Raw genomic sequence first — 57339 nt, 5'->3', positions numbered from 1 at the left:
TGTATGACGCGCAAATGGTCTGGCGACACCGGTATTCAGGTGTCGCCAGGCCATTTGCGCGTCGCCGGGGCATTTCTGCGTCGGCACACCATTTCCGCGTCGTCAGATTCCACCGGAGCCCGGAGTGCGCGCCGCCCGTGTCAGGCCCCTGGGCGCCCCGGCCACTCCTTGCCCGCCCATGGGTCGTAGTCAGCGATGAGCTCCTCCTGCGGCGGACGGCCCGCCTCGGTGACGTGCTGCAGGTTCACCCGCACCCTGTACCAGAGCGAGCTCGACCCGCGCATACCGTCGATCAGCACATCGGCGGGGTGCAGGGCCGGGACCACGTCCGCATGCCGGGACTTCCACTCCTCTAGCGCGGCCAGTGCCTCGGGCTTGGTTTTGGTGCGCGCCACCTCGATGAGCGGCATCACCGACTGCCGGCGGCCGGAGCTGTCACCACTGCGCGGCGGCTTGTCGGCGGGACCCAGCTCAGCAGCCAAGGCGAGAAGCCCGTCGAGCGTGCCGACCGCGTCGTTGATGCCGGTGTGAGGATCTCCCAGATCAGTGAAGCGCTCAGGCACTGTCCGCACCGTGAACTGTTCCGGCCGGGCGGAGCGGACCTCGTGCCATCCGAGCGGGGTCGAGACCCGGGCATCGGGCAGGGGGCGGACCGAGTATGCCGATGCCACGGTGCGGTCCTTCGCATTCTGGTTGAAGTCAACGAACACACTCTCGCCGCGCTCCTCCTTCCACCACCGCGCGGTGGCGAGGCCGGGAGCGCGGTTTTCGACTTCCCGGGCTAGCGTCTCGGCAGCGAGCCGCACGTCGCGGTAAGACCACTGCGGTGCGATGCGCACGAGAATGTGGAGTCCCCGCGACCCGCTCGTCTTTGGCCACCCCACGAGTCCGACGTCGTCGAGGACCTCCTGGGCGACGTACGCGACGTCGACGATCTGGGACCAGTCGACCCCCGGCATTGGATCGAGGTCGACCCGGAGTTCGTCGGGGTGTTCGAGGTCCTCGGCGCGCACCGGATGCGGGTTCAGGTCGAGGCAGCCAAGATTCACCACCCATGCCAGCCCCGCGGCGTCGCGGATGACGGCTTCCTCCGCCGACGTCCCGGACGCGTAGTGCAGTGTGGCCGTGTCGATAAAGTCGGGGTGGTTTTCGGGCACGCGCTTTTGGAAGAACGGCTCCGCGTCGATGCCCTTCGGGAAGCGCTTGAGCACCATAGGCCGGCCGCCGGCGCCACGGAGCGCGCCATCCGCGACGTCCAGGTAGTAGCGCACCAGGTCGAGCTTCGTCAGCCCGGGCTCAGGGAACACCAGCTTGTCCGGGCTCGAGATGCGGACCTCGGTGCCGTCAATCGTGAGGATCTCGGCCGGCGTCTTCGACGGATTCATGCCGCCACGCTAGCAGCAGGTCCACTCCATTTCGACGGTTCCCTGCACACTCGGTGGTTTGAGCCATCGTGTGAGCAGGGAACCATCGAAACGGCGGAGAATCAGGCGGAGAATCAGCCGGCGATCAGCCTCCGCGCCGCCGCTGAATGCTCTGCGATGAGCAGGCCGAGGTCCAGCCCGGGAATCTGTCCGTCCACCACCCGCCACTGGCCGCCCACCATCACCCGGTCCGCGCGGTCCGCGGCGCACAGCAGCAGGGCTGCGACGGGATCGTGGCTGCCGGAGAACCGCAGGTCATCCAGCCTGAAGAGCGCCAGGTCGGCCTGCATCCCGGGAGCCAGCTGGCCGAGGTCGCTTCGCCCGAGCACTGCCGCCGACCCGCGTGTGGCCCAGCCCAGTGCCCGCTCCACCGGCACCTGCGCGCCGTAGCGCAGGCGCTGCAGGTACAGCGCCTGCCGCGCCTCGAGGATCATGTTGGAGGCATCGTTCGACGCCGACCCGTCCACGCCGAGCCCCACGGGGGCTCCCGCGTCCTCGAGTTCCAGGACGCGCGCGACGCCGGACGCCAGCCGCATGTTGGAGGTCGGGCAATGCGCGACGGCGGTGCCTGCGGCCCCCAGCCGGGCGATCTCGGCATCGCTGAAATGGATCCCGTGCCCCAGCCATGTCCGCTTGGTCAGCCAGCCCACGCTGTCCAGGTAGTCCACGGTGCGCAGCCCGAACATCTCCCGGCAGAACTCCTCTTCGTCCAGGGTCTCGGCCAGGTGTGTGTGCAGCCGGACATCCAGCCGTTCGGCCATCAGTGCGCTCTCGGCCATGATTTCCTTCGTGACTGAAAACGGGGAGCACGGTGCCAGCGCTATCTGGATCACGGCACCTTCGCCACGTTCGTGGTACTGCCCGATCAGGCGCTCGCTGTCGGCCAGGATCACTTCCGGGGCCTGTACCGTCGACTGCGGCGGCAGGCCGCCGTCGTTCTCTCCCAGGCTCATGGAGCCGCGGGTGAGGGTTGCCCGCATTCCCAGCCGGCGGACCGCCCCGACTTCGATGTCGATGGCGTCTTCCATGCCTGCCGGGAACAGGTAGTGGTGGTCGGCCGCCGTGGTGCAGCCGGAGAGCAGAAGCTCGGCGAGGGCCACCGTGGCGGCGAGTTCGAGGTCCCGCGGTGTGAGCCGCGCCCAGACCGGGTAGAGGTTCTGCAGCCAAGGGAACAACGGGGCGTTGGCTACCGGCCCCCACGCCCGGGTCAGCGTTTGGTAAAAGTGGTGATGCGTGTTGATCAGGCCCGGCAGGAGCACGTGCCCGCCGGCGTCGAAGATCTCTTCGCAGGGCGCGGACGGGTGTTCGCCTGCGCCAAGCACCTCGGTGATCCTGCCTCCGCAAACCACCACGCCGCCCGAGGCGTCAAGGGTGTTGGCGGAGAAGGCGGCCAGCGGATTGCGGATCCAGAGCCGGGATCCTGCGTCCGTGGGTGTAACGGGGTGTGAAGCTGCTTGGGCCATGGTGGGTTCCTGTCTGAGCGTGCCAATGAAATGCCAGCTCAGTGGTGCCCTGTCTGCTGATCCAGGGGCCCGCCGGCGGTGCGGCGGTAGGGCCAGCGTAGGGTCGGCAATCCGGTACGTCAACGTGCCGATTGTGACCAGCAATTGCCAGAGCCCACCGTGACGATTCGGAAACCCAGATTTCACATCACGAAATTAACTTTTCAAAAACTATGGCGCAGGCCACACTCCGATGCTAATCTCGATGTTGCCAAAGGCGGGCACCCGGAGACCGGGAAGCTATCTACCAGGCGCAACTAAACCTTCAAAGCACATGCTGAAGCCTGGTATCCGTCGCAACTGGTATTTGATCCCGCCACGGGGTACCGGCTTCCACTCCAAGGGAGCGCATCATGAGTACCACCGTCACGGCCGAACATTTCCTGGCCAGGTCCATCGAGCTTGCAACCGCGAACGTCCTCAACAGCGGAGGGCCGTTTGGCGCGGTCATTGTCACCGCCGACGGCCAGGCGTTCGACGGCGTCAACCGCGTCACCGCCACCAACGATCCCACCGCCCACGCCGAGGTCACGGCAATCCGCCAGGCCTGCAGTGAGCTGGGGACCTTCGACCTTCGCGGAGCCACCCTGTATAGCAGCTGCGAGCCCTGCCCCATGTGCCTGGCCTCGGCCTTGTGGGCACGCATCGACCGCGTGATTTTCGCGGCGGACCGTCACGACGCCGCCTCCGTCGGCTTCGATGACGCCGTTTTCTACGAGTACTTTGACAACGCCGACCGGGACGCCCTCATGCCGGTCGCCAAGCTGGGGCTCGAAGGCACGTCCCCGGCCATTCTCGAGCCGTTCACCACGTGGAACACGCTCGATTCCAGGATCGACTACTAGAGGCTGTGGTTCCAATGACCATCCTTGACACAACCCCCGACGGCCCCGAGACCCCGGCCACGCACGCCACGCCCAAGCCGGGCCGGCAGCCCGCACAGTCCGGAACGGATCCCAGGAACCGGCCCCCGGCGTCGAACGCCTTCCTGGACCGCTTCTTTCACATCACCAAACGCGGCTCAACCCTGGCACGCGAACTGCGCGGCGGGCTGGTCACGTTCTTCACCATGGCGTACATCGTCATCCTCAACCCCCTGATCCTGGGCGGCTTCAGCGCAGACAACGCACCAACAGATGTGGCAGGCGGCTGGCTGTCCGCTGCACAGGTCGGGGCGGTCACGGGGCTCACGGCCGGCGTCATGACGATCCTCTTCGGGCTGATCGCCAACCTGCCCTTCGGGCTCGCCGCCGGACTCGGCATCAACTCCTTCCTCGCCGTCGCCGTCATCCAGGAGGTCACCTGGGCCGAGGCCATGGGGCTCGTGGTCATCAACGGCGTCCTGATCGTGCTGTTCGGCGTCACCGGCGCGCGGACCGCGATTTTCCGCGCCGTACCGAAGGAGCTCAAGGCAGCGATCACCGTGGGCATCGGCCTGTTCATCGCCTTCATCGGCTTCGTGGACTCCGGCTTTGTCCGCTCCACCGCAGGCGGGCCTCCGGTCCAGCTGGGGGATAACGGCTCCATCACCTCCGTGCCCACCCTGGTGTTCATCGTGGGCCTGCTGGCCATGGGCATCCTCGTCGCCCGCAAGGTGCAGGGCGGGCTGCTAATCGGCATCGTGGCCACCACCGTGCTGGCCGCCGTCGTCGAAGCCGTGTTCCACATCGGTCCGGCCACCAAGGACAACCCCGGCGGCTGGCACCTGAACACGCCGGTCCTATCAGGCCAGCTGGTTTCGGCGCCGGACCTGGGCCTGGTTGGCCAGTTCGACCTCTTCGGTGCCTTCGGCAGGATCGGTGCGCTCGCGGCCACCATGCTCGTCTTCACCCTGGTGTTCACCAACTTCTTCGACGCCATGGGCACCATGACGGGGCTCGCCAAGAGTGCCGGCGTAGCCCACAAGGACGGGACCTTCCCGCGGCTCAAGTCGGCCTTCATCGTGGAAGGCGTCGGCGCAGTGGCCGGGGGTGCGACCTCCGGATCCTCCAACACCGTGTACATCGACTCAGCGGCGGGCATCGGGGAAGGCGCCCGCACCGGGCTGGCCTCGGTGGTCACCGGCATCCTGTTCCTCGGCTCCATGTTCCTCACCCCGCTCACCAGTGTGGTGCCGCTGGAAGTGGCCGCGGCGGCGCTGGTTGTGGTGGGCGCGATGATGATGGCGCAGATCCGCGAGATCAAGTTCACCAAGTTCGCCGTAGCGCTGCCCGCGTTCCTGACGATCGTCACCATGCCGCTGAGCTACTCGATCGCCAACGGCATCGGTGTGGGCTTCGTGTCCTGGGTAGTAATCGGGGCGGCCTCCGGCAAGGCGAAGAAGATCCATCCGCTGATGTGGGTGGTGACGGCGGGATTCCTTGTCTACTTCGCCCGGGGCCCGGTCAGCGCGCTGCTCGGCGCGTAGGGGCCGGCATAGACCGGACCGGGACAGGCAGATGGGGCCTGTCCCGGTCCACTTACGGTCCACCCCATCTCACGGTCCATCCAACGTGAATCCGTCCTCACACCCTTCCGCCCAGCCGCAAGCCCACTGATGCCCCGCGGCGGGTGATGCTTCCCCCCGCCACTGATAGGAACGAGAATATGGAAAATACCGCAGCCCAGGAAAAGGGAGTGCTGCCATGCTGGATCTGATGCCGTCCCTCGCCGGGTGGTTGCCGGCGTCCTCGGGACAGCGGTGCGCCGTTGCCACCGTGGTGGGAACCAGCGGCTCCGTGCCGCGCCCCATGGGCACCTCCATGATGGTGTCTGAGTCAGGTGAGGTTCTCGGCAGCCTCTCCGGCGGGTGCGTGGAGGGGGCGGTGGTAAAGGCCGCGCTGGATTCACTGCGCGACGGCGGCACGCGGCTTGAGCTGTTCGGCTACAGTGCTGCGGACGCTTTCGCGGTCGGCCTCACCTGCGGGGGCCAGCTTGAGGTCCACATCGAACCTCTGGACGCGCTGGGCGGGCCCTACCTTGGCGAACTGCTGCAACGGCAGGCGCCGGAAAGTCCCTTGGCACTCATCCGCAGGGTGGACCGCAACGGGAGCGGCGCCGTCGTCATTCCGGATCCGTCCACGTTCAAGGCGGCGGAATCCGCCGGGCTGGCAGCACTCCTCGGCCTTAACGGCCCGCGCCGCGGCCCGAAAAACGGTGGCCCGCCAAACGGCGCGGATGCCGGCGCCACCGGCCGCGCATTGGGGGCGGCCGGAGCGCAACTGGACCCCTTGTTGCGCGCAGGACGCACGGGCCTGGTCCGGCTCGCACCCGCCGGAGGCTGCTTCACGGCGACATCCGGTCGGGAAGGCTCAGGCATCCCACAGCCGGAGCCCGTCACGCTCCTGGTGGAAAGCCGCCTGCCGCCGCCGCGGATGCTGGTGGTCGGCGCCAACGACTTCGGGGCGGCCCTGGTGCCGGCGGCGAAGCTCCTCGGGTACCGCGTGACACTCGTGGACGCACGCCCTGCCTTTGCCTCCCAGGACCGTTTTGCCGCCGCGGACGACGTGGTGGCGGAGTGGCCCCACCAGTACCTCGCGGCCGAGGCAGCCGCCGGAAGAATCGACCCGCGTACGGCCATCTGCGTGCTCACCCACGATCCCAAGTTCGACATTCCGCTGCTGGAAAAGGCGCTCGCACTGGACGTGGCCTTCGTCGGAGCGATGGGCTCGCGGCGCAGCCACCGGCAGCGCGTGGACGAACTTCTGGCCTTGGGCGTAACGCCGGAACACCTGGCCCGCCTCCATTCCCCGATCGGGCTCGACCTGGGAGCCGTCACACCGGCGGAGGTGGCCGTCTCGATCACAGCCGAGCTGATAGCCGCCCGCACCATCACCGCCGGTGGCGGGGCGGCCACGTATGCCCCGCTGCGGGACGGCGCCGGCCCCATCCACCACCTCAGCGCAGACGCTCCCACAGAAGCCACCGCCATAGACGGCACCTCCAGAGAAGGACACGAGACGCCATGGACATGAACACCATCGAGGCCGTGGTCCCCACCACGGACCCCGCCGAATGGCGCGCCGGTGACGCCTGGCTCGCAGGCGGCACCGTGCTGTTCTCCTATGGCAGCTACGCGTTCGGCGCCGAGCCGCTCCGGCGGCTACTGGACCTTGGCTCGGCGGGCTGGCCGGCCATCACAGTGACGGAAAACGGAATCGAGCTGGCTGCCACGTGCACTGTCGCGGAGCTCTATGCCCTTCCGGATTCGGCGCAGGGTGCCGGCAGAGCCGGTGAGTGGCCCGGCCTTGACCTCATCCGCCCGTGCTGCGATTCCTTTGTGGCCTCCTTCAAGGTGTGGAACATGTCCACGGTGGGCGGCAACCTCTGCACCTCCCTGCCGGCAGGGCCCATGATTTCGCTCTGCGCCGGCCTCGACGGCACAGTCAGCATCCTCGGCCCGGGCGGCTCCAGCAGGGAGCTGTCCGTGACGGACCTGGTGACGGGGGACGGGCAGAACGCCCTGGCGCCAGGTGAGCTGCTCCGCAGCATCCGGCTCCCCTCCGCTGCACTGACCGCACGCGTGGCATTCCGCCGCCTCTCACTCAGCAACCTCGGCCGTTCCGGGGTGCTGCTCATTGGAAGGCTCGACGCCGGCGGGCAGCTGACGCTCACGGTCACCGCCGCAACGAAACGGCCGGTACAGCTGCCTTTCGGCCATGTGCCGGACGCCGCCGAACTCAGCCACGGGCTGGACGAAGCCATCCCGGACACCCTCTACCACGACGACATCCACGGGCTCCCCGAGTGGCGCCGGGACATGACCTACCGGCTGGCCGAGGAGATCCGCGGCGAACTTGCCGCGCCGGAGGGCGCCCGGCCCGGAGCGGTCTCCGGCGACTTCTGGCCGCCGGAACGGCACGTCCCCCACACGCAGCGAGCCCGCACACCGTCTGGCCGCACACCGCCCGCCCCGAAGAAAGACGCCTGAGCATGACCATCGACATCAACGGAGTACCAGCCGGTACGGCGCCGCGCCCGGGCCAGTGCCTGCGCACTTTCCTGCGCGAGCAGGGCAACCTGGGCGTCAAAAAGGGCTGCGACGGCGGCGACTGCGGAGCATGCACGGTGCACGTGGACGGCACGCCCGTGCACAGCTGCATCTATCCGGCAGTGCGCGCCGAAGGCCACGCCGTGACCACCATCGAGGGGCTGGCCGGCACCGTGGGAAACTCGGGCGCCGTGAATGAAGGCACAGGGAATGCCGGCACCGCGGGGAACGACGCCCTGCATCCGATGCAGCAGCAGTTCCTGGACCGGCAGGGCTTCCAGTGCGGCTTCTGCACTGCCGGCATGGTCATGACCGCCGCGACTTTCGACGAATCCCAGAAGGCGAACCTGCCCCGGAACCTTAAAGGCAACCTTTGCCGCTGCACGGGCTACCGCGCCATCGGGGACGCCATTTGCGGGCGCGAGGGGCATCCTGACCCGCAGGGCCCGGGATCCGGCGTCGCCGGGAAAGGCCAGCCGGAGCCGACGCCGGGGCAGCTCGGGGACGACGTTCCCGCCCCGGCCAGCCGCGCCGTGGTTACCGGCCAGGCCCGCTACACGCTGGATGTGCCGGCAGATGAACTTCAGGGATTGCTGCACCTGAAGCTGCTGCGCTCGCCGCACGCGCACGCCCGGGTGCTCTCCATTGATAAGGCCGCAGCCCTGGCGGTTCCGGGCGTGGTGGCCGTCTTCACCCATGAGGATACGCCGGCCCAGCTTTACTCCAGCGCCCAGCACGAGCTTTACACGGATGACCCCGATGACACCCGCCTGCTGGACGACGTGGTGCGGTTCCGCGGGCAGCGGGTTGCTGCCGTCGTGGCCGAATCGGTGGCAGCGGCGGAAGCGGGCGTCCGGGCGCTGGACGTGAGGTACCAGGAACTGCCGGCCGTGTTCACACCCCAGGACGCCATCCTGCCCGGAGCGCCGGCGATCCACGGGGACAAGGACGGTGCCACGGCAAGGATCAGCCGGCCCAAGGAGAACGTGGTGGCCGAACTGCATTCGGAACTCGGCAGCGTGGAGGCCGGATTCGCGGAGGCAGACATCGTCCACGAGCAGACCTACCGGACGCAGCGTGTGCAGCACGTGGCCCTCGAAACACACTCCTCCATCGCCTCCGTGGACGAGGACGGGCGGCTGCACATCCGCACGTCGAGCCAGGTACCGTTCCTGGTGCGGCGCACGCTCTGCCGCCTCTTTTCGCTGCCGGAGGAGCAAGTCCATGTGGTGGCAGGCCGTGTGGGCGGCGGGTTCGGCGGCAAGCAGGAGGTGCTCACAGAGGATATCGTGGCGCTCGCGGCCCTGAAACTGAAACGGCCGGTGCAGCTCGAGTTCACCAGGACCGAACAGTTCACGGCCAGCACCACCCGGCACCCGTTCACTATCCGGCTCAAGGCCGGCGCCGCGAACGACGGCCGGCTCACGGCACTGCAGCTGGACGTGCTCACCAATACGGGAGCCTACGGAAACCATGCCCCGGGTGTCATGTTCCACGGCTGCGGGGAATCCCTGGCCGTGTACAAGTGCGCGAACAAGAAGGTCGATGCCCAGGCGGTGTACACAAACACGGTTCCCGCCGGCGCGTTCCGCGGCTACGGCCTGAGCCAGATGATCTTCGCTATTGAATCCGGGATCGACGAACTGGCCGCAGGCATCGGCATGGATCCGCTCGAATTCCGCCGCCGCAACATGGTCCGCGAGGGTGACGACATGCTCTCCACGCACTCCGAGCCGGAAGAGGACGTTCACTACGGCAGCTACGGGCTGGAGCAGTGCACGCGGCTGGTGCAGGACGCCTTGGAACGTGGCCGTGAGCGGTACCGCGATGCCGGGCTGGACGACCTGGGGCCGGACTGGGTCACCGGCGAGGGCACCGCGCTGTCCATGATCGACACCGTCCCGCCGCGGGGGCACTTCGCCCATGTGAAGCTCAGGCTCCTGCCGGACGGGACGTACGCCGCCGACGTCGGGACCGCCGAATTCGGCAACGGCACCACTACGGTCCACGCCCAGCTCGCGGCCTCTGCGCTGTCCACCTCGGCGGCGCACGTGGCCGTCCGGCAGGCGGACACGGACCTCATCGAGCACGACACGGGCGCGTTCGGTTCTGCCGGAACGGTGGTGGCCGGCAAGGCGACGCTCGCTGCGGCAGAGGAACTGGCGGTAAGGATCCGTGCGTTCGCCGCCGGGGTCCGCCAGGTCCAGGCGTCGGGCTGCGTGCTCGACGGCGACGCCGTGGTTTGCGAGGGGACCCGCGTGCCGCTGTCGGACCTCGCGCACGAGGCCGCGGAGGCCGGCGTCGAGCTGGTGGCCGAAGGGCGCTGGGGCGGCACGCCCCGGTCCGTCGCGTTCAACGTCCACGGTTTCCGGGTTGCCGTCAACACCGGGACCGGGGAGCTGCGGATCCTGCAGAGCGTGCAGGCCGCGGACGCCGGCGTCGTGGTGAATCCGCGGCAGTGCCGCGGCCAGATCGAAGGCGGCATCGCCCAGGCGCTGGGCGCCGCGCTGTACGAGGAGGTCAGGGTGGACGACGGCGGCCGCGTCACCACGGACATCCTCCGCCAGTACCACATCCCGTCCTTCGCGGACGTGCCGCGCAGCGAGGTGTATTTCGCCGAGACCAACGACAAACTGGGACCGCTCGGTGCGAAGTCCATGAGCGAAAGCCCCTTCAACCCGGTGGCGCCTGCCCTGGCCAATGCCATCAGGAATGCCACCGGCCTGCGGTTCGCCGAACTGCCGATTGCGCGGGACAAGATCTATCTGGGGCTGAAGGAGGCCGGACTCGTCCCGTCACCATCAAGCCCGAGCCTTTCAGGCAACATATAGTCGGGGAATGGAACAACGGACTTTAGGCAAAACCGGACGGGACGTCTCCGTCGTCGGACTTGGCACGTGGCAGCTCGGTGCGGACTGGGGAAACGTTGACCCGGCGCAGGCCCGGGCCGTCCTTGCCGCCTCGGCGGAAGCCGGCGTGACGTTCTTCGACACCGCCGACGTCTACGGGGACGGGCGGAGCGAGCAGGCCATCGGGGCATTCCTGGCGGACAATCCGGGGCTGGAGCTTACTGTGGCCACGAAGATGGGCCGCCGGCTGGAGCAGCAACCGGAGAATTACAACCTCGCCAACTTCCGCGAGTGGGTGGACCGCTCACGGCGCAACCTGCGTACTGACTCCCTCGACCTGGTCCAGCTGCACTGCCCGCCCACTGCCGTCTACAGCAACGCAGAGGTCTACGACGCCCTCGACACCCTCGTCTCCGAAGGCGCCATCAAGAATTATGGCGTCAGCGTGGAGCGCACCGACGAGGCCCTCGAAGCGATGCGTCACGAGGGCACCGCGTCCGTGCAGATCATCCTGAACGCCTTCCGGCTCAAGCCGCTGGATGAGGTGCTTCCCGCCGCCAAGGCCGCCGGCGTGGGAATCATCGCGCGCGTGCCCCTGGCTTCGGGGCTGCTGTCAGGCAAGTACACCAAGGACACGTCGTTCGCCGCGGACGACCACCGGAACTTTAACCGCAGCGGCGATTCCTTCGACGTCGGCGAGACATTCTCCGGCGTGGACTACGAAGTGGGCCTCAAGGCCGTGGCCGAATTTGAGCAGCTGGTGCCGGAGGGCACCAGCACTGCACAGGCGGCCATCGCCTGGATCGTGGCCCAGGAGGGCGTCACCTCGGTCATCCCCGGGGCCCGCACTGTGGAGCAGGCGCAGTCCAACGCTGGCGCGGCCGGTGTCCGTCTCGGTGAGGAATTCGACGACGGAGTGCGCTGGATTTACGACCATTACTTCCGCGAAGCAATCCACCCCCGCTGGTGACCTGTGGCGTCGTCGGGCTTCGAAGGCTTTATTGACCGGCTCGCCGCTGTGAAAACCCCGCCCGGTTGCACTAACTTCTTCGACCACTCAACGTCCGCGAACGCCCTGCGCCGGCAAAATCTGGCGGCGTATTTCGGGGAAATGCGTTACCGGGCACCGAAGGTACTGCTGGTGGGCGAAGCTCCGGGCTTCCGGGGCATGAGGATTACCGGCGTTCCCTTTACCAACCGCACCATGTTCCAGGGGCCTGCCAATCCCCTCGGGCTGTTTGGGCCAGGGAAAGGGTATGTGCTGCCGCCCGACGGCGCCGGCGTCGCTGCGGAGCCGACGGCGACCGTGATGTGGGAGGTCCTGGCCGAGCTCGACGTCCTCCCCCTGCTCTGGAGCGCCTGCCCGTGGCATACGCATGTGCCGGGACAGCCGCTGTCCAACCGCACACCGACGCCCGCTGAGGCAGCTTTGGGCATCCCGTTCTGGCAGGAGCTGACCAAACTTTTTCCCATCGAAACAGTCGTGGCAGTGGGAAACGTAGCGCACCGCAGCCTCAGCGGCAGCGGCCTTAACGTGCCAAAAATCAGGCACCCCGCCCACGGCGGCAGGGCCCGCTTCAAAGAGGGGCTGCAGGAACTTCTCGCAGCGGACATGCTGCAGCAGCTGCACCAGCAGTCCAACTAGTCGAGCAGGTGCAGCTGGTCCGGGGTATCGAGGTCTTCCCCGCCGGGCTGACCTGAGCCCGGCGGCGGCGTGCAGTCCACCAGATCTATGAGCTCCGGGCGCGCCTGCAGGAAGTGCCGGGCACCGGCGTCGCCTGTTGCGGAGGCCCCGGCTTCGGCACGCAGCGAGGCGTCCAGGAGCAGCGGATGCCCGCGCCGGAGTTCGCCTGAGGCGTCAGGGTAGGCGGCAGCCGTGACGCGCCCGGGCCGGTGGGCCTGCAGCAGCCGAGCCACGGTATCCGGCGTCAGTCCCGGCTGGTCGACGAGGGCCACAAGCACATGGTCCCCGGGCCGGGCTGCGGCGAGGCCCAACTTCAACGAACTGCCCATCCCGGACGGCCACTCCGCGTTGTCCACCACGGCATGCCGGCGGAGGTCCGTTGACGCCCGCACAGCCGGGGCGCCTGCTCCGAGGACTACCACCACCTCGCGGCAGCCGCCGTCGGACAGCACGTCGGCCAGCACCTCAACGAGGGTACGTCCCCGGAACGGCAGCAGGGCCTTCGGGCCGCGGCCCAGCCTGGTGCCGGCCCCCGCCGCGAGAAGGACGGCGGTGGTGGCCGGCGCGGGGTTGTCTGCCATGTCCCCACCTTAGGACGGGCGCTGGCACCTGGAAAACTACCGGCTGGTAGGGGTGGTTACTCCAGTTAGTGGTCGCTAACCTCGTAAATGTCGTGTTGGCAATTGGGGGCTACAGGCGGCTGCAATGGCGCGGCCGTTAGAAGGAGCGCAGATGGCAGGCACATTTGAAATAGTAAGCGCGGGGCAGGGAACGTTCCGCTTCCGACTGAAGGCAGATGACGGCACCCTGGTTGCCGTTTCACCGAGTTTCCCGAACATCAAAGCAGTTGTGGCGGGCATTACCGCGGTCCGCGAAAATGCGGCCACCGGGTTTGTCGTAGACCGGAGAGCTTCTCGGGCAAGCTGAGTCCCAGCGCATTCATTGGGACGGCGACGGCGGCCCTCACCGGAAGGTGGGGGCCGCCGTTCTGTGTGCTGAGCGGGAAGTCCGGCGCCGTTAGGCGTCGCCGCCCGCTCCGCCGGTGGTGCCCGCGTTGACGTCGAGGAGCTTGTAGCGGTCCATGGCGTACGACGGCGCCCCCTCCTCGACCTCGCCCCTCGCCGCGAGCAGCTGCAGGGTCTTCACGACGATGGAGTGGGTGTCGTTCTTGAAGAAGCGGCGTGCTGCGGCGCGGGTGTCGGAGAAACCGAAGCCATCGGCACCGAGGGAGGCGAACTCGTTCGGGATGAACTGGCGGATCTGGTCCGGGACGGCCTTCATGTAGTCCGAGACGGCAACCACCGGGCCGGTGGCGCCGGCGAGCTGCTGTGTGACGAACGGCACCCGGGCGGTCTTGCCGGGGTTCAGGAACGCCTCTTCCTCGGCGGCCATGCCGTCGCGGCGCAGTTCGTTCCAGGAGGTCACGGACCAGACGTCGGCGGAGACGCCCCAGTCCTCGGCCAGGATCCGCTGGGCTTCGATGGCCCAGGGAACCGAGACGCCGGAGGCCAGGATCTGCGTGCGCGGGCCGTCGATCTTGGCCGGCGCCAGCAGGTAGATGCCCTTGATGACGCCTTCAACGTCCAGCTCATCCGGCTCTGCAGGCTGGGTGATGGGCTCGTTGTAGACCGTGATGTAGTACATCAGGTTTTTATCGGATGCAGTTCCGGTTCCATCGCCGCTTGCGGGGGGACCGTACATGCGCTCGATGCCGTCGCGGACGATGTGGCCCATCTCGTAGCCGTAGGCGGGGTCGTAGGTGACCACTGCGGGGTTGGTGGCGGCGAGGATGGGGGAGTGGCCGTCGGCGTGCTGGAGTCCTTCGCCGGTGAGGGTGGTCCGTCCTGCGGTGGCGCCGATGATGAAGCCGCGGGTCATTTGGTCCGCGGCGGCCCAGAAGGCGTCGCCGGTGCGCTGGAAGCCGAACATGGAGTAGAACACGTAGATCGGGACCAGCGGGACGCCGTGGGTGGCGTAGGCGGTGCCGGCGGCGGTGAAGGCTGCCACGGCGCCGGCTTCGTTGATGCCGGGGTGGATCAGCTGGCCCTGCGCGGATTCCTTGTAGGCCAGGACGAGGTCCCGGTCCACGGACAGGTAGTTCTGGCCCCCGGGGTTGTAGATCTTGGCAGTGGGGAAGAACGCGTCCATGCCGAAGGTCCGCGACTCGTCCGGCACTATCGGAACGATCCTGTGTCCGAACTTTTTGTCGCGGAGCAGGTCCTTGAGCAGCCGGACGAAGGCCATGGTGGTCGCAGCCTGCTGTTTGCCTGAACCGCGCTTGGCGACTTCGAACGTCTTGGCCTCGGGCAGTTCAACGGCCGCGTGGTTGGACCGGCGTTCGGGGACGGAGCCTCCCAGCGCTTTACGCCTCTCGAGGAGGTAGGCCATTTCGGGGGCGTCCCATCCCGGGTGGTAGTAGGGCGGGCTGTAGGGATCCTCTTCCAGCTGCGCGTCGGAGATGGGGATCCTGAGATAGTCCCGGAATTCCTTCAGGTCGTCCAGGGTGAGTTTTTTCATCTGGTGGGTGGCGTTGCGGCCTTCGAAGTGGGGGCCGAGTCCGTAGCCCTTGACCGTTTTGGCCAGGATCACGGTGGGTTTGCCCTTGAATTCGGTGGCTGCCTTGTAGGCGGCGTAGACCTTGCGGTAGTCGTGCCCGCCGCGCTTGAGGTTCCAGATCTGGTCATCGGTGAGGTCCGCGACCATGTCCTTGGTCTGCGGGGTCTTGCCGAAGAAGTGTTCGCGGACGAACCCGCCGGATTCGGCCTTGTAGGTCTGGTAGTCCCCGTCGGGGGTTTCGTTCATGATCTTCACGAGCGATCCGTCGGTGTCGCGGGTGAGCAGGTCATCCCATTCCCGGCCCCAGACGACCTTGATCACGTTCCAGCCCGCGCCGCGGAAGAACGCCTCGAGTTCCTGCATGATCTTGCCGTTGCCGCGCACCGGCCCGTCCAGGCGCTGGAGGTTGCAGTTGATCACGAAGTTCAGGTTGTCCAGGTTCTCGTTCGCGGCGAGCTGGAGCAGGCCGCGGGACTCGGGCTCGTCCATTTCCCCGTCGCCCAGGAACGCCCAGACCTGCTGGTCGGAGGTGTCTTTCAGGCCGCGGTTGTGCAGGTACCGGTTGGACTGGGCCTGGTAGATCGCGTTCATCGGCCCGATGCCCATCGACACGGTGGGGAATTCCCAGAACTCGGGCATCAGCCGCGGGTGCGGGTAGGAGGACAGGGCGTGGCCTTCCTTGGACTTTTCCTGCCGGAAGCCGTCCAGGTCCTGCTCGGTCAGCCGGCCTTCCATGAACGCCCTGGCGTACATCCCGGGGGAGGCGTGGCCCTGGAAGAACACCTGGTCCCCGCCGCCGGGGTGGTCCTTGCCGCGGAAGAAGTGGTTGAACCCGACCTCGTACTGCGTCGCGGCCCCGGCATAGGTGGAGATGTGCCCGCCCACGCCGATGTTCGGCCGCTGGGACCGGTGCACCATCACCGCCGCGTTCCAGCGCATGTACGCCCGGTAACGCCGCTCGAACTCCTCGTTGCCCGGGAATTCCGCTTCCTGGTCCGCCGGAATGGTGTTCACATAGTCCGTGGTGGTCACCATCGGAACCCCGACGCTCTGCGCGCCGGCACGCTGCAGGAGACTGCGCATGATGTATTGGGCACGCTCGGTGCCCTGTTCCCTGATCAGCGCGTCCAGGGACTCAACCCATTCGGCGGTCTCTTCCGGATCACGATCAGGCAGCTGGTTAGTCAACCCGCTGAGGATATGGGAGGTATCTTCTCCTGCAGCCACGGCAGCCTCGTTTCATCTTTGAATGTTTGGGCCATGTTTTCGTATTGTGAGAAAACATTCTTGCCATTCGAGATTAGGCACCCCGCCATGCTGTGGTCAAGGCGGGTGCCGCCGCCGCCCGGCTGGCCCATGCAGGAGGCCGCTACCCGCCAATTGTGACTGTACGGGCAATCGGGAAACCCTTGACCGCCGCGTGATTAAGGTCATACAGTTATTCCACTCTTCAAAAGCTAAATTCCATTATATGGAAAGTGATTGTCGGAAGCGTTGACTTCCGCCCCACACCCATCCCAAGAACTGGAGATCCAGATGCAGACGACCCCATCAGTCGGCGTCGAAACCGCTCCCGTCCCGACAGAGTTGTCGGGCCAGCCGGTCCATCCCGCAACGGGCGTCGACGCCCTGTGTGAAACTGCGAGCGCCGCCTCAGGGCGCAGCATCAGCCCCAGCCTGTACAACATCGACCTTGCCCCGACCAAGCGGGAAGGCCGCCGCTGGACCAGCTACAGCATCTTCACTCTGTGGGCCAATGACGTCCACAGCCTCGGGAACTATGCCTTCGCCATCGGACTCTTCGCGCTGGGCCTGGGCGGCTGGCAGATTCTCCTGGCTTTGGGGGTCGGTGCCGTCCTGCTGTTCGCGCTGCTCAGTTTCTCGGGTTTCATGGGCGTCAAGACAGGTGTGCCATTTCCGGTCATGAGCCGCATCAGCTTCGGCATCAGGGGAGCCCAGATCGCCAGCCTCCTGCGCGGGGCGGTGGCCGTGGCATGGTTCGGCATCCAGACGTACCTCGCGTCCGTGGTGCTTCGCGTCATGCTCGTGGCGATGATTCCATCACTTCAGGAAATGGACAACAACTCCGTTCTCGGGCTGTCGACGCTTGGCTGGATTGCCTTCGTGTCCCTCTGGATTGTCCAACTGGTCATCGTCAGCTTCGGCATGGAGATGATCCGCAAGTACGAGGCCTTTGCCGGCCCCGTCATCTTGGTGACCATGGCCGCCATCGCGATCTGGATCTTCGTGGAAGCCGGCGGCGCTATAGCCTGGGCTCCGGATAATGCCCTTGAGGGCGCGGACATGTGGCGGACCATCTTCGCCGGAGGCGCCCTCTGGGTCTCCATCTACGGGACCTTCGTCCTGAACTTCTGCGACTTCACCCGCTCCGCCGTCTCTAAGAAGGCCGTGGTGCGCGGCAACTTCTGGGGCATCCCAATTAACATGCTCCTGTTCGGCGCAATCGTCGTGGTCATGGCAGGCGGCCAGTTCAAGATCAACGGCGCAGTCATCGAGAGCCCCTCGGACATTGTCCAGACCATTCCGAACACGCTCTTCCTCGTGCTGGCCTGCCTCGCGCTGCTCATCCTGACCATCGCGGTGAACCTGATGGCCAACTTCGTTGCCCCGGTCTATGCCCTGACCAACCTCTTCCCCAAGCACCTGAACTTCCGTAAGGCAGCCTGGGTGAGCGGCACCATCGGACTCATCATCCTGCCGTGGAACCTGTACAACAATCCGCTCGTGATCGTGTACTTCCTGGGCGGTCTCGGCGCCTTGCTCGGTCCGCTGTTCGGCGTCGTCATGGCCGACTACTGGCTGCTCCGCCGTGGCCGGGTCAACGTGCCTGAGCTCTACACGGAAGACCGCTCCGGAGCCTACTACTACCGCAGGGGCTTCAACCCCCGGGCGATCATCGCCATGGTCCCGGCAGCCGCCGTCGCGCTCCTGATTGCGTTCGTTCCGGCACTGGGCGCCGCCGCCCCGTTCGCCTGGTTCTTCGCGGCCGGCATCGCCGCGGTGGTGTACTTCGTCATCGCGGACCGCTCGCAGCGCCTCGACGACGTTGACGGCGAGGCCATTGCCGTGGCAAGCACCCACTGACGAGAACCCAGACCTTTCCAAACCGAAAGCGGAGGCACCCATGCGCATCCTTGTCGCGAACGTGAACACCACCCAGTCCATGACCGACTCCATCGCCGCCCAGGCCCGCGGCATCGCGGCGCCGGGAACGGAGATCATCGGCATCACCCCGCGGTTCGGCGCCGACTCCTGCGAAGGCAACTTTGAAAGCTACCTTGCGGCGATCGCCGTCATGGACCGGGTGGTGAGCTATCCGGAGCCGTTCGACGCCGTTATTCAGGCGGGCTACGGGGAACATGGCCGCGAGGGGCTCCAGGAGCTTCTGGACGTGCCGGTTGTCGACATCACGGAGGCCGCGGCCAGCACTGCGATGTTCCTCGGGCACAAATACTCTGTGGTCACCACGCTGGACAGAGCCGTGCCGCTCATCGAGGACAGGCTGAAGCTGGCCGGACTGGACGCACGCTGCGCCTCGGTGCGGGCCAGCGGCATGGCGGTGCTGGAACTGGAGGAGGAGCCGGAGCGGGCCGTCGAGGCCATCATCGAACAGGCACTTCTGGCCGTCCGGGAGGACAAGGCCGAGGTCATCGTCCTGGGCTGCGGCGGCATGGCCGGCCTGGATGAACAGATCCGGCAGCGCGCCGGCGTCCCGGTGGTCGACGGCGTGGCGGCAGCCGTCACGATTGCCGAATCGCTCGTGAGGATGCGGCTCTCCACCTCCAAGGTCCGGACCTATGCCGCCCCGCGGCCCAAGACCGTCATAGGCTGGCCGTTGGTGGGCGCGGACGTGCCCGCGTCCCAGTAGGCCCGCCATGCCCAGCGCGGCAGCAAATCCAGGAGTACCGCCATGACCGAAACGCCGCCGGCCGCAGAGCCACAGCCAGGACGCGTCGCCGTCGTCACCGGGGCCGGATCCGGCATCGGCAGGGCGGTGGCCCGGCAGATGCTGGCCGAGGGTTACCGGGTGGCACTGGCAGGGCGGCGGGAGCCGCAGCTGCTGGAAGCGGCGGGCGGCCACCCGGATGCGCTGGCCGTGCCATGCGACGTCACCGTGCCCGACGACGTCGAGCGCCTTTTCGCTGCCGTCCTCCGGCGGTGGGGGAGGGTGGATGTGCTGTTCAATAACGCCGGCATTTTTGGCCCGGCAGCCTCGGTGGATGAGATCAGTCTCGATGACTGGGACGCCACGGTGGCGGTGAACCTCACCGGCTCGCTGCTGTGCGCCGGCGCGGCCGTCCGCGCCATGAAGGCACAGCAGCCGCAGGGCGGGCGGATCATCAACAACGGGTCCATCTCGGCTCACTCGCCCCGGCCCCGCACCGTGGCCTATGCGGTCACCAAGCACGCCATGACCGGGCTGACCAAGAGCATTGAGCTGGACGGCCGCGCCTTCGGCATTACCTGCGGCCAGATCGACATCGGCAACACTGCCACCGAAATCATGGACACCATCGGCGTCGGTTCCGGCGCGCTCCAGGCCGACGGCACGCGCAAGATCGAACCCATGTTCCCCGTGGAGGACGCTGCGAGGGCTGTGCTGCTGATGGCCGGAATGCCGGCCTCGGCGAGCGTGGGTTCAGTGGTGATCACAGCCGCCGGCATGCCCTTCATCGGCCGCGGCTGACAGCGAACGAACCCTTGCCGCCGCGGTGACGCGGCGGCTTTTGCCTGCCCTCGCCCACCCCTGAATTTCCGCATTATGGAACTGAATTTTCCTCTTGCGGAATAGTGTGAGCGGGGTTACTTTGGAATCAGACCCCGATTTCCGGGGCTGTCCCCGATTGAATAGGTACAGATCAATGAAGATCCCAGATTCCTCGGCGCTGAAGGCGAGTTCGGCGCCGTCGAAGAAGAAGCCCCTGTACAGGTCGCTCTTCTTCCAAATTCTGATCGCCGTCGTGGCAGGTGTTCTCATAGGGCATTTCTGGCCGGACCTTGGCTCCCAGCTGAGGCCGCTGGGTGACGGTTTTATCCAGCTCATCAAGATGATCATCGCGCCGCTGATTTTCCTGGTGATTGTCACCGGAATTTCAGCCGTAGGCGACGTCAAGGCGGTCGGAAGGGTAGGAGTCAAGGCACTTCTCTACTTCACAGCGGCTACGCTTTTCGCCCTGGTCTTCGGCCTGATCGTCGGCAACCTCGTTCAGCCCGGAGCCGGCCTGAACATCGATCCGAGCACGCTGTCCCAGGAGGCGCTGGACGCCAAAACCGGGAACGCTCCGCCCAAGGACGCCGCCCACTTCATCCTGGACATCATCCCCACAAGCGTCATTGGAGCTTTCGCCAGCAACAGCCTGCTGCAGGTTCTCTTCTTCTCGGTCTTCTTCGGGGCCGCGATAGTGGTCATCGGCCGCGAGCGTTGCATGCCGGTCATCAGCCTCATGGAGACCGTCCTCGAGCTCATCTTCAAGATCATGTCCTGGATCATGAAGGTGGCCCCGGTCGGCGCTTTCGGTGCCATGGCGTTCATCATCGGCCAGTACGGGCTCGACACCCTGAGTACCTATGCGATGCTCATCGCGGCCTGCTACGGTGCGGCAGTCGTCTTCATTGGACTGCTGTTCCTCGTCGCCTGGAGTTTCGCCCGGGTCCCGCTGTGGCAGTTCATGAAGTACACCCGCGAGGAGTTTTTGCTGGCCCTCGGCACGGCCTCCACCGAAGCCGTGATGCCGCGCATCATGACCAAGTTGACCAATGCCGGCTGCTCCCGAGCCACCACCGGTCTGGTGGTCCCCACGGGCTACTCCTTCAACCTCGACGGCGCCGCGATCTACCTCTCGATTTCGCTGCTGTTCCTCGCCCAGGCCTTCGGCCACAATCTGGACCTGGGCCAGCAACTGGCGGCCCTCGGCGTCCTGCTGCTGACCTCCAAGGGCATGGCGGGCGTTCCCGGGTCTTCGTTCCTCGCACTCTCCGCCACCGCGGCGGCCCTGGGGATCTTCCCGGTGGCCGGCGTCGCCCTTCTGCTGGGCGCGGACCGGCTGATGGACTCCATGCGCGTTGTGGTCAACCTCCTCGGCAACTGCGTCGCGACGTTCGTTGTCTCCAAATGGGAGGGCCAGTTCGACCGCAGTGTCATGGTCCGGGCGTTCCAGGGTGAGATCACGAACCACGACTCCGCCATCATGCTCGGCGTCGAGGATGACTTCGAGGACCAGGAACTTGAGCGGATCAGCGAGGGCGGCCAGCCGTCACCCAAGTTCCGCGGGGGCCCGAATCCGGAGGACATCCCTGAGTTCCAGATGACCAAGGCGGCATCCTCCACGGGAAGCTCGGCGGCCATCCACCACGAATAGCGGCAGCGCCCTGACACTGCCCGCAGCCAGACCCCGTTCCGGAAACCCCGGGGCGGGGTCTGCGCTTTTTCCCGTGCCGGCGGCATGGCCCCCTACACTGGCGCCATGACTTTTCCCCAGGCCGTGCTGTCCTTTGCTGTTGTGGCAGGTCTCCTGACCCTCGTCCCGGGCATCGACACCTCGATTGTGCTGCGCGCAGGCCTCACGCGCCGCAGGGCTGCCGCCTTCGCCACGGCAGCGGGAGTCTGCAGCGGCGCGCTCGCATGGGGTGCCGCTGCCGCCGTGGGCGCCTCGGCGCTGCTGGCCGCATCCGACATCGCCTACCGCGCATTAACACTTGCTGGGGCCGCGTACATGGCCTGGCTGGGAGCATCGCTGATCTGGAAGACCATCAGCCGCAAGGGGGCAGCAGGTCACCTTGCGGCCGCAGATTCTGCCCCGCCCCACGACGGCACGCTGTGGGGCTCCTGGTTGAAGGGGGCGGCCACCAACCTGCTCAACCCCAAGGTCGGGGTGTTCTACATTGCAACCATTCCGCAGTTCATTCCCGCCGGGATGTCACCACTGGCCATGGGGCTGTTGCTTGCTGCGGTGCACGGCATCATGGCCATGGGCTGGTTCACGCTGATCATCATCGGCACGGGTTTCGCTTCGAAGTGGCTGCGCAGCGCGCGGTCCATCAGAATTATCGACCGCATCACCGGAACGGTGCTCATCGGCTTTGGCGCCCGGCTGGCACTGGAGCCGCACTAGCGGGCGTCCTTTATTGGCGTGGCCAGATCGGCGACGGCCATGCCGGTCGTCCGCGTTGGGCATCTAGTGCGGTTCTTAGATGTCGGGCCCTTATTTTGTCAGGGGTCACTGGAACACTGTGTCTATGGAGGGCAGTCGGAAAGCACAGATGAAGTTGGCAGCGGCGGTATGCGGCGACGGCCTTCCCGGTGCCGCTGATTCTTGTGTGAGTGTGGAGGACCTGATTGCCACGGCGAGGTCGCTGCAGCTGGCCGCTGACAGTGCCGCACTGATCGACCAGTTGCGCGGGCTGGAGGAGCTGAAGTCTGCAGTCTCCGGTTTGCAGGCGAGGATCGCTGTCGCCTTCGATGCCGCCCAGCACCGCTCCCAGGCCGAGCAAGGGATCCCAGTTGCGGAGCGGGGCCAGGACGTGGCCGCGCAGATCGCACTCGCCCGGCACGAATCCCCGGCCCGCGGCTCCCGGCTGCTCGGCCTGGCGAAAGCCCTCGTAATCGAGATGCCCCGCACCCTGGCCGCCCTGGAGACGGGCCGGCTGAACGAATGGCGCGCCACGCTACTCGTGAAAGAAACGGCCTGTTTGAGCGCGGCGGACCGGTGCGCCGTCGACGAGGAGCTCGCCGCCGACACCGGAACCTTCGACGGTTCAGGCGATAGGGCGGTCGTGGCCGCGGCCCGGGCCGCCGCGTACCGCAGGGACCCGCGCTCGGTCACCCAGCGGGCGAGCCACGCCGCAACCGAGCGGTCCGTCAGCCTGCGCCCGGCCCCGGACACCATGACATACCTCACCGCGCTGCTGCCCGTCGCGCAGGGCGTCGCCGTCTACGCCGCGCTCAGCCGCCAGGCCGACACGCTGCGCTCCGACGGGGATGAACGTTCCCGCGGCCAGATCATGGCCGACGCCCTGGTCGAACGAACCACCGGTGCCCCCGGCGGGAGCAGCGGCGTCGAGATCCAGCTCATCATGACCGACCGCACCCTCTTCCAGGCCGACAGCGAACCTGCCCGCTTTAGCGGCTACGGCACTGTCCCGGCTGGCTGGGCCCGCACCCGGATCCAGGCAGGCGAGTCTATCGACGGTCAGGAGCTGAATATCTGGCTCCGGCGGCTCTACACCGCCCCCGGAACCGGGGAACTGGTCGCGATGGACTCACGGGCGCGGCTCTTCCCGGCAGGGCTGCGGCGGTTCATCCAGGCCCGCGATGACACCTGCCGCACCCCATACTGCGACGCCCCGATCCGCCACCACGACCACGTTGTTCCGTGGTACGAGGGCGGAGCCACCAGTTTGGCCAACGGTGCCGGACTCTGTGAAGCCTGCAACCACACCAAAGAAAACCCCGGCTGGCAAGCCATCCCACGGCCCGGACCCCGGCACACCTTCAAACTCGAGACTCCCACGGGCCACACCTACCACTCGACGGCACCCCCACTCCCCGGAACCAGCCCCGGAACCAGCCCCGGAACCAGCGTGACAGAACGGCTGCCGCGTGCCTCCTAAAACCCCGGTGACTGTCAACCGGCTCCCGCACGTGCTGTAGGGCACCCGCAGGTTCAGAGCGGCAGCAGCGCGGAGAGGTCCGCGCGGAGCCCGGAGGCCGCCACGCGCCCGGCGTCCACGGCATCCGCCCAACTCAGCGTGCCGGTCACCATCGCCAGCCAGGTGGCGGCGTCGCACTCGATGACGTTCGGGGGAGTGCCGCGCGTGTGGCGAGGGCCTTCCACGCACTGCGTGACGCCGAACGGCGGAACCCTGACCTCCACGGAATTTCCGGGCGCCCGGGCGGTGACCTCCTCGAGGGAGTACCGCACCGCCGTCGCTATCGCTGTGCGCGGAACCGCAGCGCCCGACGGCGGCTGGCTGGCTTCCAGCCACTCCGCCAGTGCCGCTTTGCCGGCTTCGATGTCAATTCTGCGACGCGCAACCGCCATCGCCGCCTCCTTTGGTGCTGTGGAATTCTGGTGCTGCGGGGACAGGGGACTAGTCAAGCAGGGCCGACACGGCGTGGCCCAGCCGGATTTTGCCTACCGGCCGCCCGCCCCCGAGGACCGGCTCAACCACCTTCTCCAGCACGCTGGATACGCCGGGGATGTCCACGGCGCCCACTGCGGCCAGGAGGGTCAGTCCCACAAGGGACGTGGCCCGCAGGTTCCCGTCCAGCACCTTCACGGCGGCCGAGACACCCTGCGGCGTGGCCAGGACGAGCACGCCCTCGGCGCCGATCTTGGCAATGACGTCCAGCTCTTCCATGACGATGGTGTTGGCCTCACCTTTGCCCTGGACCGCCCACGGATAGTCCAGCATGGACGTGGCGATCGTGGCGGCGCGGGCGTTGGAGTTCTTGTCCCTTGGCGCCTTCCCGAGCCGGGAGTAGGCCCGGGCAAGGCCCGTCAGGGAAATGGCGGCCACTGGGGCACCGCAGCCGTCGATGCCGAGGTGGGCGATCTTCTCCTCCGAGTATTCCTCGATGACGGAGCGGACGCGCTGCTGCAGGGGGTGGTTGGGTTCGAGGTAGCTGTGGGTGTCCCAGCCGTTCTCCGTGCACGCCCACAGGAAGGCGGCGTGCTTTCCGGAGCAGTTGAAAGCCAGCCGGGACTTGCCCTTTTCGGAGCGGGTGAGCCAGGTGCGGGCCGTCTCATCCTGCGGCCAGGCCTCCGGGCACTGCAACTGGTTTTCCTTGACGCCGGCCGCCTTGAGCATTCCTTCCACGACGTCCATATGGTCCAGGGACCCGGTGTGGCTGGCACAGGCGACCGCCACCTGGGCGCCGCGAAGGGGGACACCGGACTGCATGGACGCCAGGGCCTGCAGCGGCTTGAGCGTGGACCTGGCCAGAATCGGCGTGGTGATGTCTCCGAGTTCCGTAACGATGTTGCCGTCTCCGGCGAGGACCACTGCAGCCCCGATGTGCCGGGACTCAATGAAGCCGCTCCGTTCAATAACCGCGAGTTCGACGGCGGACTCCACAGTGAACGTGGCATGCGGATTTAGGGGCATGGCCCCAGTCTATGGTGCGGGATCGGCATTCCCTTCGAAGCCATTCCGGCTGTCCTTCATAGTCATGGTCCCGCTCGGTGCTACTCGACCGTGACCATGACGGACTGCCATCCGGAGGCGCCGTCTGGCACGGGATCGGCGCGCTTTTCGGTCTGCACTTCGCCCGTGCCGTCCGTTGCGCGCACCCTGATGTAGTGGGCTCCCGGCGTTGCATCCCACGCGAAGGACCACTGCCGCCACGTCACCACCGACGCTTCGTCGGAAAGGGCCGCCGGCGCCCAGTCACCGCCGTCAATCTGGACCTCGACCTTAGCGATGCCGCGGGTCTGGGCCCAGGCCGTGCCCCCGACCGCCACCCGCCCGGCCTTGACCACGGCAAAGGACTTCGGCACCTCCACCCGGGCCATGGTTTTGATGGGGCCGCGTTCGGACCAGCCGCGCTGCGTCCAGTACGCCTTGCTGTCAGCGAAGCGGGTGACTTCGAGGTCCACCACCCACTTGGTCGCGGACACGAAGCCGTACAGCCCGGGAACCACCATGCGCACGGGGTAGCCGTGTTCCAGCGGCAGCGGTTCGCCGTTCATGCCGATGGCCAGCATGGCGTCGCGGTTGTCCTGCAGGACTTCCAGCGGAGTCGAGGCGCTGAACCCGTCGATCGAGGTGGAGAGGACCATGTCCGCCCCGTCCTTGGGGCGGGCCCGGCTGAGGACGTCGCGGATGGGCAGCCCGAGCCATTTCGCGTTGCCGGCGAGGTTGCCGCCCACCGGGTTGGAGACGCAGGTGAGGGTCACATGGGACTCGATCAGGTCGGAGTCGAGCAGGCCCTGGAAGGTGAGCCGGATTTCCTGCTCGACCAGGCCGTGCACCCGGAGCTCCCAGTCGTCCACATTGATCTCCGGCACGCTCAGGGCGGTGTCGATCCGGTAGAAGTCGCCGTTGGGCGTCAGCCACGGCGTGACGCCCGGGGTGGCGGACTGCAGGCCGGCCGGAAGGGCAGGGGCAGCCCGCGCCGGGACCGGCAGCCGCAGCGCTTCCCGGGCCCGGGCGACGTTGCTGCGGGCCGCGCTGAGCAGCCTGCCCCCGGTGGCCGCCATGCCGGCGGCCACCGCGGCCCCTGCGGTGGCGGTGAAGAAGGCCCGCCGGGACGTCGCCGGGCGTTCGGGCTCCCTTGCTGCGGCGCCGGCGGGGGTGGGGCCGGCTGCGACGCCGGCGGGGGGAAATGGCTGCAGCCGCCACAGCCGGGAGGCCAGTTGCCGCAGGACAGCCAGCCCGGCGAGCGTTCCCAGCAGGGTGGGAATGGCATCCGCCGGTGTCACCCCGGCCCGGGTCACCACGCTCGCCACCATCACCGCGCCCATCAGCAGCACCCCGGCCACGCCCAGCGCCCACCTCCGGTATGCCGCCACACCCAACACGCATGCGAGCACGAAGATGGTCAGGGCCATGCCCGCGAACAGGGCCGCCTTGTCGTTGGTGCCGAACGTGGCAATCGCAAAGTCCTTCAGCCATGGCGGGGTGAAGTCGATGAAGGTGGAGCCCAACGCGAGCAAGGGCATCGCCCGGGCCGTAAAGAACGCTCCCGTCAGCTCCGCAACGGACAGCACGACGGCGGCTGCCGCCACTCCTTCCAGCGCCGCCAGTGCGGTTGGGCCCTTGAGCCACTTCATCAGCTTCTTCATGCCTTGGGTTCGTAGCGGCGGGCCCCCGGGATTGTTCCGGTGCCGTTCCGATGCGGCACGGAGTGCCGCAGAGCCGGCCGCGACATAGCTTAGGAGCCCGGGGTGTCCACAAAGTACGCTTGGAGACTGTGAAGGTACTCGTCATTGGCCCCGGTGGCCGCGAACACGCCATTGTCCGTTCCCTGCTTGCAGACCCCAATGTCTCCGAAGTCCACGCGGCTCCGGGCAATGCCGGCATCAGCAGGCTCGTCCCCACGCACGCCATTGACGGGAACGATCCGGATGCCGTCGCGGCGCTCGCCACCCGCCTCGACGTCGACCTGGTGGTTGTTGGACCCGAGGCTCCGCTCGCCGCCGGTGTTTCCGACGCCGTCCGCGCCGCGGGCATCCCGGTGTTCGGGCCCAGCAAGGCTGCGGCCCAGCTGGAAGCCTCCAAAGCCTTCGCCAAACAGATTATGGCCGAGGCCGGGGTCCCGACAGCGATGGCGCTCGTGGCAGGCAATGCGGAGGAAGCCGCAGCTGCCCTTGACACCTTCGGCGCCCCGTACGTCGTGAAGGACGACGGCCTGGCCGCCGGCAAGGGCGTGGTGGTCACGAACAATCGCGACGACGCCCTGGCCCACGCCCAGAGCTGCTTCGACGCCGGCGGAACAGTGGTGATCGAGGAGTTCCTGGACGGCCCCGAGGTCTCGGTGTTTGTCCTGTGCGACGGCCGCAATACTGTTGCACTCTCGCCGGCGCAGGACTTCAAGCGCATCTACGACAACGACGAAGGCCCCAACACCGGCGGCATGGGCGCCTACACCCCGCTCGAATGGGCACCCGAGGGCCTGGTCCAGGAAGTCATCGACCGCGTGGCCCAGCCGACCATTACCGAGATGGCCCGCCGCGGTACGCCGTTCGTCGGCGTCCTCTTCGTCGGCCTCGCACTGACCTCCCGCGGCACCCGCGTCATCGAGTTCAACGTCCGCTTCGGCGATCCCGAAACCCAGGCGGTGCTGGCCCGGCTCAAGACACCGCTCGGTTCCCTGCTCCTCGCAGCTGCCAAGGGCGAACTGGACAAAGCCGAGGAGCTGCGCTGGTCCAAGGAGACCGCCGTCGCCGTCGTCGTGGCCTCCGAAAACTATCCTGACACCCCCCGCACGGGCGACCGCATCCGCGGCCTCAAAAAGGTCGACGAGCTCGACGGCGTTCACGTGATCCACGCCGGAACCAAGCTGGACGACGAAGGCAAGGTGGTCTCCGCCGGTGGCCGCGTCCTCGCGGTGGTGGCGCTTGGCTCCGACCTCGTGGAAGCCCGGGAAAAGGCGTACGACGGCGTGGAACTGGTCCAGCTGGAGGGCGCCCAGTTCCGCCGGGACATCGGCGGCAAGGCTGCCCGCGGTGAAATCAAGCTGGCCGGCAGCTCCGCTGCCCAGACCGAATCCGCCCCGAAAGCAAAGGCATGACCGTGGCTGAATCCCAGAACAACGCCGGTGGTCCCAAGCGCGGACTGGCCACCTCAACCCTGGACCTTCCGGGCTGGACGCACGTCTATTCCGGCAAGGTCCGCGACCTGTACGAACCCGTGGACCCGTCGATCAATGACCAGTATGGTCAGGACTGCGTGCTCGTGGTGGCCAGCGACCGCATCAGCGCCTTTGACCACGTGCTCAGCAGCGAGATCCCGGACAAGGGCCGCATCCTGACCCAGCTGAGCCTGTGGTGGTTCGACCAGCTGGACGTTGAGCACCATGTGCTGGCATCGACCGTGGCGGACGGCGTGCCCGCCGCCGTGGAAGGCCGCGGCATGATCTGCAAGAAGCTGGAGATGTTCCCGGTGGAATGCATTGCGCGCGGCTACCTCACCGGCTCCGGCCTGGCGGAGTACCGGGAGTCCGGCACGGTGTGCAGCATTCCGCTCCCCGAAGGGCTCGTGGACGGGTCCCGCCTCGAAAAGGCGATCTTCACGCCGTCGGCCAAGGCCGCCGTGGGGGAGCACGACGAGAACATCACCTATGACGCCGTCGTGTCCATGGTGGGCGACGACATTGCGGGCCGACTCAGCGAGCTGACCCTGGCGATCTACACCAGGGCCGAGGAGATTGCCCGCGAACGCGGCATCATCCTTGCCGACACCAAGGTGGAGTTTGGCTACGACGTGGTGAACGGCACCATCACGCTGGGCGACGAGGTCCTCACTCCGGATTCCTCGCGGTTCTGGGATGCCTCGACGTACAAGCCGGGCCAGGCCCAGCCCTCATACGACAAACAGTATGTCCGTGACTGGCTGACCTCGGCCGAGTCCGGCTGGGACAAGGCAGCCAACACGCCTCCGCCTGCTCTCCCCGCGGACGTCGTGGAGCGCACCCGGGCCCGCTATGTTGAGGCCTACGAAAAGCTCACCGGCCGGACGTTCTAGCTGGCTTCGGATGCCTCGGCGCGGCGCTGCGCCAGCCTGATCTCGAGCATCGCGTCCAGGGCCTGCTGCACGCGGTCCTGGGCGCCTGCGGCGCTGAACTCCTTCTGGGCTTCCTGCAGGAGCGCCAGCGCTTCCTCTGATTCGCCGGCCGCCTTCAGCGACTTGCCCAGCAGGAGGGAGACCTCGCCGGCAGTGTGCTTGGCGAGCGCGGAGCGCTCCGCGTGGATCTCGCGCAGCTTCTGCACGGCGGCCACGATGTCGCCGGTGAGATAGAGCCAGCGGGCGCGGATGAAGGCCACCTCGAGCTGGTCGGTCTTGTTGCCGCCCACGATGGACAGCGCAAGTTCGGCGCGTTCTATGGCGGATAGTGTTTCCGGTTCCACGATCCCGGACGAGAGCCGGACAGCAGCAGAGGCCTTGTTAAAGCGGGCCCAAAGATCGATGTCGTTCGCGGGCGACAACAGCTTGGCCGCGCGCTCGTGGTGCCTGATGCCCTCGGTGTAGTCGTGGCGCATGAATGCGACGTTCCCGATGACCCAGGCCACCTCGCCGGCCAGCTGTGACATCGACTGCTCATCCATTTGCTCGTTCATGTCCTGGCAGTACGTCCAGGCTTCATCCAGCCGCCCGCTCTCGGCGAGTGCACCAATCAGGGCGCGGAGCGCCCCGATGATCAGCGTGGAGCCCTTGGGCAGCTGTGCGCACAGTTCCACGGCCCGCTGGGCGTGCTCGACGGCGGCGGCGAGCTGCCCCTGTCCGTGGCACAATGCGGCGAGCATCTGGCGGGCACGCACGCCCAGTCCCGCGGACTCGGTGGCCATGGGGTGCTCCAGCAGATGCTCCATGATCTTCTGGCATTCCTTGAGCTGGCCCTGCTTCATGAGGCACTCTGCCTGCATATAGGTCATGTTCCACCACGCGCTGGTGTTCCTGCCTTCAAGGGCGATTCGGGCAGCCGCGGCGGCATGTTCAGCGGCCAGGGCATAATCACGCAGGTCCCAGGCCTGCCGGGCGTAGAGGCCGGCGAGAACGTACTCGGCGTCGCTGACCGAGATAGGCTGGCTCCAGGCCTCAAGCGCTTTGGGTGCGAGCTCAAGCCGGCGGGCGAGCTCCTCGATGACGTCCGCTGTCGGTTCCCGCCGACCGGTTTCCAGCAGCGAGATATAGCTTGGAGAGTAAAGGTCCTTGCCCAGTTCCGCCTGGGTCAGACCACGCTCGAGCCGCTCTGCTCGGAGCTTCTCTCCGAAACCGTTCCCCACGGGATCCTCCTCATTCCGGACAGCGTTGTACACCATGGTTGACAGCCCCTGTGGAAAACATTTTACAATGTATGTCAACAAGGACTGTGCTGACTAAGTAACGAATCCGACTCGTATTGAGGAACTCACATGTTGAAGAAGATTGCAGCCGCTGCCGCGCTGGCAGGGGCACTCGCATTCTCCGCCACGGCTCCGGCCGTTCTGTCTGCCGGTTCTACCACTGACAACGCGGGCACAGCCGTTGCCATTGGGAACTGGCCTGATCCGATGAGCTTCGACGGCGCGAATTACATGACGATCGGCAACTGGCCTGATCCGATGTAACAAGGCTTCCTCAGGAAACCTGGCTCCGGGACATGCGCGAACCATGTCCCGGAGCCATTTTCTTTTTGCCGCTACACTGCACGCACCATCGAATTGACCCATCGGACTCCATCAGACAGATTTCAGCGAACTGATCCATCGAAGAAGGGCGTGCACCATGAAACGACAAAGGACCAACGAGTTGCAGCGGGCGTACTTCCTCTGGACCGTCGCCGGCACCTCTCTCATCGTGGCGGCGGTTGCCGGGACATCGGTCCTCAGCGTGCTGAGCGGTACGGCCGACGCCGGATCATTCGTTTGGGGGATCATCGGCATTGCGGCGCTGTTGGAGGCGCTGGTGCTTTTCGCGATCGGCCTGCGGTTGCGCCACCGCTATGTGAACTCTGTCCAGAGCTACGAGAGCCGTGGCGACTACCTGGAGGACGGTGGCACAGACCGCCCCCGGATCCCGCTGCTGGGAGACGGACAGGCGCGGCCCAACATCACCAACCAGGAACTCTGAACCGGCCGGCGGCCTGACGGGACAGATGCGAAAAGAGGGCCTCCGGTGGGAGACCCTCTTTTCTTTTGGTCGGGATGACAGGATTTGAACCTGCGACCTCTTCGTCCCGAACGAAGCGCGCTACCAAGCTGCGCTACATCCCGATCCGCTGCGAAAGCAACTCAACAAGAATACCGGATGGGAGGGGCACATGCGAAATCGTGGCCGTGCGGCCACGAGAAACACCGATCTCACACCAGCGAGTCCTTCCACGCACCGTGAAGCCGGGCAAAGCGGCCTCCGCCGCCGATCAGTTCCTCCGGCGTTCCGTCCTCCACCACGCGGCCGTCGTGGACCACCAGCACCCTGTCGGCGGTCTCCACGGTGGAGAGCCGGTGCGCGATGATGAGCGCGGTCCGCCGCCCACCGTTGTGCGCTATCCCGCCGTCGTGTTCTGTACCGCCGTCCTGTTCCGTGCCCCCGTAGTGTCCACCCCGCAGCAGCCTGGCCAGGCCGCTCTGCACCAGGCGCTCGGAGGGGATGTCCAGCGCGGACGTGGCCTCATCGAGGATCAGCACGGCGGGCCGGGCCAGGAAGGCGCGGGCGAAGCTGATCAGCTGCCGCTGGCCCGACGACACGCGGCCGCCGCGTTTGTTGACGTCGGTGTCGTAGCCCTCCGGAAGTTCCAGGATGAACTTGTGGGCGCCCACGGCCTTCGCCGCTGCCTCGATTTCCTCCCGTGACGCGTCCGGCCGGCCGAGTGCGATGTTGTCCGCCACGGAGCCGCTGAACAGAAACGCCTCCTGCGTGACCATCACAATGTTCCGCCGCAGATCCGCGGTGCTGAGTTGCCGCAGGTCCACACCGTCGAGCGAGACTGAGCCGGAGGAGACATCGTAGAAGCGGGCGATGAGCTTGGCCAGGGTGGATTTGCCCGCGCCGGTTTGCCCGACGAGTGCCACCGTTTGGCCCGCCGGGATGCTGAGGTTGAGCCTGGGGATGACGAGCGGGCCGCTGCCGTACCGGAACTCCACATCCTTGAACTCAAGAGTGCCGCGCGCCTCAGGCAGGTCCACCGCGTTCCGGGGCGGGCGGACCGTGGGCACCTCCTCGAGCAGGCCGGACACCTTCTCCAGCGCCGCCTGCGCGCTTTGGAAGGAGTTGTAGAACATGGCCATCTGGTCCACGGGCTGGAAGAAGCGCTTGGCGGACAGCATCAGCGCCAGCAGCACGCCCACGGCGAGGTCACCGCTGAGTACGCGGAAACCGCCGAAGAGCAGCACCGCGGCCACGCAGACATTGCCGATCAGCACCAGCCCCGGCTGGAAGACGCCGTTCAGGTTGATGGACCGGACGGTCGCCTTACGGTACTCCTCGGCAAGTTCCCCGTACTGGGCGGCGTTGTCGCGTTCTTTCCGGAATGCCTTGACGGCGCGGATTCCGGTCATGGTTTCCACGAAGTGCACGATCAGCCGGGCAGACACCACGCGGGATTCCCGGAAGGCGATCTGCGAGTGCTTCTGGTACCAGCGGGCCAGGAAGAACATCGGGACGCCGGCAGCGAGCACCATCAGCCCGCTCCGCCAGTCAAGGGCAAAGACCGTGACGGCAGTGAGGAGCATGAAGATCAGGCCAGATGCCAGGGAGCTGACTCCGGAATCGAGGAGTTCGCGGAGGGCCTCCAGATCCGACGTCTGCCGCGCGATGATCCGGCCAGAGGTGTACTTTTCGTGGAACTCGAGGCTGAGCCGCTGGGTGTGCCGGAACACCCGGAGACGCAGGTCCAGCAGCATGGCCTGGCTGAGTTTCGCCGTAGATGTCACGTAGAGGGCGGTCAGGCCCGCGGTCGCCAGTGCCGCCGCGAGGTAGGCGACGCCGGTCATCACGAGCGGGACGTTGTCACCGGCGCGCAGCGCCGGAAGTGCGTGGTCGATGCCGAAGGCGATCAGCGCAGGTCCGGCGACGCGCGCCGCCTGGGAGAGGACCACCGTGGCGATGGTGAGCCAGAAACGCAACCGGACGGGCCGGATCAGCGACGCCAGCAAGGCGAGCGACCGCCGTCGTACGGCTTTGCTGTCGCTCCTGCTCAGGTGGGCGTTGTCCTCGTTGGCTGTGCCGAACGCTGTGGTGCTCAAGGGATGGCCTCCTCGGCGTCGTCCAAGGCGGACAGTTCGGTGTCGAGATCCCGAGGCTCAGTCTCCAGGCTGGCAATGACGTACCGGTAATGATGGTTGGCCGCCAGCAGTCCGGCATGTGTTCCGACGGCGGCGATGCGTCCGTCCTCGAGCAGCGCCACCCGGTCGGCCAGCATGACGGTGGAGGGACGGTGCGCGACAATCAGTGTCGTGGTGCCGGCCAGGACCTCCCGCAGGCGATTCTCCACCAGTTCCTCGGTGTTGACGTCCAGGGCGGACAGCGGATCGTCCAGCACGAGGACTTTGGGCTTGGCCGCGATGGCCCGTGCCAGGGCGATCCGCTGCCGCTGTCCGCCGGACAGGCTCAGTCCCTCGTCGCCGATCAGGCTATCAACACCGTCCGGCAGGGAATAGGCGAAGTGCGCCTGGGCGGTGTCCAGGGCTTCGTCCAGGACGGCTTCCAGGCCGTCGTCGCCCGCGCTTTTTGATCGGACGCCGTTTTTCTGGACACCGAGCAGCACGTTGTCCCGGATGGAATTGGAGAAGAGGGTGGTGTCCTCGAAAGCAACGCCCACCACGCTGCGCAGCTCCTCGACGCTGAAGTCACGCAGGTCCACGCCGTCGATGGTGATGGACCCCTGGGTGACGTCATAGAGGCGCGGAACAAGCTGCAGCAGGGCACTCTTGCCGCTCCCAGTGACGCCCACCAGCGCCATGGTTTCGCCGGGGCGGATGTCCAGGCTGACGTCTTTGAGGATGGGTTTGTCCGGGGCGTCCTCGAAGGCGAAGGTGACGTTGTGGAAGGCCAGGGCGCCGTTCAACTCTGCAGGCCGCGCGGGATTGGCCGGGCTGGTGATGGTGTTCTCGGCATCCATGACGTCAAAGTGGCGGTCCAGTGCGCTCTTCGCCGTCAGCGCCATGGCCAGCAGCATCCCGGAGAACTCCACGGGTGCTGCGATGACGGCCGCCGTGGCGAAGAAGGCAACGAGCGCGCCGATGCTGAGCTGGCCGTCGGCCGCCAGGAGGATACCCACCACCAGCCCGGTGCCGAGGGCTAGCTCCGGCAAGAGGGTGACCACCATGCTGAACGTGGCCTGATGCCTGGCCTTGGCGATCTCGGTCTGGCGGAGTTCCTCGGCCTGGCCGTTGAACGTTTCCAGCGCCTCGCGGCTCCTGCCGAAGGCCTTCAATACCCGGATGCCATGGACTGATTCCTCCACCGTGGTGGCGAGGTCGCCGGCCTGGTCCTGGCTGCGGCGGGCAACTTTGCTGAAGCGGGTCCGGAAACGGAAGCCGTAAATCATGATGGGCACCGCCGCCGCCAGGAAGATCAGCGCCAGCTGCCAGCTCATGGCGAACATGACGGCGACGCCGATGACCACCGTCAGTGTAGTGACCACCAGCATGATCGCCCCAAAGGCCATCCAGCGCCGCAGGAGGTTCAAGTCCGTCATGGCGCGGGAGAGCAGTTGCCCCGAGCCCCACCGGTCGTGGAAGGAGACCGTGAGGTCCTGCAGATGGCTGTACAACGAAACCCGCATCCGCGTTTCGACTGTCGTTGCCGGGTTGATGACGAACGTCCGGCGGAGCGCCACGAGCCCGGCCTCGGCGATCCCCAGGACGAGGATGACGCCGGCGGAGGACCACACCGCCTCCGCGGTAGCGCCGGGCCGGAGCGATTCATTGATCAGCACCCGCAGCACTTGCGGGATGGTGAGGGCCACCACGCTGGCCAGGAGAGCGCACAGCAGCCCCATGAGCAGCCGGGGGAGGATCGGCTTCACATGGGGATAGAGCCGGCTGACGGATCTGAAAAACGAAGTCTGCTTAGCCATGCCCGCTTCTCGAACTCAGGTGCGTATGTAGTGTCCCGTAGCAACTACCCTATGCTACGGGTCGTGCGGTTCACACGGCACGCCGAACGTCAGACGGCGTCAAAAATCAGGTGGCGCCGAAGGCGCCCATTCAGGTGAGCCTGCTCAGGCGCGGGCCGTCAGCGTCAGCAGGACGGCCTCGGGTTTGCAGGCGATCCTGACGGGAGCGAAGCGCGAGGTGCCGATGCCGCCCGAGACGTTGACCGGCGTCGTATGTCCGTTGCTGTGCCAGTCGTGCAGTCCCTTGGCCCGCCACGTCGGAATGTCGCAGTTTGCAATGACCGCACCGTAGCCGGGTATGCAGAGCTGGCCGCCATGGGTGTGGCCGGCGAGGAGGAGGTCGGCGCCGTCCTCCGTGAAGTGATCCAGCACGCGCTGGTACGGGGCATGGATGACCGCCACGCGCAGGTGGGCGTTGAAGTCCTGGCCCCTGGTGCCCCTGGGCCAGCCCGCGTACCGCTCACGCTTCAGGTGGGGGTCGTCCACGCCTGAGAAATCGAACCGCATGCCCCTGAGCACAACCGACTGGTGGCGGTTGGTCAGGTCCACCCAGCCGCCCATGCCAAAGCCGGAGCGGAGCCGCGGCCAGTCCAGCTCCTCGGTATCCCGCTTGAGCGTGGACGGCCCCCGCAGGTACGACGCCGGGTTCCTTAGCTTGGGAGCATAGTAATCGTTCGAGCCCGGGACGAAGACGCCCGGAAACTCCATGAGCGGCTCCAAGGCAGTGAGCAGCGGATCCACGGCCTTGGGGTGGCTCAGGTTGTCGCCCGTGTTAACGACGAGGTCCGGCTTCAGCTCGGCCAGCGACCGGAGCCATTCCCACTTTGCCCTCTGCCCCGGAACAAAGTGGATGTCGCTCAGATGGAGGATCCGGAACGGGTCCTGGCCCTCAGGCAGGATGGGAAGCGTTTCGTTCCGCAACACAAACTGGTTTTTCTCCCAGAGGCCGTAGCCTGTGGCGGCAAGGCCCACGGCGGTTCCGGCTGCGGCAGTGACGGCAAAGCCGCGCGCGATGCCTCGCGCGCGGCTTGCCAGCTGTGTTGTATCAATCAACGTCAGTCATTCCCCTTTTTACCGGAGTCATTACCGCCGGAACCGCCGGTACCGCTTGAGGGTTCCGGCTTGCTGGGCGGTTCCTGATTGCTCGGCGGCTGCGGAATGTTCGGCGGCTGCGGAATGTTCTGGACCGGCGGCTGGTACTGGGGGGCGCCGTAGAGCAGGTTGGACGGTGGCTCCGGGAAGGGCTCGGTGCCATAAGCCGGTGCAATCTGGGCCATGAACTGCGAGAACATCGGGCCGGCGATCATGTAACCGTCAATACCGGTGTAGAACTTGCCGTTCACTGTCACATTCTGCCCTGCCCTGTCCTGCGCTCCCAGGGCATCACCGAACCAGGAGGCGGTGGCAAGGCCCATGGTGTGGCCGACAACCCAGGTGGAACCGTTGTTGTTGGACGTACCGGTCTTCGCCGCGATCGGGAAGTTGGTGTCAGTGGAAATCCTGGGCTGGATGAGTGAGCCGGATCCCTCGTTCAGGACCTTTTGGAGCGCGTAGTTCACACCGCGGGCAACCTCCGGCTTGAGGGCGTCCCGGCACTGTGTCGACTGTGCCGGGAGCTGTGCACCGGTCTGGTCGGTCACCGAGGTGACGGCGATCGGGGCGCAGTACTTGCCGTCATTGGCGAACGTGGCAAAGGCGCTGGCCATGGTCAGCGGGGCAGTCTGCGTGGAACCCAGCAGGTTGCCAAGCGTGGTCATGGTGACCTTGGGATTCGCGTCGACGACGGCGTTCGTATCCTTGTCGCGCAGCGGAAGGCCGCCATGGAGCCCGACGGCGTCAACGATTTTCTGGATGCCGCACAGGTCGACCTGGGCAGCCGAGGCGAAGGTGGCCGTGTTGATCGAGTTCTTCAGGCCATCCAGGACCGTCATCGGGCGGTAATAGCCCTCTTCGGCGTTCTGGAGGTCATCGGTGCCGTTGGTGCTGTCATACCATCCGACGGTGGGCGTGGGGCAGGTGTTCCGCCACGGGAAGTCCTGGCTGTAGCGGCGCTGGGAGGCATTGACGATGGTGTTCATCGACTTGCCCTCCTCCAGCCACTGGGCAAACGTGAAGGGTTTCATCGTCGAGCCCGGCTGGGCGCCACCGAGGCCGTTCAGGTCATTGCCCTTGTCGTCATACTGGTCGACGCTGAAGTTGATCTGGCTGTCGAACTTCCCCTTGCCGGCAAACCATGAGGTGTTCTGGGCCATGTTGGTGATCTTGCCGGTCTTCGGCTCCACGGAGACGAGGGCTGCGCCCCACTTGTCCGGGTTGGAGCCGGCGGCACCGTTGACCTGGTCCTGCGCGGCCTTTTGCGCCTTCGGGTCCAGGGTGGTCTTGATGGTCAGGCCGCCGCGGAAGATCTTCTTTTCGCGTTCCTCGGGATCCGCACCATAGGCCGGGTTATTGAGGAGCAAGTGCAGCACGTAGTCGCAGAAGTACGGAGCGATCGGCGAATAGGCGCAGCCCTGGCGGGCGGGAGTGATCTTGGGCTTGACCGGGGTGGCTACGGCCGCGGTGTGCTGGGCCTTGGTGATCTTGCCCTGGCCGAGCATGACGTTCAGCACGAGGTCGCGGCGGACCTTGGCATTCTCCGGGTTGGAGATGGGGTCGAACGCAGAGGGGCTGTTGACGAGGCCCGCGAGCAGCGCCGCCTGGGGGAGCGTCAGGTCCTTCGCGGTGGTGCTGAAGAAGAATTTGGACGCGGCTTCGATGCCGTAGGCGTCACGGTTGAAGAAAACGATGTTGAGGTAGCCCTCAAGGATCTGGTCCTTGGTGAATTTCTTTTCCAGCGCAATGGCGAGCTTCATCTCGCGCAGCTTGTCGCCCACGCCCTTGTTGACGCCGTTGAGCTTGATCTCGTCGGAGTTGCCTTCCGCTTCAAGGTTGGCGTTGAGGACGTTGTTGACGTACTGCTGCGTGATGGTGGAGGCACCCTGTTTGTTGCCGCGGGCCGTGCTGACCAGGGCCCGGAGGATGCCTGTGGTGTCCACGCCGCCGTGTTCGTAGAACCGGCTGTCCTCAATGGCGATCACCGCGTCCTTCATATACGGGGAGATCTGCTCCAGCGGAACACGGGTGCGGTTTTCCGCGTACAGGTTGGCGATCACGCTCCCGTCCGCGGCGAGAACCTTGGTTGACTGGCTGGGCGGGTCCACCTGCAGCTCCGCCGGGAGAGTGTCGAAAAAGTCGATCGAACTGCTCGCCGAGCTGCCTGAAACGGCGGCTGCCGGAACCAGCAGGCCGGCCACCAGGACGCCGCAAATAGCGCTCACGCCAAGGAAAGCAAAGATCTTTCCGAGGGTAGTGGCCGTGTCGAATATGGGGTTCCTACGAGTCACCATGTTCTCCAGTTTACCGGCAAGGACTAGGCTGGAGTTCATGACCAAATGGGAGTACGCAACGATTCCGCTCATCATCCATGCCACGAAGCAGATTCTGGACCAGTGGGGAGAGGACGGCTGGGAGCTTGTCCAGGTTGTCCCCGGCCCCGAAGGCAACGGCCTGGTGGCCTACTTGAAGAGGGAGAAGCAGTAGCATGACGACTCCTCAGGAAACCGCTTCCGGCGCCGCAGCGGCGCCGACTTCCGCCGTCGAGCAGCGGCTCGCCGAGCTTGGCATTACGCTCCCGCAGGTCGCCGCGCCGGTGGCCGCCTACGTTCCTGCCGTCATTTCCGGCAGCCACGTTTACACGTCGGGTCAGCTGCCGTTTATTGACGGCAAACTCCCAGCTGCGGGCAAGGTTGCGGCCGGCAACGAAGGCACCTCGGACGAGCCCACGGTGTCCCCGGAGGACGCCAAGGAGTACGCCGCCGTCTGTGCCGTCAACGCGCTGGCCGCCGTCAAGAGCGTCATCGGCGACCTCGACCGCATCACCCGCATCGTCAAAGTTGTGGGCTTCGTCTCCTCGGACCCCTCCTTCACCGGCCAGCCGGGCGTCATCAACGGCGCCTCAGAACTCCTCGGACGTGTCCTCGGTGACGCGGGGCAGCACGCCCGTTCCGCCGTCGGTGTTTCAGTTCTGCCGCTCGACTCACCCGTTGAGGTCGAGCTGATCGCGGAATTCAGCTAAGGCACGGTCGTTTCCTTGCCGCAGCTAGCTCGCCGCCTCTTTGCCCTTCCGCCCGAACTCGAAGGGGCGGCGCGAAGCTGGCTTGAACACGGAGAACGGACGCCCCGCGCGGCGCGCTCCGCCTCCTCAGTGGTCCTGCTGCGTGATTCGCCCAACGGCCTGGAGACCTGGCTGGGTTACCGGCCCGGGTCTTCGCCGCTGGGCGTCCTCGCCTTTCCCGGCGGGTCCCTGGACGCGTCCGACGACGACGCCCTCGGCTGGCTGGGCCCCTCGGCCCAGCATTGGGCCGAGCAGATGGGAACGGACGACGTCGGGCTGGCGCGCCGCCACGTTGTGGGCGCCATCCGTGAGCTGTTCGAAGAAACTGGCGTGCTCCTGGCCGGGCAGGACGTGTCCTCCACCGTTGAAGGCACGGCCACGCCCGAGTGGATGAAAGTGCGCGAAGCGGTTGCCTCGCAGGAAAAGTCCTTCACGGAGGTGCTGGCCCAGCGCGGGCTGTCCCTGCGCACGGACCTGCTCAAGCCGCTGGTGAACTGGCTGAGCCCGGACTTCGCACACCACCGCTTCAACACCCGCTACTTCGCTGCCACAGTCCCGATGAACCAGCAGCCCACGCTTCTGGTGAGCAAGGGCGTGTGGGGCAGGTGGGTGTGTGCCACAAACATCATCGCCGAACGCGACACCACCGCACTCGGTGATGAAGTCGGCCAGGAAAACACCGTGGGGCTGACCCTCGGGCAGCTTATGGTGCCGGGCTCTGAAATCATGCTCGAGAAAATGGCGGCCGCGACCGGCTGCATCGCCTATCTCAGCTACAAGCGCACGCCGCACGTCTACCAGCCCCGGCTCGTCGAGGAAGACGGAAGGCTCATGCTGGAAGTCGAAGCCGCGAAGACGGTGGCCCACGAGCCCCAGCGCGAGCGGTAACGACGCACGAAATACCTGGCGACACGGAAAAGGTCTGGCGCGACGGGAATTCCCGTAGCGCCAGACCTTTTGCGTGTCGCGCGGAACTTTGCGCGTCGTGAGCGTGGACTAGCGGGAGCGCTGGCGGAGGCGCTGCATGTCCAGGATGACTACGGCGCGGGCCTCGAGGCGGAGCCAGCCGCGCTGGACGAACTCGGCCAGGGCCTTGTTCACCGTTTCGCGGGAGGCGCCGACCAGCTGGGCCAGTTCTTCCTGCGTGAGCTCGTGCGCTACCAGGACGCCGTCCGTGGCGGGGCGGCCGAAGCGGTCGGCCAGGTCCAGGAGTGCCTTGGCCACGCGGCCGGGAACGTCCGAGAAGACAAGGTCGGACAGGGAGTCGTTGGTGCGGCGCAGGCGGCGGGCCAGGGCCTGCAGCAGCTGCGCCGAAACCTCGGGGCGTGTGCGCAGCAGGGAGTTCAGGCTCTCGTTCCGGAGCCCGGCCAGACGGGTCTCGGAGACAGCCGTGGCAGTGGCCGTGCGGGGGCTGGGATCGAAGAGTGCCATCTCGCCGAAGAGCTCGCCCGGGCCGAGGATCGCGAGCAGGGATTCGCGGCCGTCGGGGGAGGTGCGGCCGAGCTTTACCTTGCCGGAGACAATGAAGTAGAGCTGGTCACCCTGGTCGCCTTCACGGAAAACCGATGCCCCGCGCGACAGGTCAACCTCTGTGAGCTCGTCTGTCAGCAGGCGGAAAGCCTCGTCGTCCAGGGTGGCGAAAAGGGGCGCGCGGCGCAATACCTCGATGTCCATGAATTCTCCTGATTAAAATGTGTCGGCTGGGGCGCTTGTGCCATTGTTTCAGAATTTTTACGGATCTGTGGCGTACTTGGCAGCAGAACCGGGCCATAAGGTGTCCAGAACCCATGAAGGTCACGGGCCGCCCACGGCAAACTGTCAGATTACGCCAGTACAATCGGGCGTAGCTGGCTGTAAGGAGACCTGTTGTTTGGCCTGACCGTTCTGGACCTTGCGTTGATACTAACGCTCCTGTCCTACCTGATTTACGGCCTCCGCAACGGCTTCCTGGTGACAGTCGGCGGGATCGCCGGCTTCGCGGCCGGCGCTGTGGCTGCCTTCCTTTCCGTGCCTGTGGTCAGCGACCTCGTCGAGGACAGCAGTTGGCGGCTCACGGCAATCATCGCCACCGCCGTAGTGCTTGTGGTGCTGGGCAACGCCCTGGGCACCACCATCGGCCGCAGCGTTCGCAGCGCCGTCCGCCTGAAGCCGCTGCGCGCGGTGGACCGGATGGTGGGCGGTGCCGTGAACGTCGTGGTGGCGGCACTCGTCATGTCCATGCTGGCCTTCAGCATCGGCGCCCTGGGTGTGCCGTTCGTTTCCCAGCAGCTGGCTGACTCCAGGGTCATCCGGTTCATTGACGGCATGACCCCCAACCCCGTCAAGGCCACCATGGCGCAGCTGCGCTCGGCGGTGATCGGCGACCGCATTCCCCGGTTGATTGAGGGCATCGGGCAGCCACAGCAGGTTCCAGTTCCGGATGCCAGCACCGATACCCCTGCCCTGAACCGGGCGGCCGGGTCGGTCCTGAAGATCGCCGGCACCGCGTTCCAGTGCGGCCAAAACCAGACGGGGACCGGATTCGTCGTCTCGCCGGGGAGGGTGGTCACAAATGCGCATGTCGTGGCGGGCGTGTCGCAGCCCGTCGTTGAGGTGCCGGGCGGCGGGGCGATGCCCGGCCGCGTGGTCTACTTCGACGGCAAACGCGATCTGGCGGTGCTCGCCGTCGACGGCCTGCCCAGCGCCGCCCTGCCGCTGAGCCCGGATCTTCCCGCCGGCACCGCCGCCGCCTTTGCCGGCTATCCCCACGGCGGCCCCTTCCAGTCGAAGCCGGCCACCGTCCAAGGCATTTCAACCGTGCTGGTGCCCGACATTTACGGCGACAATCCGGTTCCGGACGAGGTGTACAAGCTTGCGGGCGACATTCAGCCGGGCAACTCCGGCGGCCCGCTGCTGACCGCCAGCGGCGCAGTGGCCGGCGTGATCTTCGCCAAGACCACCTCCGACGCTGCGCTCGGGTTCGCCATCCCCATGATCGACCTGCGGCCGGTGGCCGCCCAGGCGCCGGAACTCACCAACGCTGTGTCATCGGGGCAGTGTATCCAGCAGTAGCGGCGCATCCAGCAGTAGCGGCGCCCTTTTACCTGGGCTGGTCAGGCCTTGCCGGCATTCAGGTCGGCGAGGTACTCAACGGCAAAGCGGTAGCCCATGACTCCGGCTCCGGCTATGACGGCCTTGCTGATGTCCGAGAGATAGGAATGGTGCCTGAACTCCTCCCGGGCGTGCACGTTCGTGATGTGGACTTCCACAGCGGGCACCTGCACCGCCGAGATGGCGTCCCGAATGGCCACCGATGTGTGGGTGTAGGCGCCGGCGTTGAGCACGATGCCGATTGCCTTGCCCCGTGCGGCATGGATCGCGTCCACGAGGGCACCTTCATGGTTGGACTGGAAGCATTCCACGTCCAGCCCGTGCGCCGCTCCGGCGTCCTTGGCGAGCTGTTCGACGTCGGCGAGCGTTGACGTCCCGTACTTCTCCGGCTCGCGGGTTCCGAGGAGGTTCAGGTTTGGGCCATTGAGGACAAGGATGGTGCCGCGGCCGGCTGCGCTGGCGGGAGGGGCTTCAGTCATGGGTGCAAATCTATCGCGTTCGGGTTTGGTGCCGCAGCAGGTCACTTGATGGAGCCGCGCATGACACCCGAGATCACCCAGCGCTGTGCGAACAGGTAGACCAGCAGCAGGGGTGCCAGGGCCATCAGGTAGGACGCGAAGCCCACGGTGTAGTTGGTGTTGAACTGGCTCTGGAACACATATTGGGCCAGTGGCAGTGTGCGCGTCGCGGGATCCGAGAGGATGACGAGGGGCAGCAGGAAGTCGTTCCAGGCCCAAAGGCATGTCAGGATCCCTACGGTGGCGTTCATCGGCGTGAGCAGCGGGAAGATGATGCGGCGGAAGATGCTCCAGGTGGAGGCGCCGTCCATGGTTGCTGCTTCCTCCAGTTCGCGCGGGATGGAGCGGATGAAGGCCGTGTAGACGAACACGTTGAAGCTGAGACCGTAGACCGTGTACAGCAGGAACAGTCCCACCCGGTTGTCCAGGCCCAGGAGAGCGGTTTCCTTGGTGGCGGGCAGCATGATGATCGGAAACGGCACAAAAAGCGCGGCGACGAAGAAGTAGTAGAGGAACTTGAAGAAGCGCTTATGCAGGTTCCGTGCGATGGCGTAGGCCACCAGGGAGTTGGACAGGATGGTTAAGACCACCGCGCCCACCGTCACGATTGCGGAGTTCAGCAGGGCGCGCGGGAAGTTGGTCAGGTTCCACGCGTCGGCAAAGTTCTCCAGCCGGACGCGGCTGGGCCACTCGAAGCCGGAGCCGCCCAGCTGGTCCGGCGTCTTGAGCGCGGTGACCACCGTGAGGTACAGCGGGATGAGCACAGTCAGTGCCAGGACCGCGGCCATGGCCGTCAGCGGCCAGTTCACGCCGTCGAGCCGCCGGCCGCGGCGGCGCAGGCCGTGGGACCTCCTGACGGTTCGGGCTGATGCTGCCGTCTCGGTTGTAGTGGTCATTAGAAGTCCGCCTCTTTGCGCTGGAGCGTCCGGAGCTGGATCACGGACACGGCCACGATGACCAGCAGGTAAACAACGGAGTTGGCCATCTGGTAGCCGTACTCGCCGCCCTGGAAGCCGCCGCGGAAAATCACCATGGCGACGGATTCGGTCGCGGTGCCGGGACCGCCGCCGGTCAGGGCGACAACCTGGTCGAAGGCCTGCAGGAAGCCCTTAAGGGCCAGCACCATGTTGATGGTGAAGAACGCCCCGATCATCGGAAAGGTGATGGAGCTGAACTGCCGCCAGTAGCCGGCACCGTCCAGGCCCGCCGCCTCGTACAGCTCCGCGGGGATGGTCTGCAGTCCGGCCAGGTACAGGATGGTGCTGAACGCGATGGATTGCCAGGCCGAGACCGTCACGACGCCCAGCCAGGCGAGGTCCTTGTTGGCCAGGATCGAGGTGGAGAGCCAGTCGATTCCCAGAGACTGGCCCAGCAGGGGGAGGGAGTTGGAGAAGATGAAATTGAAGACGTAGCCAATGATGAGGATCGCCAGCACATTCGGGATGAAGAAGATGCCGCGGAACGCGGTGCGGAATTTGATCCGGGCGTTGAGCAGCATGGCGATTCCGAGGGCCAGCACATTGACGACCACCGTCGTCGTGATGGCGAACAGGAAGGTGAACCCGTAGGAGGCCAGGACGCGGTCGTCCCTGAAAAGGCTGACGTAGTTCTGAAGGCCAACGAAGTCCCATTTTCCGTAGCCGGCGTAGTCCGTGAGGCTGAAGAACATGCCTGTGACCACGGGAACGGTGTGCAGGGTGACGAAGAGCAGCAGCGCGGGAACAGCCATCCAGTAGAAGGCCTTGGTGGAGTGCGTCACTCCCGGTCACCTCGCTTCGGCTTGCGGGCGGCAATTTTGAACCATTCGTTGTCCAGGCTGTTCAGGAACCGCGCTTTGTCTCCGTCAAGGACGAACTGCTGCGTGATGTTGACCAGTGGAATGCTGGGTGGCAGCCGGTGGTCCATGTAGCCATCCACCTTGCCGGCGGTGAAGTAGGAGGCCATGCCCTTAAGGGCCGGGTCCTGTTGCTGCGCAGCTGACCTGATGGGGGCGAAGGCGCTCTGGTTTTTGGTGTACCTGTCAATCACTTCCTTGGTCATCAGGAAGGCGATGAATTTCTGCGCTTCAGCCCGGTGGGGAGTGTCCCTGCCCATCGCCAGCGCCACGTCGACGCCGGACACCACCGTGGTCTTGGCGGGATCGTTCGTGCCGGGGTAGGGGAACGAAGCGATTTTGGCGTCCGGGTTCGCCGCTCGGATGGCCGGCACTGCGAAGCTGCCGTTGAGATACATCGCGGCCTTGCCGTCGGCGAAGGCCTTGTTGCCTGTAGCGTAATCTGCCCCGATCGCGCCCGGCTGGGCGTACCTGAAGAGCTGGAGCAACTTGTCGGCGATCTCCTGGTAATCCTGGGTGAAGGACACGGGGCTGTTGTCCCTGTCGGCACCGGCCGCGTCCAGCCGGTCAAAGAAGCCTTCCGGCTGCAGCTGGGCAGCCAGGTTCACCAGCGCCGGGGAGGTGGTCCAGGCGTCTTTGAGGGTCATGTAAAAGGGTGCGATCCCATTGGCCTTGAACGTTTCGGCCGCCGCTATGAGCCCATCCCAGGTCCGGGGAACGGAAACACCGTATTGTGCGAAGAGCTCGGGGTTGTACAGGATGCCGCTGGCATTGTTCGCCATGGGAAGCCCGTTGATCTCCGAGCCGTTGCACCGCCCGTTGGCGTTGAGAATGTCCTGCACCGCTGGAAGCACCCCCGGCGCCGAGGGTTCCCGGCTGAGGTCGGCGAACACGCAGGCCTCGGCGAGGAGGCCGAAGCTGGCGTTTCCGTTGAGGGTCAGCACATCCGGTGTCTTGTTTTTCACCAGGAGTGTCCGGATGGCGGTGTCCGGATCCGGGACGTTGTCCTGGAGCACCCGGATGCCGGGGTTCGCGGCTTCGAACTCGTCGATGAGACCGGCGAATTCCTGTACCGCTTCGGGCTTGAACTGGAAGAAGCGGAGCGTGACTTCGTTCTCGGCAGGCGGCGCGGCACAACTGGCCAGCAACGCCGCGGCAAGCGCGGCGGTCAGGGCTTTGGCAATGTGACTGCCGGGCGTGATCATGGGATTCTCCGTCCCCGCGGTCCTAGCCGGTGTACCCGTTAGGGTTGTTTTTCTGCCAGCGCCAGTGGTCCTCGCACATCTGGTCTACTGTCTTGGTGGTGGACCAGCTGAGGTCGGCAAGGGCGGACGTGGCATCAGCCCAGAACGCGGGAAGGTCACCGGGGCGCCGTGCCGTGATCTCGTAGGGGATGGGCCGGCCCACCGCCTTTTCAAAGGACCGCAGGACCTCCAGCACCGAGGAGCCTCTGCCTGAGCCGAGGTTCCAGCGGAATACACCGGCGCGGTCGGCCACGTGGTCCAGGGCGGCGACATGGCCTTCGGCAAGGTCCACCACGTGGATGTAGTCGCGCAGACAGGTGCCGTCCGGCGTGTCGTAGTCGCCGCCGAAGACCATCAGCTTCTCGCGGCGCCCGACGGCAACCTGGGCGATAAAGGGCACCAGGTTATTGGGTACGCCCTGCGGGTCCTCGCCGATGCGGCCCGAGGGGTGTGCGCCTACCGGATTGAAGTAGCGCAGCAGCGCAATGTGCCAACGGGGGTCCGCGTCGCCGAGGTCCGAGAGGATGTCCTCGATCTGCTCCTTGGTCCTGCCGTAGGGGTTGTTTGGCGCCGATCTCCATTTTTTCGACATAGGGGACGGGATTGTGTTCCCCATATACGGTGGCCGATGAACTGAAGACGATGGAGCGGACGTCGTGCCGCTCCATGACGCGAAGGAGGTTGAGCGTGCCGACGAGGTTGTTGTAGTAGTACCTGAGGGGTTCGCGGACAGATTCACCGACCGCCTTCAGGCCGGCGAAGTGGATGACGGAGTCGATGCCGCCGGCGGCAAACACTCGTTCCACTGCGGCTTCGTCCACCAGGTCCACGGGGTGGAACTCGGGGGTCTTCCCGCTGAGCCGGGCTACGCGGCGCATCGATTCCTCACTGGAGTTCATCAGGTTGTCGATCACCACCACGTCGTGGCCGGCTTCCTGCAGGGAAAGGACGGTGTGGGAACCGATGTACCCGGTGCCCCCTGTAACCAGAATTCTCATGTGCGTTCCTCTGGATAAGCGCGGGCCGCCCCGCCGTCCCGCTTGCTCCGGAGAGCGGGACGGCGGGGCAATCCGCGATGTGGACTTTCGAAGCCTAGAGGGCCGTGACCTTCAGCAGCAGCGCGTGCTCCGGGTTGAGGTTGGGCATGGCGAGTCCCACCTCGGCCAGGAAACGGCCGTTGGCTTCGGCCCCGGAAGCGAGCCAGGCCGGCGGCTGGATCTGCGTGAAGGTGTGCCCATAATCGGCGTCCCCCGGCGTCGGGAAGATGGCCTCCACGCGGTAGCGGCGTGCCGCCTCGAGCCCGGGAAGTGCGACGCGTCCCGGTTGTTCCGCGAACGAGGTGCGCGTGCTCACCAGGGCGAACAGGGCCGCCGTCGTGCCGGTTGCGAGGGAACCGGCTGCTGCCAGCACGCCGTGCAGCATGAGCGAATCGTCAGGGACATCCGCCCGGACCATCCGGCCGCTGTGGATCAGCCCGCGGTGTTCCTTGTACAGCGCGATGAAGCGCCTGAGTTCCTCGCGCTGCCCGCCCTGGACCTCCCGGACGTCCCATTCCATGCCGAAGTGGCCGAAAAGAGCCGTGATGGCGCGGAAGGAGAGGTCGTGCGTGCGGGCAGTGGTGTGCGATGTGGTGGGGCCGATGTGTCCCCCCACCAGCTCGGGCGGAACCACGATGCCGGTCCAGCGCTGGATGGTCTGCCGCTCCAGCGCGTCGTTGCAGTCCGAACCCCAGATGCGGTCCGTGCGCTCCAGGATGCCCAGGTCCACGCGTGCCCCGCCGGATGAGCAGCTTTCAATCTCGACGCCGGGGTGGGCCTTGCGCAGTTCGTCGAACAGGCGGTAGGCGGCGAGGGTCTGCTCGTGGACTGAAGAGCGTCCGGCGTGCCCGTGCTCCGTGAGGTCCCGGTTCTGGTCCCACTTCAGGTAGCTGATGTTGTTCTCGCGCAGGAGGGCGTCAATCCGGTCAAAAATGTACTGCCACGCCTCCGGGTTCACGAGGTCGATGATGTGCTGGTTCCGCCAGGCCAGCGGCAGGCGCCCGCCGTCCTTATGGGAGACGGCGGCCGGGCCCACGACCCAGTCCGGGTGCGCGCGTGCCACGTCGGAGTTGAGGTTGATCATCTCGGGTTCCACCCATAGGCCGAACTCCATGCCGCGGGACGTGACGGCATCGATGAGCGGAGTCAGCCCGTCCGGCCAGAGGGTCTCGTCCACGAACCAGTCCCCCAGGCCGGCTGTGTCGTCGCGGCGGCCGCGGAACCAGCCGTCGTCCAGGACGAACCGCTCCACGCCGAGATCGGCGGCCGAGTCGGCCAGTTCGATCAGGGTGGCCAGGTTGTGGTCGAAGTAGACAGCTTCCCACGTGTTCAGCACCACGGGCCGCGGCTTTCCTCCGCCCGCAGCCGGCAGCACATGGTGCGGGCGCGAACGGAACCAGCTGTAGAACGCCTCGCTGATGCCGTCGAGGCCGCGGTCCGAGTAGGCGGCGAAGAGCGTGGGCGTGGTGTAGCCGGCGCCGGGCTCGAGCACCACTTCGGCCGGGCCCAGCAGTTCGGAGCCGCCGATCATGGTGCGCCCGTCCGAGAGCGTGTCAGCGAACTGTTCGTGGTTGCCGCTCCAGGCCAGGTGCGTGGCCCAGACCCTGCCGTGGCGGTTGCCGAAGCCGGAGGAGCCGGCCGCGAACAGCAGTGAGGAGTCGTGGCCGGTGCGGCCGTGGCGCCCGGTGCGCACCCAGGTGCCCTGCTGAATGGGACGGCGCTGGGGGTGCCGTTCCCGGCACCAGCGTCCGGTCAGGTCGAGAAGTTCGACGGCGTCCGGGGCCACCGGGAGGACGGTGGCCAGTTCGTCCAGCTGGAACGGTGAGGTTCCGGTGTTCGTGACGGTGTGGCGCAGTTCCAGCAGGCCGCCGTCGTGAAGCGCGAGCGTGGATTCGACGGTGATGCCTGCATCGGCATCCTGCTGAACGAAGGCGGCAGAGTTGCCGTTGACTGCGGCGCGCACGGCGCGCAGGCGAACGGAGAAATCGAGTCCGGAGACGCCGTCGGCGATGCGGTGGCCGCGCAGGGCCGGCCGGCCGCGCCAGCTGGAGGATGCCTGGGGGAGCAATCCCGCGGGGACGGTGGCGTCGATGGCGGAGTGGGGGATGGCCTCGGTGAGGATCGACAGGTCCGGGAGTTCGCTGCCAAGGTCGGCGCCCCAGTGGATGACCTCGGCCTCTCCGCTGCTGAAGCTGATCACCAGGCTGGCGCCGGCGGAACGGAGGTGCAGGGGATCCATAAGTAAGTCTCTTTCGGTAATCATGGTGTACGCAAGGTGGCGCTGGAACGGTGTTGGAGAGGTGGAGCCGGCGTGGTCCGGATGCCGCCGTCGCGAGGAGGAAACGGCGGCATCCGGGCCGGGTGGCTGCGGCCACATCCGCAGTCACAGCTTTGGGGGGAGTGCCCCTACTTGAACAGGCTGTTGACCTGTTCGTTGGCCTGGGTCAGGGAGCTTGCGGGTGCCTTGCCGGATACGACGGCGTCCATGGCAGGCTCCATGATGCCCTTGACCTTGGCGGTGTTGTCAGTGATGGGGTACAGGAACGTGGTCTTGTTCTTGACGTGCTCGGTGAAGGCCGTAACGTCCACGTTCTTGGCTTTGAACGCTGCCGCTGCCTTGTCGGAGGAGCTCTTGAGCGCCGGGAAGACAACCGCCTTTGACGCGACGACGTCCTGGCAGGCGGCCGAGGCGAGGTACTCGACCCACTTCACCGAGGCGGCGGGGTTCTTGGTGCCTGCCCAGATGGAATCCGCCAGGCCGTTGAACATGCTGGCACGCTTGCCTTCCGGTCCTGCAGGCGTGGGGGCGATGCCCACCTTGACGTTCTTGTAGCCCGTGTACTGGCCGATCATCCAGGACCCGTGTGCGTTGATCGCCGACTTCCCGGCTGCAAAGGTATCTGCCATGCTCGCGCCGACGGTGGTTTCCAGCTTGGGCATGTAGCCCTTTTCAACCAGCCCCGCGAACCAGTCGATGGAGGCCTGAAACCTGGAGTCATCGTAGTTGTAGTGCGTGCCCCACGGGTTCTTGTCCGTGTGGGACCAGCCGGTGCTGTTGGTCAAGTAGCTCCACTCCGTCTGGCCTGAGGAATCGCCGCCGCCGTTGAGCCCGAGGCCGTACACAGCGACGTTGTTCTTGTCGAAGCCGGCCTCATCCCCGCGCTTGCCGTTCTTGTCAACGGTCAGGTGGGCGATGATTTTCTCGTAGCTGCCCCCGTCCTCCGGGTTCCAGGTGAGGTTCTTCATCTCGTCCTCGGAGATGCCTGCGTTGGCGAGCATCGCCTTGTTGTAGAACAGCGCGATCGTGTCCCAGTCCTTGGGCAGGCCGTAGCGCTTGCCGTCCTGGCCCACCCAGAGCTCCGCGAGACCCTCGTTGTAAGCAGCAAGGTCCACGTTGTCCTTCTCCACTGCGTCGTCAATCGGCAGCAGCTGCTTGTTCTCGGCCAGCTCCCCGTAGCGTCCGAGGTGGTTGGTGAACACGTCGGGAGCCGTTCCGCCCACAAAGCCGTTGGTGAGCGTGCTCCAGTAGTCGTCCCAGCCGCGCTGGGTGATCTTGACCTTGATGTCCGGGTTGGCCTTGGTGAAATCGTCAGCGCACTGCTGGTAGGCGGGGAGCTGGTTGGCGTCCCAGAGCCAGTAGTTGATTTCGCCCTTGGCTTCGGACGAGCCGGCGGAGGAACCGCCGCCACAGGCGGAAAGGGACAGTGCGATCGTGGCGGCGGCGGCGATGGCGCCGAGGGTTCTTTTCATGATGGACCTTTCGGAGGGGCCGGAGGGTGGGTTGGTTGAATGCGAAAAGAGGACTATTTGATGCCGGAGAAGCCGATGGAGTTCACGATTCTCTTGCCGAAGGCGGCGAAGAGAACCAGGACCGGCAGCGCCGAAATCAACGTGGCTGCCATGAGGCCGGACCAGTCGGGTGCTCCCTGCGGGGACTGTGATTTGAAGACGCCGAGGCCTACCTGCAGGACGCGTACGTCGTCCTGGGAACCGACCAGCAGCGGCCAGAAGTATTCGTTCCACTGGCCGATGAAAGTGAGCAGGGCCAGCGTGGCCAGCGGCGCGGCGGCGTTGGGCAGCACGATCTGGAAGAAGATGCGCAGATGCTTGGCACCGTCCAGCATGGCGGCCTCTTCGACCTCCCGGGACATGTTCAGGAAGAACTGCCGCAGGAAGAAGATGGCGAAGGGGGTCATGAAGATGTAGGGCAGCACCATGCCGAGCATCGTGTTGAGCAGGTCCAGGTTCTTGATCAGCAGGAAGTTGGGCAGGGCCGTGAAGATCGGCGGAACCAGCATGGTCCCCAGGAACAGGCTGAAGACGGCGTTCCGGCCTTTCCAGCGCAGCCGGGCGAAGGCGTAGGCGGCCATCGCGCTGAAGAACACGGCGCCGGCGGTGGTGATTGAAGAGAAAATGATTGAGTTGCGCAGGTACAGCCAGAAGTTGATGGCGGCCCCGGAACCGCCTTCCGCGACGGCCTCGGCCGGGCTCTGCAGGCCGAGTACGCGCTTGAACGCGCCAAAGGTGAAGTCCGCCGGCAGCAGGCTGGCCGATTGGGACGCCAGCGCGCTGTTGGTGGACAGCGCCGTGCGCAGGACCCACAGGAACGGCAGTACGGAAACGGCGATGGCCAGGATGAGCAGTGCCCAGGCCACCGCTCGGCGGGCGTTGAACGGGCGACGGCGGGCAGCGGCGGGCTGCTGTGCGTGGCTGGTGGTGGTGTTCATGCTGGGGTCCTTAGTCCAGGTCCGACTCATTGCCCCGGAGGAACTTCATCTGGATGAAGGCCACGAGAGCGAGGATGAGGAAGAGGATGACGGCGATGGCGGATCCGTAGCCGAAGTCCGACTCCGTGAAGGCCCGCTGGTAGATGTAGTACTGAATGACCCGGGTGGCGTTGACCGGGCCGCCCTGGGTGGTTACGGCCACGGTGTCGAAGACCTGGAAGGAACCGATCACCGTGACGACGAGGACCAGGACCATGACCGGGCGCAGCAGCGGCAAGGTGATCTTGCGGAAGGTCTGGAAGGGTGAAGCGCCGTCCAGGTTTGCTACTTCATAGAGGTGCTGCGGGATGGCCTGGAGGCCGGCGAAGATCAGCAGGGCCGTGTAGCCCATGTGGCGCCAGGTGTTGATCAGGGCCTGCGTGGGGATGGCCCACTCTTCGCTGCCGAAGAATGCGGCGCGGGAGAGCCCTGTCCATTCGAGGAACTGGTTCACGACGCCGATCTGGTAATCCAGCATCCAAAACCAGAGCAAGGCTGCGATGACATTGGACATCAGGTAGGGCAGGAGCAGGGTCCCGCGAACGATGGTGGATTTGGCGACCTGGTGCATCAGGAGGGCCAGTCCAAGCGCCAGGGCTGTCTGGAGGGCGATGTTGATGAGGACATACTGCCCGGTGACGGCCAGGGAGTTCCAGAACAGCGGATCCTTGGCGATCGCTGCGTAGTTGTCGAAACCGATCCATTCGGGATCTCCGAGGATGTTGTACTCCGTGAAACTCAGGTACACGCCGCGGACCGTGGGGACCACGAAGAAGGTAATGAACCCGATCATCGAGGGGAGGATGAACAGAAGCGCAATCCTGAGGTCTCCCAGGCCGGACAGCCGGCGCCGCCTGATGGGGTCGCGCAGCTGTTGGTCCCCGGCAGGGGCGCTGTTCTTGGTAAGGGTGGTCATCGTCGACCCTTCCTGGGTGTGTGATGGAACTAACAATCGCCACCGAATCTACACGAGTAGAAATGAGAGCGCAAGGAATATTTCCACGGAATCCCGCTCCCGTAGCTCTACAACGTTGCAAGGGTTGACTCGAGTAGATCCGGCTGAAAGACTGTGCTCCAACACGAATCGCGCACCGGACGGCGGTGCGGCCATGGCCGGAAAGGCAGGAACAATGACGTTTTCAATCGGAGTAGTCGGGGTCGGGCAGTTCGGCGGCCAGTTCGCCCATCTCTTCAACCTCCACCCCGGAGTCAGCGAGGTCTTTGTCGTGGACGAGCGGGCGGAGCGCGCGGACGAGGCCATCGCGAGGTATGGCCTCGCCGGCTCCCTCGGCACCTTCGAGGAGCTGCTGGCGTCCGACGTCGACGCCGTCGCCATCTTCACACAGCGGTGGACCCACGGCCCGCTGGTTGAGCGGGCCCTCCGGGCCGGAAAGCATGTCTATTCGGCTGTGCCTATGGCGGTCACCGAGGATGAGATCGCGAGGATCATCGACGCCGTCCGCGAGACCCGCAAGGTCTACATGATGAGTGAAACCAGCTACTACAACCCGGCCACCGTCTACGCCCGCAGGCAGCATGAGGCCGGCAAATTCGGCAGGGTGTTCTACTCCGAGGGCGACTATGTCCACGACATGGACCTGGGTTTTTACGACGCCTACCAGTACAGCGGGGGAGAGCGCTGGAAGGAGACCGCCAGCTACCCTCCCATGCTGTACCCGACCCACGCGATCGGTGGGGTCCTGGGCGCGCTGCCAGCCCACGCCGTGAGCGTCAGCTGCGTCGGCGTCCGGGACGACCGCCAGGACGGGGTGTTCGACAAGGACGTCAGCATGTTCGGCAACGACTTTTCCAACGCCACGGCCCTGTTCGAACTGAACGACGGCGGCGCCATGCGGACCAACGAAATGCGCCGGGTGGGTTACCCCTCGCATATCCGCGAGTCCCGCTTCCGGTTCTTCGGCACCGAAGCCAGCTTCGAGCAGCTGGCCAAGGTGACCGTGTGGCAGGACAAGACCAACGTCCACGACATCTCCGAGCAGATGGAGTCCCGGCCCAGCATGGCCCTGGACGATCCCTCGCTCGCCAACGTGGCACCTGAACTGCGGGACGCCTTCGTGTCCGGACTGGCCCCCGTCCATGACAGCAGCCGGCTTCCGGAGGAATTCCGCGGCGCTCCCAACGGCCACGAAGGCAGCCACCACTTCCTGGTGGACGACTTTGTCACGGCCGTGCACACCGGGTCCCTGCCGCCGGTCAACGCATGGACGGCGGCGCGCTTCACGCTGCCCGGCATTGTGGCCCATGAATCGGCCCGGAGGAACGGTGAGCGCCTGCCCATCCGCGACTTTGGAGATGCCCCGGGTGTGCTGTAGCTAGCATGGACACCATGACCATTCCTGCAGTGCCCGCCCCGCGGACCCAAGTGACCCGCAAGGATGTTGCCCGGTACGCCGGGGTGAGCACCGCCGTCGTCAGCTATGTAGTCAATGGCGGGCCGAAGAAGGTGGCGCCGGCCACCGAAGCAAAGGTCCAGGAAGCCATCCGGCAGCTGGGCTACCGTCCCAATGCGGCTGCGAGGGCCCTGAAGCTGGGGTCCAGCGAAACGATCGGTTTGGTCATCCCGGACAACAGCAACCCTTTCTTCTCCATGCTGGCCCATGCTGTGGAGGATGCGGCGGCCGCTCTCGGGTACGCCCTGGTGCTGACGAATTCGGACGGCAACCTGGCCAAGGAGCGCAGGAACATCCGGAACCTCGCGGCGCGGCAGGTTGACGGCGTGGTGCTGGCGAGCGTGCTGTTCGAGCCGGACCTGGCCGATTTGGAAACCGCGGAGATTCCGTCCGTGCTCCTGAGCCACAGCGGGAGTTCGGCGGGTGTCACCACGGTCGGCGTGGACCTGGCCAAGGGTGCCCGTACAGCCGTGGAACACCTGATCGGGCATGGCCATACCAACATCGGACTGGCCATGGGCACCACTACCGGCAACGAAGCGGACGCCCGCGAAGACGGCTGGCTGCAGGCACTCAAGGACGCGGGGCTGCCGGAGGGCCCAATTGCCCGCAGTGCTTTCACCCGGGTTGGCGGTTACGCCGCGGGACAGCGGCTCCTGGGGTCGGGACACCGGCCCACCGCCATCTTTGCCAGCTCCGACATGCAGGCCATCGGCATTCTCCGCGCGCTCCACGAGGCGGGCCTCTCCGTCCCGGGGGACATCGCGCTTGCCTCCTTCGACGGTTCAGAGGACGCTGAATACTCCTGGCCGACGCTCACCACCGTGGAGCAGCCCGTGCGTGACATGGCAGAGGCCGCCGTCCGCGCGCTCGTCGGAGCGGACCGCGGAACCCCCGGACAGCACCGCGTCTTCCCGACGAGGCTGCTGGTCAGGCAGTCCTGCGGCTGCCCGTGAGAGCCGTACCCTAAACCAGCCGGAGCCGGCTGACCCGGTCCCTGAGGATCCGCTGGGCCTCGGGTGACAGGCCGGCATCGCTGATCACCTCGTCTGCGTCCTCAAGCTTCGCTATGGTGCTGATGCCCTGGGTGCCCCACTTGGTGTGGTCGGCGAGGACCACCACCTTGCGGGATGCGGCCACGAACGCGCGGTCCGTTTCGGCTTCCAAGAGGTTCGGCGTGGTGTAGCCGGCCTCCTCGTCCATGCCGTGCACGCCGAGGAACAACAGATCCACGTGCAGCTGCCGCAGCGCCGCCGTGGCGATGGGACCCACCAGGGCGTCCGACGGCGTGCGCTCGCCTCCGATGAGGATCACCGTGGAGGCGTGGCGCCCCGAGCCCGTCGCCGAGGCGTGGTGGAAGAGGTCCGCGATCTTCACGGAATTGGTCACGGCGGTGATCCGGGGCCCATGGGCGAGTTCCTTGGCCAGTGCCCAGGTGGTGGTGCCCGCGCTGAGGGCCACAGCCATGCCCTCGTGCACCAGGGTGGCGGCTTCGAGGGCTATGGCCCGCTTCTCCGCCGCCAGCTGGGTGGATTTCAGTTCGAAGCCGGGCTCGTGCGTGCTCGCGTCGCCGGGCAGCTTGGCGCCCCCGTGGATCCGCTCCACCTGGCCGCTTTCCTCCAGCAGCTCGATGTCGCGGCGCACCGTCATCAGGGACACTCCCAGCTGCTGGGCCAGGTCCGACACGCGGACCACCCGCTCGCGCTGGACTGCGTCCACTATGGATTGGTGGCGGGCGGCGGGAAGCATCGGGATCCTTTCAGGCGACAAGACCGCGGTCGGCGCTCTTACTGCCCATCATCGCGTACTCCTCGCAAAAGGGAACAGGAAAGCCCGAAAAACAACATTAGGCACAGGGCATGAACCGGGCCCGCCCGGTAATCCGGACGGGCCCAGCTCGGAGCGGAATTGTGCTTATTTCTTCAGCGACGCCGCAATCTGCTGCATGACCGTGTTGTCGGCGAGCGTGGTGGCATCCCCGACGTCGCGTCCCTCGGCGACGTCCTTGAGGAGCCGGCGCATGATCTTCCCGGAGCGGGTTTTGGGAAGCTCGGGGACCACGAGGATGGTCTTGGGCTTGGCGATCGGCCCGATTTCCTTGCCCACGTGGTTGCGGAGGTCCTGGACGATTTCGTCCCCGGAGTCCACGGCGTCGCCGCGGAGGATGACGAACGCCACGACGGCCTGGCCGGTGGTTTCGTCGGTGGCGCCGACGACGGCAGCTTCGGCCACGGCCGGGTGGCTGACGAGGGCGGACTCGATTTCCGTGGTGGAGAGCCGGTGCCCGGAGACGTTCATGACGTCGTCCACGCGGCCCAGGAGCCAGATGTCGCCGTCCTCGTCCTTCTTGGCGCCGTCGCCGGCGAAGTACATGGTCTCGAAGCGGGACCAGTAGGTGTCCTTGAACCGCGCGGGGTCGCCCCAGATGCCGCGGAGCATGGCCGGCCAGGGTTCGCGGATAACCAGGAAGCCGCCGTGGCCGTTGGGGACGGATTTGCCGTTTTCGTCGACAACGTCCACGGCGATGCCGGGCAAAGGCACCTGGGCGGAGCCGGGTTTGGCGGCGGTGACGCCGGGTAGCGGGGCGATCATCTGGGCGCCGGTTTCGGTCTGCCACCAGGTGTCCACGATGGGGGCGGGGTTGTCCTTCTTCTCGCCGTGCTTGCCGGCGTTGCCGCCGATGACGTCGCGGTACCACATCCAGGCCTCGGGGTTGATGGGTTCGCCCACGGAGCCCAGGACGCGGATGGAGGACAGGTCGTACTTGTCCGGGATGTCCCGGCCCCACTTCATGAAGGTCCTGATCGCGGTGGGGGCTGTGTAGAGGATGGAGACCTTGTACTTCTCCACGATCTCCCACCAGCGGCCCTGGTGCGGGGAGTCGGGCGTGCCTTCGTACATGACCTGGGTGGCGCCGTTGATGAGCGGGGCGTAGGCGACGTAGGAGTGCCCGGTGACCCATCCGACGTCGGCCGTGCACCAGTACACGTCCGTTTCCGGGTGCAGGTCAAAGACCGCCTT

47 protein-coding genes, 1 tRNA gene and 1 pseudogene (1 of these 49 only partly in view) are annotated in these 57339 nt (G+C 66.2%); 24 read left to right on the top strand and 25 right to left on the bottom strand.

Annotated elements, in window-relative coordinates; translation table 11 throughout:
• Positions 1 to 140 precede the first annotated feature (140 nt).
• Complete coding sequence (gene ligD / locus AC5RUM_RS15080; protein WP_494035677.1) at positions 141 to 1385, bottom strand: non-homologous end-joining DNA ligase; 1245 nt, start codon at positions 1383 to 1385, stop codon at positions 141 to 143.
• A gap of 113 nt (positions 1386 to 1498) precedes the next feature.
• The gene (locus AC5RUM_RS15075; protein WP_494035676.1) at positions 1499 to 2887 is read right to left on the bottom strand and encodes an 8-oxoguanine deaminase; all 1389 of its coding nucleotides are present in this window, start codon (positions 2885 to 2887) and stop codon (positions 1499 to 1501) included.
• 392 nt (positions 2888 to 3279) lie between these two features.
• Between AC5RUM_RS15075 and AC5RUM_RS15070 the strand changes: the two genes are divergently transcribed.
• The 7 genes from AC5RUM_RS15070 to AC5RUM_RS15040 all read left to right on the top strand — a co-directional run bounded on the left by AC5RUM_RS15070 (position 3280) and on the right by AC5RUM_RS15040 (position 12389).
• Positions 3280 to 3771 (top strand): nucleoside deaminase, encoded by a 492-nt coding sequence (locus AC5RUM_RS15070; protein WP_494035675.1) that lies wholly within the window; start codon positions 3280 to 3282, stop codon positions 3769 to 3771.
• Between the two features lie 14 nt (positions 3772 to 3785).
• Positions 3786 to 5333 carry an NCS2 family permease gene (locus tag AC5RUM_RS15065; RefSeq protein WP_494035674.1) on the top strand — a complete coding sequence of 516 codons (1548 nt, stop codon included), beginning with the start codon at positions 3786 to 3788 and terminating at the stop codon, positions 5331 to 5333.
• Between the two features lie 217 nt (positions 5334 to 5550).
• Complete coding sequence (locus tag AC5RUM_RS15060; RefSeq protein WP_494035673.1) at positions 5551 to 6879, top strand: XdhC family protein; 1329 nt, start codon at positions 5551 to 5553, stop codon at positions 6877 to 6879.
• Entirely contained in the window at positions 6870 to 7835 is a 966-nt protein-coding gene (locus AC5RUM_RS15055) for an FAD binding domain-containing protein (RefSeq protein ID WP_494035672.1), read from the top strand. Before AC5RUM_RS15060 ends, AC5RUM_RS15055 begins: the two co-directional genes overlap by 10 nt.
• 2 nt (positions 7836 to 7837) lie before the next feature.
• The gene (locus tag AC5RUM_RS15050) at positions 7838 to 10726 is read left to right on the top strand and encodes a molybdopterin-dependent oxidoreductase (protein ID WP_494035671.1); all 2889 of its coding nucleotides are present in this window, start codon (positions 7838 to 7840) and stop codon (positions 10724 to 10726) included.
• Between the two features lie 7 nt (positions 10727 to 10733).
• Positions 10734 to 11714, top strand: coding sequence for an aldo/keto reductase (locus AC5RUM_RS15045; protein ID WP_494035670.1), 981 nt, complete (start codon positions 10734 to 10736; stop codon positions 11712 to 11714).
• 3 nt (positions 11715 to 11717) lie between these two features.
• On the top strand, positions 11718 to 12389 hold the full coding sequence (locus tag AC5RUM_RS15040) for a uracil-DNA glycosylase (protein ID WP_494035669.1): 672 nt from the start codon (positions 11718 to 11720) through the stop codon (positions 12387 to 12389).
• Here AC5RUM_RS15040 and nboR read toward each other — a convergent pair.
• Entirely contained in the window at positions 12386 to 13009 is a 624-nt protein-coding gene (gene nboR, locus AC5RUM_RS15035) for a nicotine blue oxidoreductase (protein WP_494035668.1), read from the bottom strand. The two genes, AC5RUM_RS15040 and nboR, sit on opposite strands and share 4 nt — an antisense overlap.
• Positions 13010 to 13133: 124 nt before the next feature.
• Between nboR and AC5RUM_RS15030 the strand changes: the two genes are divergently transcribed.
• Positions 13134 to 13355 carry a YegP family protein gene (locus AC5RUM_RS15030; protein WP_494035667.1) on the top strand — a complete coding sequence of 74 codons (222 nt, stop codon included), beginning with the start codon at positions 13134 to 13136 and terminating at the stop codon, positions 13353 to 13355.
• Positions 13356 to 13445: 90 nt separating this feature from the next.
• Here AC5RUM_RS15030 and aceE read toward each other — a convergent pair whose 3' ends face one another.
• Positions 13446 to 16211, bottom strand: a complete 2766-nt coding sequence (gene aceE, locus AC5RUM_RS15025; protein WP_494035666.1) for a pyruvate dehydrogenase (acetyl-transferring), homodimeric type — start codon at positions 16209 to 16211, stop codon at positions 13446 to 13448.
• Positions 16212 to 16520: 309 nt separating this feature from the next.
• On the opposite strand from aceE, the gene AC5RUM_RS15020 reads away from it, so the two are divergent.
• The 6 genes from AC5RUM_RS15020 to AC5RUM_RS14995 all read left to right on the top strand — a co-directional run bounded on the left by AC5RUM_RS15020 (position 16521) and on the right by AC5RUM_RS14995 (position 23615).
• Positions 16521 to 18089, top strand: coding sequence for an NCS1 family nucleobase:cation symporter-1 (locus tag AC5RUM_RS15020; RefSeq protein ID WP_494035665.1), 1569 nt, complete (start codon positions 16521 to 16523; stop codon positions 18087 to 18089).
• A gap of 40 nt (positions 18090 to 18129) precedes the next feature.
• Positions 18130 to 18873: an aspartate/glutamate racemase family protein gene (locus AC5RUM_RS15015; protein WP_494035664.1), complete on the top strand. Its 744-nt coding sequence runs from the start codon at positions 18130 to 18132 to the stop codon at positions 18871 to 18873.
• Between the two features lie 42 nt (positions 18874 to 18915).
• Positions 18916 to 19692, top strand: coding sequence for an SDR family oxidoreductase (locus AC5RUM_RS15010; RefSeq protein WP_494035663.1), 777 nt, complete (start codon positions 18916 to 18918; stop codon positions 19690 to 19692).
• A gap of 175 nt (positions 19693 to 19867) precedes the next feature.
• Positions 19868 to 21364 carry a cation:dicarboxylate symporter family transporter gene (locus tag AC5RUM_RS15005; RefSeq protein WP_494035662.1) on the top strand — a complete coding sequence of 499 codons (1497 nt, stop codon included), beginning with the start codon at positions 19868 to 19870 and terminating at the stop codon, positions 21362 to 21364.
• 105 nt (positions 21365 to 21469) lie between these two features.
• Positions 21470 to 22117 (top strand): LysE family translocator, encoded by a 648-nt coding sequence (locus AC5RUM_RS15000; RefSeq protein ID WP_494035661.1) that lies wholly within the window; start codon positions 21470 to 21472, stop codon positions 22115 to 22117.
• A gap of 148 nt (positions 22118 to 22265) precedes the next feature.
• Positions 22266 to 23615, top strand: coding sequence for an HNH endonuclease (locus tag AC5RUM_RS14995; protein WP_494035660.1), 1350 nt, complete (start codon positions 22266 to 22268; stop codon positions 23613 to 23615).
• A 53-nt stretch (positions 23616 to 23668) separates the two neighbouring features.
• Here the strand turns inward: AC5RUM_RS14995 and AC5RUM_RS14990 are convergent, their stop codons facing one another.
• The 3 genes from AC5RUM_RS14990 to AC5RUM_RS14980 form a co-directional block, all read right to left on the bottom strand.
• Positions 23669 to 24046 (bottom strand): sterol carrier family protein, encoded by a 378-nt coding sequence (locus tag AC5RUM_RS14990; protein ID WP_494035659.1) that lies wholly within the window; start codon positions 24044 to 24046, stop codon positions 23669 to 23671.
• A gap of 49 nt (positions 24047 to 24095) precedes the next feature.
• Positions 24096 to 25112: an asparaginase gene (locus tag AC5RUM_RS14985; RefSeq protein WP_494035658.1), complete on the bottom strand. Its 1017-nt coding sequence runs from the start codon at positions 25110 to 25112 to the stop codon at positions 24096 to 24098.
• 80 nt (positions 25113 to 25192) lie between these two features.
• Positions 25193 to 26791, bottom strand: a complete 1599-nt coding sequence (locus AC5RUM_RS14980) for a molybdopterin-dependent oxidoreductase (protein WP_494035657.1) — start codon at positions 26789 to 26791, stop codon at positions 25193 to 25195.
• Positions 26792 to 26919: 128 nt separating this feature from the next.
• Between AC5RUM_RS14980 and purD the strand changes: the two genes are divergently transcribed.
• Together purD and AC5RUM_RS14970 are read left to right on the top strand one after the other, a co-directional pair.
• Positions 26920 to 28239, top strand: coding sequence for a phosphoribosylamine--glycine ligase (purD, locus tag AC5RUM_RS14975; RefSeq protein WP_494035735.1), 1320 nt, complete (start codon positions 26920 to 26922; stop codon positions 28237 to 28239).
• Positions 28236 to 29192, top strand: a complete 957-nt coding sequence (locus AC5RUM_RS14970) for a phosphoribosylaminoimidazolesuccinocarboxamide synthase (RefSeq protein ID WP_494035656.1) — start codon at positions 28236 to 28238, stop codon at positions 29190 to 29192. Before purD ends, AC5RUM_RS14970 begins: the two co-directional genes overlap by 4 nt.
• Here AC5RUM_RS14970 and AC5RUM_RS14965 read toward each other — a convergent pair.
• Positions 29189 to 30451, bottom strand: coding sequence for a helix-turn-helix domain-containing protein (locus AC5RUM_RS14965; protein ID WP_494035734.1), 1263 nt, complete (start codon positions 30449 to 30451; stop codon positions 29189 to 29191). The genes AC5RUM_RS14970 and AC5RUM_RS14965 overlap by 4 nt on opposite strands.
• Positions 30452 to 30580: 129 nt before the next feature.
• Between AC5RUM_RS14965 and AC5RUM_RS14960 the strand changes: the two genes are divergently transcribed.
• Together AC5RUM_RS14960 and AC5RUM_RS14955 are read left to right on the top strand one after the other, a co-directional pair.
• Positions 30581 to 30775 carry a hypothetical protein gene (locus AC5RUM_RS14960; RefSeq protein WP_494035655.1) on the top strand — a complete coding sequence of 65 codons (195 nt, stop codon included), beginning with the start codon at positions 30581 to 30583 and terminating at the stop codon, positions 30773 to 30775.
• Between the two features lie 157 nt (positions 30776 to 30932).
• Positions 30933 to 31277 (top strand): hypothetical protein, encoded by a 345-nt coding sequence (locus AC5RUM_RS14955; RefSeq protein WP_494035654.1) that lies wholly within the window; start codon positions 30933 to 30935, stop codon positions 31275 to 31277.
• A 66-nt stretch (positions 31278 to 31343) separates the two neighbouring features.
• On the opposite strand, the gene AC5RUM_RS14950 is transcribed toward AC5RUM_RS14955, so the two are convergent.
• From AC5RUM_RS14950 to AC5RUM_RS14930, 5 genes are all read right to left on the bottom strand, one after another.
• Positions 31344 to 31420 (bottom strand) — tRNA-Pro (locus AC5RUM_RS14950).
• A gap of 87 nt (positions 31421 to 31507) precedes the next feature.
• Positions 31508 to 33391, bottom strand: coding sequence for an ABC transporter ATP-binding protein (locus AC5RUM_RS14945; RefSeq protein ID WP_494035653.1), 1884 nt, complete (start codon positions 33389 to 33391; stop codon positions 31508 to 31510).
• Positions 33388 to 35226 (bottom strand): ABC transporter ATP-binding protein, encoded by a 1839-nt coding sequence (locus tag AC5RUM_RS14940; protein WP_494035652.1) that lies wholly within the window; start codon positions 35224 to 35226, stop codon positions 33388 to 33390. The genes AC5RUM_RS14945 and AC5RUM_RS14940 overlap by 4 nt, the downstream gene beginning before the upstream one ends.
• A 144-nt stretch (positions 35227 to 35370) precedes the next feature.
• A complete protein-coding gene (locus AC5RUM_RS14935; RefSeq protein WP_494035651.1) occupies positions 35371 to 36318 on the bottom strand; it encodes a metallophosphoesterase in 948 nt (315 codons plus the stop codon).
• 2 nt (positions 36319 to 36320) lie between these two features.
• Complete coding sequence (locus AC5RUM_RS14930) at positions 36321 to 38651, bottom strand: transglycosylase domain-containing protein (RefSeq protein ID WP_494035650.1); 2331 nt, start codon at positions 38649 to 38651, stop codon at positions 36321 to 36323.
• 37 nt (positions 38652 to 38688) lie between these two features.
• Here AC5RUM_RS14930 and sp36 point away from each other — a divergent pair, with 37 nt between their 5' ends.
• The 3 genes from sp36 to AC5RUM_RS14915 are packed head-to-tail and all read left to right on the top strand — an operon-like array spanning position 38689 to position 40306.
• Positions 38689 to 38844, top strand: a complete 156-nt coding sequence (gene sp36, locus AC5RUM_RS14925; protein ID WP_205652420.1) for a Sp36 family protein — start codon at positions 38689 to 38691, stop codon at positions 38842 to 38844.
• Between the two features lies 1 nt (position 38845).
• Entirely contained in the window at positions 38846 to 39379 is a 534-nt protein-coding gene (locus tag AC5RUM_RS14920) for a RidA family protein (protein ID WP_400579357.1), read from the top strand.
• 15 nt (positions 39380 to 39394) lie between these two features.
• On the top strand, positions 39395 to 40306 hold the full coding sequence (locus tag AC5RUM_RS14915) for an NUDIX hydrolase (protein WP_494035649.1): 912 nt from the start codon (positions 39395 to 39397) through the stop codon (positions 40304 to 40306).
• A gap of 108 nt (positions 40307 to 40414) precedes the next feature.
• Here the strand turns inward: AC5RUM_RS14915 and AC5RUM_RS14910 are convergent, their stop codons facing one another.
• Complete coding sequence (locus AC5RUM_RS14910) at positions 40415 to 41092, bottom strand: Crp/Fnr family transcriptional regulator (protein ID WP_205652417.1); 678 nt, start codon at positions 41090 to 41092, stop codon at positions 40415 to 40417.
• 192 nt (positions 41093 to 41284) lie between these two features.
• On the opposite strand from AC5RUM_RS14910, the gene AC5RUM_RS14905 reads away from it, so the two are divergent.
• Entirely contained in the window at positions 41285 to 42469 is a 1185-nt protein-coding gene (locus tag AC5RUM_RS14905) for a MarP family serine protease (RefSeq protein WP_494035648.1), read from the top strand.
• A 41-nt stretch (positions 42470 to 42510) separates the two neighbouring features.
• Here AC5RUM_RS14905 and aroQ read toward each other — a convergent pair whose 3' ends face one another.
• The 9 genes and pseudogenes from aroQ to AC5RUM_RS14860 form a co-directional block, all read right to left on the bottom strand.
• Entirely contained in the window at positions 42511 to 42987 is a 477-nt protein-coding gene (aroQ, locus tag AC5RUM_RS14900) for a type II 3-dehydroquinate dehydratase (RefSeq protein WP_494035647.1), read from the bottom strand.
• A gap of 41 nt (positions 42988 to 43028) precedes the next feature.
• Positions 43029 to 43922, bottom strand: coding sequence for a carbohydrate ABC transporter permease (locus AC5RUM_RS14895; protein WP_494035646.1), 894 nt, complete (start codon positions 43920 to 43922; stop codon positions 43029 to 43031).
• The gene (locus tag AC5RUM_RS14890) at positions 43922 to 44785 is read right to left on the bottom strand and encodes a carbohydrate ABC transporter permease (RefSeq protein WP_494035645.1); all 864 of its coding nucleotides are present in this window, start codon (positions 44783 to 44785) and stop codon (positions 43922 to 43924) included. The genes AC5RUM_RS14895 and AC5RUM_RS14890 overlap by 1 nt, the downstream gene beginning before the upstream one ends.
• Entirely contained in the window at positions 44782 to 46065 is a 1284-nt protein-coding gene (locus AC5RUM_RS14885; protein ID WP_494035644.1) for an ABC transporter substrate-binding protein, read from the bottom strand. The genes AC5RUM_RS14890 and AC5RUM_RS14885 overlap by 4 nt, the downstream gene beginning before the upstream one ends.
• 22 nt (positions 46066 to 46087) lie before the next feature.
• A pseudogene (galE, locus tag AC5RUM_RS14880) lies at positions 46088 to 47102 on the bottom strand (UDP-glucose 4-epimerase GalE).
• Positions 47103 to 47196: 94 nt separating this feature from the next.
• Complete coding sequence (locus AC5RUM_RS14875; protein ID WP_494035643.1) at positions 47197 to 49380, bottom strand: alpha-galactosidase; 2184 nt, start codon at positions 49378 to 49380, stop codon at positions 47197 to 47199.
• 167 nt (positions 49381 to 49547) lie between these two features.
• Entirely contained in the window at positions 49548 to 50891 is a 1344-nt protein-coding gene (locus tag AC5RUM_RS14870; RefSeq protein ID WP_494035642.1) for an ABC transporter substrate-binding protein, read from the bottom strand.
• A gap of 53 nt (positions 50892 to 50944) precedes the next feature.
• On the bottom strand, positions 50945 to 51868 hold the full coding sequence (locus AC5RUM_RS14865) for a carbohydrate ABC transporter permease (RefSeq protein ID WP_494035641.1): 924 nt from the start codon (positions 51866 to 51868) through the stop codon (positions 50945 to 50947).
• Between the two features lie 10 nt (positions 51869 to 51878).
• Complete coding sequence (locus AC5RUM_RS14860) at positions 51879 to 52823, bottom strand: carbohydrate ABC transporter permease (protein ID WP_494035640.1); 945 nt, start codon at positions 52821 to 52823, stop codon at positions 51879 to 51881.
• Positions 52824 to 53037: 214 nt separating this feature from the next.
• On the opposite strand from AC5RUM_RS14860, the gene AC5RUM_RS14855 reads away from it, so the two are divergent.
• The gene (locus tag AC5RUM_RS14855; protein WP_494035639.1) at positions 53038 to 54240 is read left to right on the top strand and encodes a Gfo/Idh/MocA family protein; all 1203 of its coding nucleotides are present in this window, start codon (positions 53038 to 53040) and stop codon (positions 54238 to 54240) included.
• A gap of 14 nt (positions 54241 to 54254) precedes the next feature.
• Positions 54255 to 55274 carry a LacI family DNA-binding transcriptional regulator gene (locus AC5RUM_RS14850; protein WP_494035638.1) on the top strand — a complete coding sequence of 340 codons (1020 nt, stop codon included), beginning with the start codon at positions 54255 to 54257 and terminating at the stop codon, positions 55272 to 55274.
• Between the two features lie 10 nt (positions 55275 to 55284).
• Here the strand turns inward: AC5RUM_RS14850 and AC5RUM_RS14845 are convergent, their stop codons facing one another.
• Both AC5RUM_RS14845 and acs read right to left on the bottom strand, forming a co-directional pair.
• Complete coding sequence (locus AC5RUM_RS14845) at positions 55285 to 56067, bottom strand: DeoR/GlpR family DNA-binding transcription regulator (RefSeq protein WP_494035637.1); 783 nt, start codon at positions 56065 to 56067, stop codon at positions 55285 to 55287.
• Between the two features lie 165 nt (positions 56068 to 56232).
• Positions 56233 to 57339 carry the 3' portion of an acetate--CoA ligase gene (acs, locus tag AC5RUM_RS14840; protein ID WP_494035733.1) on the bottom strand. 933 nt of this gene lie beyond the right edge of the window, so 1107 of the gene's 2040 nt are visible here — the last part of the coding sequence; its start codon lies off the right edge, out of view — the gene reads right to left on this strand; it ends in the stop codon at positions 56233 to 56235.

The sequence above is a fragment of the Arthrobacter sp. B2060 genome (assembly GCF_059090445.1).
Note: the sequence above shows the minus strand (reverse complement) of the source record. Positions and strands in the feature narration are given on the sequence as shown.

Excerpts from the sequence above, each read along its gene's own strand:
- AC5RUM_RS15020 (WP_494035665.1), top strand. The coding sequence starts at position 16,521 with ATGCAGACGACCCCATCAGTCGGCGTCGAAACCGCTCCCGTCCCGACA.
- AC5RUM_RS15060 (WP_494035673.1), top strand. The coding sequence starts at position 5,551 with ATGCTGGATCTGATGCCGTCCCTCGCCGGGTGGTTGCCGGCGTCCTCG.
- AC5RUM_RS14955 (WP_494035654.1), top strand. The coding sequence starts at position 30,933 with ATGAAACGACAAAGGACCAACGAGTTGCAGCGGGCGTACTTCCTCTGG.
- AC5RUM_RS15065 (WP_494035674.1), top strand. The coding sequence starts at position 3,786 with ATGACCATCCTTGACACAACCCCCGACGGCCCCGAGACCCCGGCCACG.
- AC5RUM_RS14995 (WP_494035660.1), top strand. The coding sequence starts at position 22,266 with ATGAAGTTGGCAGCGGCGGTATGCGGCGACGGCCTTCCCGGTGCCGCT.
- AC5RUM_RS15010 (WP_494035663.1), top strand. The coding sequence starts at position 18,916 with ATGACCGAAACGCCGCCGGCCGCAGAGCCACAGCCAGGACGCGTCGCC.
- AC5RUM_RS15000 (WP_494035661.1), top strand. The coding sequence starts at position 21,470 with ATGACTTTTCCCCAGGCCGTGCTGTCCTTTGCTGTTGTGGCAGGTCTC.
- AC5RUM_RS14990 (WP_494035659.1), bottom strand. The coding sequence starts at position 24,046 with ATGGCGGTTGCGCGTCGCAGAATTGACATCGAAGCCGGCAAAGCGGCA.
- aroQ (WP_494035647.1), bottom strand. The coding sequence starts at position 42,987 with ATGACTGAAGCCCCTCCCGCCAGCGCAGCCGGCCGCGGCACCATCCTT.
- AC5RUM_RS14970 (WP_494035656.1), top strand. The coding sequence starts at position 28,236 with ATGACCGTGGCTGAATCCCAGAACAACGCCGGTGGTCCCAAGCGCGGA.
- sp36 (WP_205652420.1), top strand. The coding sequence starts at position 38,689 with ATGACCAAATGGGAGTACGCAACGATTCCGCTCATCATCCATGCCACG.
- AC5RUM_RS14860 (WP_494035640.1), bottom strand. The coding sequence starts at position 52,823 with ATGACCACCCTTACCAAGAACAGCGCCCCTGCCGGGGACCAACAGCTG.
- AC5RUM_RS14875 (WP_494035643.1), bottom strand. The coding sequence starts at position 49,380 with ATGGATCCCCTGCACCTCCGTTCCGCCGGCGCCAGCCTGGTGATCAGC.
- AC5RUM_RS15015 (WP_494035664.1), top strand. The coding sequence starts at position 18,130 with ATGCGCATCCTTGTCGCGAACGTGAACACCACCCAGTCCATGACCGAC.
- AC5RUM_RS14885 (WP_494035644.1), bottom strand. The coding sequence starts at position 46,065 with ATGATCACGCCCGGCAGTCACATTGCCAAAGCCCTGACCGCCGCGCTT.
- AC5RUM_RS14930 (WP_494035650.1), bottom strand. The coding sequence starts at position 38,651 with ATGGTGACTCGTAGGAACCCCATATTCGACACGGCCACTACCCTCGGA.
- ligD (WP_494035677.1), bottom strand. The coding sequence starts at position 1,385 with ATGAATCCGTCGAAGACGCCGGCCGAGATCCTCACGATTGACGGCACC.
- AC5RUM_RS14980 (WP_494035657.1), bottom strand. The coding sequence starts at position 26,791 with ATGAAGAAGCTGATGAAGTGGCTCAAGGGCCCAACCGCACTGGCGGCG.
- AC5RUM_RS15005 (WP_494035662.1), top strand. The coding sequence starts at position 19,868 with ATGAAGATCCCAGATTCCTCGGCGCTGAAGGCGAGTTCGGCGCCGTCG.
- AC5RUM_RS15050 (WP_494035671.1), top strand. The coding sequence starts at position 7,838 with ATGACCATCGACATCAACGGAGTACCAGCCGGTACGGCGCCGCGCCCG.
- AC5RUM_RS15070 (WP_494035675.1), top strand. The coding sequence starts at position 3,280 with ATGAGTACCACCGTCACGGCCGAACATTTCCTGGCCAGGTCCATCGAG.
- AC5RUM_RS14870 (WP_494035642.1), bottom strand. The coding sequence starts at position 50,891 with ATGAAAAGAACCCTCGGCGCCATCGCCGCCGCCGCCACGATCGCACTG.
- AC5RUM_RS15045 (WP_494035670.1), top strand. The coding sequence starts at position 10,734 with ATGGAACAACGGACTTTAGGCAAAACCGGACGGGACGTCTCCGTCGTC.
- AC5RUM_RS14895 (WP_494035646.1), bottom strand. The coding sequence starts at position 43,922 with ATGACCACTACAACCGAGACGGCAGCATCAGCCCGAACCGTCAGGAGG.
- AC5RUM_RS14960 (WP_494035655.1), top strand. The coding sequence starts at position 30,581 with ATGTTGAAGAAGATTGCAGCCGCTGCCGCGCTGGCAGGGGCACTCGCA.
- nboR (WP_494035668.1), bottom strand. The coding sequence starts at position 13,009 with ATGGCAGACAACCCCGCGCCGGCCACCACCGCCGTCCTTCTCGCGGCG.
- AC5RUM_RS14865 (WP_494035641.1), bottom strand. The coding sequence starts at position 51,868 with ATGAACACCACCACCAGCCACGCACAGCAGCCCGCCGCTGCCCGCCGT.
- AC5RUM_RS15030 (WP_494035667.1), top strand. The coding sequence starts at position 13,134 with ATGGCGCGGCCGTTAGAAGGAGCGCAGATGGCAGGCACATTTGAAATA.
- AC5RUM_RS14855 (WP_494035639.1), top strand. The coding sequence starts at position 53,038 with ATGACGTTTTCAATCGGAGTAGTCGGGGTCGGGCAGTTCGGCGGCCAG.
- AC5RUM_RS14850 (WP_494035638.1), top strand. The coding sequence starts at position 54,255 with ATGACCATTCCTGCAGTGCCCGCCCCGCGGACCCAAGTGACCCGCAAG.
- AC5RUM_RS14985 (WP_494035658.1), bottom strand. The coding sequence starts at position 25,112 with ATGCCCCTAAATCCGCATGCCACGTTCACTGTGGAGTCCGCCGTCGAA.
- AC5RUM_RS15055 (WP_494035672.1), top strand. The coding sequence starts at position 6,870 with ATGGACATGAACACCATCGAGGCCGTGGTCCCCACCACGGACCCCGCC.
- AC5RUM_RS14920 (WP_400579357.1), top strand. The coding sequence starts at position 38,846 with ATGACGACTCCTCAGGAAACCGCTTCCGGCGCCGCAGCGGCGCCGACT.
- AC5RUM_RS14940 (WP_494035652.1), bottom strand. The coding sequence starts at position 35,226 with ATGGCTAAGCAGACTTCGTTTTTCAGATCCGTCAGCCGGCTCTATCCC.
- AC5RUM_RS14845 (WP_494035637.1), bottom strand. The coding sequence starts at position 56,067 with ATGCTTCCCGCCGCCCGCCACCAATCCATAGTGGACGCAGTCCAGCGC.
- AC5RUM_RS14910 (WP_205652417.1), bottom strand. The coding sequence starts at position 41,092 with ATGGACATCGAGGTATTGCGCCGCGCGCCCCTTTTCGCCACCCTGGAC.
- AC5RUM_RS15075 (WP_494035676.1), bottom strand. The coding sequence starts at position 2,887 with ATGGCCCAAGCAGCTTCACACCCCGTTACACCCACGGACGCAGGATCC.